The sequence below is a fragment of the Pseudodesulfovibrio cashew genome (assembly GCF_009762795.1).
GTDB classification, from domain to species: domain Bacteria; phylum Desulfobacterota; class Desulfovibrionia; order Desulfovibrionales; family Desulfovibrionaceae; genus Pseudodesulfovibrio; species Pseudodesulfovibrio cashew.
In genome coordinates, this window is record NZ_CP046400.1 from 3,825,164 (window position 1) to 3,881,129 (window position 55,966).

Sequence of the window (55,966 nt, forward strand, 5' to 3'; positions counted from 1 at the left end):
CCCTACAAGCAGCATGTTTTGATCAAGTAAATTCATGACTCCCCCATTGATGGACGTTTCTTTTACTTTGATATACTGAATTTAATCAGGATCAAAAAACGAAAAGAACTCACTCTAAGCATGAGAAAAAATCATAGAACAAGATGAAAAGCCTTCCTCCGCTCAAACCGCTCATCAGTTTCAGGTCCGCAGCTCGGAACAAGAGCTTCACCAAGGCCGCGCATGAGCTGAACCTGACTCAGGGAGCCATCAGCAGGGCCGTAAAGCAGTTGGAGGAATTCTTCGGATTCGAGTTGTTCGAGCGGAGAAATAGAGGGCTTTTCCTGACCGGCAAGGGAAAGCAACTGGCCGAAGGGGTTGAAGAGGCGCTGGTCCGCCTTGAAAGGGTCAGCGAAGCTATACGGTTGCCCGAGACAAAGCGCCGGCTCTCCGTATCCTGCGAGCCCTCCCTGGCCATGCGCTGGCTGATGCCAAAGCTGGAGACCTTTCTGGCCTCCAACCCGCATACGGACATCCACCTGTCCACCGGCGGAGGCCCCATCGACCTCTCCGCTGAGGGGGTTCACCTGGCGATACGGCGCTCAGACTTCGCCTGGCCGCCCCACTATCACTGCACCCCCCTGGGCAGGGAGAGGATCGGACCGGTGTGCAGTCCGGAGTATTGGGCACAACACAAGAACGGCCCCAAACAGCGCCTTCATACCCGCACCCGCCCCGAAGCATGGAGCGACTGGGATTCAGTCTCCACAATCAGGATTGACTTCAATTCGGAGAAATACTTCGACCATTTCTACTTCAGCCTCCAAGCGGCCACCACCGGATTCGGCATGGCGATAGGGCCTGAGCCCATGGTCCGGGATGACATTAAGCAAGGGCTGCTCGTCGCCCCATACGGCTTTGAGACGACCCGGATCGAGTATGTCACCCTCTCGCTGGATCGCCCGGGAACCGACAACGACATGAACGCGTTCATCAACTGGCTCAAAGCGGAACTGTCCCTGCCGACGCACTGAAGCCCAAAAACAAAAAGGGCATCCTGTCCAATGGATACCCTTTTGCAATGCTTACGAAACCGGCACCAGCCGAACTAACGCCTCCACTCATCGGCTCTTGCGGTAGGCTCCGGGACCGGTGCCGAATTCCTGCTTGAACCTTCTGGAAAAGGATGCCGCAGAGGCATACCCGCATCGGTCGGCGATCTCCTCCAGGGAGGCGCTGGTGTCCGCAAGCAACGCTCGCCCCTTGAGCAGCCGCCACTTGGCCAGGTAATTGATCGGGGGCACTCCGACCAGTTTGGCGAACCTGTCGGCAAACCGTGCCCGGGACATGCCCGCAACGGAGGCCAGGGCCTCGATTGTCCAGCTCGCCCGGGGGTCGCGGTGAATGGCCGTCAGCGCCTTGGACATATTGGTGTCCTGCAACGCCGCCATAAATCCCGCAGGCTGATGAGTGTCGCCGCCGTCCGCTCCTCTGACCGCCTGCAGAAAAACGATCTCGATCAACCGGCTCAAGACCCCCGTCATGCCGGGAGCCTCCAGTTCCGCTTCCATGGCAAGCAGATCAAGCGTGGTTTTCGTGCACGGTTCTTTAGCAAGATCACGGGAGCGCAGCACGATTGATTTCGGCAGGGCCGTCAAAATCGGATGGTCAATCGCTTCATCGAAAACGCAGTAGCCGCACAGCAGGCTGACGCCCGGTGAATCGGCATCGCCGACCTGTTCCGCCACATAGCTCAGGTTTCCGTTTTCCAAAGGATTTTTGGCCAGCACGTCACCCAGCGACACGGCGGGGATTCCCTCCGCCGCTGCCAGCACCTGCGAAGCCCCGTCCGGAACGATGACGAGATCGCCCTCCTCCAATGCAATGCCCTGTTCTCCTGGGACGGCAACGAAACATTTCCCCGCGCGCACCAGGTGAAAACGAATGGTTCGCCTTTCCCGAGGCACTTCAATCGAATATCCGCCGCTCAACCGTGCCCGGAAGTACAGGGAGCTGTTCAGCCTGAGCGTCGAAAAAATTTCGGAGAGAACATCTGGTTTGTACATCGGCGGGTCCTTTGAGACTATCTGGTAAGAACTTGGGATGAACAGACAATGCTATCCGACGAGGCCAATGTCAAAGTGTCCGAAACCAAACAGGAGAGCAAACATTGACGATGGAAACAGCCCTTGCCCTCATGAGCTTCGCCCTGGTCATGTCCATTACGCCGGGCCCCGCGAATTTCCTCCTGCTCGCTTCCGGAGCGAATTTCGGTCTTGTTCGAACGCTACCGCTGCTCTTCGGAGTCAGCTTCGGTTTTCTCTTCATGGTTTTTCTCGTGGGCATCGGCCTGGGACATGTCCTGGAGCAGTACCCGGTCGTCCACACCACACTGCGATTTGCATGCGGAGCCTACGTGCTGTGGCTGGCCTATCAAATAGGGCGCAGCAGATCGCTCGGAGGAGACGGGGAACCAATGACGAACCCCATCGGCTTCATTAACGCCGCCCTGCTCCAGTGGGTCAACCCCAAGGCCTGGACGGTGGCGCTCATCGTGAACGTCTCCTACGCCTTTCCGGGCGCGCTGGTTCCCAGCCTCCTGAAAATGATACTGCTCTTTGCGATTGTAAACATACCTTCCATAGGGGTATGGGCTTTGTCGGGGTCGGCGCTTCGACGGCATCTCCGTAGCGGAAAACGGCTCGCCGTCTTCAACCTGGGCATGGCGTCGATGCTCGTGCTGTCCACGATCCCCATGCTTTTCACCACCTGACAACAAAATCGGAGGGACGCTCCATGCCTATACAGGTAGTTCAGCTGGGCACGGCTCGACATCAGGACGAAGGAATACGAATCGGAACCGTCAGGAGACCGCCGCGCGGGGTGAAAAAAACCGAGTACGCCAGCCAAAACTGGTATGACGTCTGGCTGCCGGAGGTTGCCCCCTCTCCCGAACTGATGAAGCTGGGCCAAAGCGCGGAGACCGAAAAGGAATGGGATATCTTCGCCAGGAAATACCGTAGGGAACTGGCAACGCCGGAAAAATCCCGAACCCTGGCCCTGTTGGCCGCATTCTCAACCACGAGCGACTTTTCCATAGGATGCTATTGCGCGGACCTGAGTCGTTGCCACGTCTCAGTGCTGCGCGAAATTCTGAAGGAGCAAGGAGCCTTGTTCAAGAACAGCGGAGAATGATCCGTAGCGCTCCGCATCGAATTCATACTGTCTTTCACTGCCGACACATCCCGCTGATGCATGCGTGAAGCGGGCTGACCCAGCACCGCCATATTGCCGCCTTCCTCCACCCCGCCCCCTCTCCATACGCCTTGACACGAGTATCTTTTTTAAAATAGTAACGCTAATGTGTTACTATTTTATTATTCGTGCTAATGACTGCCGGTTCTGAACAGTCCGGCCGTCAGCAAAGGAGGGTATCCGATGTCAGGATGCACACCCAAGTCCGCTCCGGCAGTGGTGCCGGCGGACCTGTCTTCAATCCACCCCAACAAGGAGGGAACGATGAAACTGATTGAAGGCGTGATGTACCAAACCAACGCGCCCAAGGGCATTGATCCGGACGAGATCTTTTTCGTTCAGGTCGACGCCACCAAGTGCGAGGCTTGCGGGAGTTGTGAGGAGGTCTGCGCCTCCGGGGCGATCCAGGCCATCAACGATGAGGGGACCCGTCAGGTTGTCGATCCCGCGGCCTGCATGAACTGCGGCCAGTGTCTGGTCAGCTGTCCCTACGGCGCCATCTATGAAGGCGTCTCCTACGTGGATGAGATCTTCGAGAAGCTCAAGGACCCGGACACCGTGGTCGTATCCATGCCCGCTCCGGCGGTCCGCTACGGCCTCGGCGAGTGCTTCGGAGCGGCTACCGGCACCTACGTCGGCGGACAGATGCACGCCGCCCTGCGCAAGCTCGGCTTCGACTACATCTGGGACAACGAGTTCACCGCGGACGTGACCATCATGGAGGAGGGCACCGAGCTCATCCAGCGCGTGCAGGAACAGGGCAAGAAGGACGCCCGCCCGCTGCCGCAGTTCACTTCCTGCTGCCCCGGCTGGGTCAAGTTCGCCGAGACCTTCTACCCTGACCTGCTGCCCAACCTCTCGAGCTGCAAGTCTCCCATCGGGATGCTCGGCCCCCTGTCCAAGACCTACGGTGCTCACGAAACGAAAACCGAACCCAAGAAGGTCTACACCGTGTCGATCATGCCCTGCATCGCCAAGAAGTACGAAGGACTCCGTCCCGAACTGGCGGACAGCGGCTTCCGCGACATCGATGCCACCATCAACACCCGCGAGCTGGCCTACATGATCAAGACCGCGGGCATCAACTTCAACAGCCTGCCCTCGCAGCAGCCCGACCCGATCCTGGGCGACTCCACCGGCGCGGCCACCATCTTCGGCAACAGCGGCGGCGTCATGGAAGCGGCCCTGCGCCTGGCATACGAAGTGCTGTCCGGCAAGAAGCTGGCTAACCCCGACATCAAGGTGGTGCGTACCCATGAGGGCATCAACACCGCCGACGTCAAGGTGCCCAACTTCGGCACGGTCAAGGTGGCTGTGGCCAGCGGCCTGGCGAACGCGGCCAAACTCTGCGACGAAGTCAGGGCCGGGAAATCCCCCTACCACTTCATCGAGATCATGACCTGCCCCGGCGGCTGCGTGAACGGCGGCGGACAGCCCCTGGACCCGGACGTCCGGGCCTCGCTGTTCAAGAGTACGGTGGCCCAGATCAACAGGCGCTTCCGTGCGCGCAAGGTTTCAGCCTAAGGAGAACGGAATATGAAAATGAACAGACGCGTCTTCATCAAGGCATGCGGCGTGATGGCCGGTTATGCAGTGCTCGGCGCCAACCTGACCAAGGAAGCCGTGGCGAGCACCATGGACTTTGTCGGTCTGCGGCAAACCTCCGTGTATACCGCCGATGCCAAGATATACAAGGTCAGGAAGTCGCAGGACAACCCCATGATCAAGAAGATCTACGACCATGAGCACGGGTTCCTGCACGAAGGCCCCTGCGGACACATGTCCCATCACCTGCTGCACACGCACTATAATGATCGCAGCGCCAGGTTGGCCGCTCTCAAGAACAAGGGCTTCAAGTTCAACCTGTAACTCCTGAAAGCTTCGACCTGCGGCGAGGATGATTCTGATCCTAGGGCCGAACGCTTCTTTCCCTCACCCCTCTCCCCCACACATTCCTGCTATTTCATCCGCGCGTTTGCTGACGCGCTTAGTATTACTATTTTTAAAAAGTTATACGTATTGTAAAATTTAATCTTGATTTGTACTACTCGTTTGCGTAATAGATTCCCCCAGAACACCTCCTACCGGAGAACATCTGCCTGCGGGAAGGGTACGCCTGAACCCCAGGGTGGAGCCATCTGGTTCTGCCCTTCCTTTCGCAGGCGGGAAAACCGAAAGCTCCATCCTATCCCCAGTAGCAGAGAGCCCGGGAGTGCTAACCCGGGCTCTTTTCCCTAATCGGAGGCCGCCATCAACAGGGAGGAAATAGGATTGCAGAAACGACTCGGCATCATCGGCATCATCATCAAGAACAGAAAAGAGGCGGCAGCCACCGTCAATACCATCCTGAGCGACCACGGCGAAATCATCGTGGGCAGGATGGGGCTGCCGTTCAGGGACAGGGGTGTGAGCATCATCGACCTGATCATCGAGGCCACCACCGATGAGGTTGGGGCCCTGACCGGCAAGCTCGGCATGCTTGACGGCGTACAGGTCAAGTCACTTTTGGTTTAACCATAGGGGGTTAGGAAGGATGAAAAAGGACAGCACGCTGGGCGAGGGCCTGGCCAACTTCGTGGACGAGGCAACTATTCGGGATGAGATGGCGCGGGCGGAGAATCCGTCCAAAGGCCTGATCAACGAGATCCTGCTCAAGGCCAGGGAGAAACAGGGCCTGGACCCGGACGAAGCCGCCGCCCTGCTCAAGAATACGGACAGGGAACTGGACGAGGCCATCTTCGAGACGGCCATCGCCATCAAGAAGGCCATCTACGGCAACCGCCTTGTGGTCTTTGCGCCGCTGTACATCACCAATGAGTGCGCCAACCAGTGCAAATACTGCGGGTTCAAGGCCACCAACAAGGAACTGGACCGCCGCACGCTCTCCCCGGAGGAAATCCGGCGGGAGGTGGAAGTGCTCGAGGACCTCGGGCACAAGCGGCTCCTGCTGGTCTACGGCGAGCACCCCACCCTGGGAGCCGACTGGATCGCGGAGACCGTGCGCGACGTCTACGCCGTGACCTCGGCCAAGAGCGGCGAAATCCGCAGGGTCAATATCAACTGCGCCCCCCTGGACGTGGAGGGCTTTCGCACGCTCCACGAGGTGGGCATCGGAACCTACCAGTGTTTCCAGGAGACCTACCACCGGCCCACCTATGAGAAGCTGCACATCGCCGGACGCAAGACGGACTTCCTGTGGCGGCTGCACGCCATGCACCGGGCTCAGGAGGCGGGCATCGACGATGTGGGCATGGGCGCGCTCTTCGGTCTCTATGACACGACCTACGAGGTCCTCGGCCTGCTCCACCACGCGCGGCAGTTGGAACGGGACTGGGGCGTGGGGCCGCACACCATCTCCTTCCCCAGGCTGGAGCCCGCCCTCAATGCCGATATCGCCTACAATCCGCCGTATCCGACCACGGACCACGAGTTCAAGAAGATCGTGGCCGTGCTCAGACTGGCCGTACCCTACACCGGCCTGATCCTGACCACCCGCGAGAACGCCGAGTTCCGCAGGGAGCTCCTTGAAGTGGGCGTTTCCCAGCTCTCGGGAGGCTCGCGCACCTATCCCGGAGCGTATGCCGACCCCGAATACGACCGTCCCGATGTGCAGCAGTTCTGCGTCGGGGACAGCCGCAGCCTGGACGAGGTCATCCAGTCCATTGCCGGGGACCACGGCTACGTGCCGTCCTGGTGTACTGCGTGCTACCGGCTGGGCCGCACCGGCGAACACTTCATGGAGCTGGCCAAGACCGGATTCATCCAGAAATTCTGCCTGCCCAACGGGCTGCTGACCTTCAAGGAATACCTGGAGGACTACGCCTCGGAAGAGACCCGGCGCATCGGCGAGGAGCTCATCCGGCGCGAAGTGGAGAACTATCCCGATCCCGACCGCAAGAGTCTGCTCACCGACCGGCTTGCCCGCATGGAAGCCGGAGAGCGGGACCTGTACCTTTAACCCTGGCCGAGGCGGCAATGGTGAATGGCAAACCGGAAGGAATCCGGATGGAACGCGACGGACTGGGCGAAATGCCCATTCCCGCCGACGTCTACTGGGGTACCCACACAGCGCGGGCCGTGCGCAACTTCCCCTTCTCCGGATATCGGCTTCATCCGGCCTTTGTATGCGCCTTTGCCCAGGTCAAGCAGGCCTGCGCCAGGACCAACGCGCTCCTCGGATACCTGCCCGGGGAGCGCGGCCCGGCGATCATGGACGCCTGCGCCGAGATGGCGGACGGCGCGCTCCACGACCAGATCGTGGTGGACGCCTTCCAGGGCGGGGCCGGGACCTCGACCAACATGAACTTCAACGAAGTCATCGCCTCCCGGGCCGCCGAACTCCTCGGCGGCCACCGGGGGGACAGGGATCTGGTCTCACCCCTGCGCCACGTGAACATGCACCAGTCCACCAACGACGCCTATCCCACCGCCCTGCGCGTGGCCGTGCTGAACATGCTGGCGGAACTGGAAAAGATCGTCTCGACCCTCCAGGAAACCCTTCAGGCCAAGGAGGCCGAGTTCCGTGACGTGGTCAAGGTGGGCAGAACCGAGCTGACCGACGCCGTGCCCATGACCCTGGGCATGACCTTCGGCGCCTTTGCCGAGGCCGTGGCCCGCGATCGCTGGCGGCTCTTCAAGTGCCGGGAGCGGCTGAAACGGGTCAACCTGGGCGGCACGGCCATCGGCACCGGTCTGGGCGCGCCGCGAGACTACGTGCTGGCCGTGGCCGGGCACCTGGCCGCGATCACGGGGCTGCCCGTGTCCCGCGCCGAGAACATGGTGGACGCCACCCAGAACGGCGACGTCTTTGCCGAGGTCTCGGGCATGCTCAAGGCGTGCGCGGCAAACCTGCTCAAGATCGCCTCGGACCTGCGCCTGCTCTCCAGCGGCCCGGATGCCGGGCTGGGAGAGATTGTCCTGCCAGCACTCCAGGCCGGGTCGTCCATCATGGCGGGCAAGGTCAACCCGGTCATGCCCGAGGCTGTGACACAGGCCGCCCTCCGGGTCATGGCCAACGACCAGATGATCGGCATGGCCGTGGGTATGGGACAGCTGGAGCTCAACCACCTCCTGCCGCTCATCACCCACTCCCTGATCGAATCCCTGGCCCTGCTCACTGCGTCCTGCCGGGGGTTGGCCGAAGACTGCGTACCGGAAATCCAAGCACGCCCGGAGCGATGCCGCACCCAGGTGGAGCGAAGCGGAGCCCTGGCCACGGTGCTGGTGCCTGTGCTGGGATACGAAGCGGTGGAACGGCTCGCAAAGGACGCGCGCCAAGAAGGCCGGACCGTTCCGGCCCAACTCGTGCTCTCGGGCATCGCTTCCGAGGAAACCGTCGACCGACTGTTCTCGCCCCGTCAACTGTGCAAGCTGGGCTTCACGCCCGGTGAATTCGAGGAGGTGAACACGCCATGAAGCTCGTGACCGCCATCGAGTCGTTGAACACGCCCGCCCTTTTCGCGGCCAGCCGCCGGAGGATCATCCTGCACGCTGCCGTATACGGAGCTTTTGCCCGCTCCAAGCCGCACCGCGAGGGACTCGAGGCCGCCCTGAACAGGCCTGAATTCAACCAGTTGGACATCATCGTCCTGGAGCCGGACAACGGGCAGGACTGGGTGCGCCCCTTTCTGGACGCCCTGCGCTTCGGCATATCTCCCCAGGCCGCGGACGACGAAGTGGAGCTGTCCCACCGGTTCATGACCGACCTGGCCCGCCGCTACCCGGACAAGGTGCGGCTGCACCCGGCCCGGCGGCTCCCCTGCCTGCCCGTGGTCATCGTGGACGACGACATCATTTTCGGCCAATACGCCCACGCGAACGTACACGCTCCCCAGGGATTCTGGGGCATGATCCGCGCGGACGTGCCGACCCTGCTCCAATGGACCATGGCGGGCAAGCCCCCGCCGCACGCGGACGACGAGGAAATCGCCGCCTTCCGGCTGGTCAACGAGTGCGCCAGGGCCATGTGCCTCTGCCGCGCCTTGTCTCCACTGCCCGCACGACAACTCGAACCCCGGGACCGCCCGGCCAACGGAACGCCATGAACACACCCGATATCCTCACCGCCCTGACCGGAGCGGACGACGCTTCCCTTTTTGCCCTCGCCGACGAGACCCGCCGCCGGGTCTTCGGCAAGGCCGTGTACATCCGCGCCATCGTGGAGTTCTCCAACGTCTGCGACAAGCACTGCCGGTACTGCGGGCTGCGCGCGGATAACCGCAGGCTCAACCGCTACCGCATGCGCGCCGACGACATCCTCGCCGCTGCAGACGCCGCCGTGGCCGAGGGAGCCGGGACTGTAGTCCTCCAGTCGGGCGACGACTTCTCCTACTCGGCGGAACTGGTGGGTGAACTGATCCGCGAAATAAAAGAGCGTCACGACGTGGCCGTGACCCTCTCCCTGGGAGACCGGAGCCTTGACGAATACGTGTACTGGCGCGCCTGCGGGGCCGACCGCTGCCTGATGAAACTGGAGACCACGGACCGCCATCTGTACAAGCAACTGCGCCGGGGGGAGGACTTCGGCGCACGGCTGCACCGTGTGGAGGAACTGCGTCGCATGGGATACGAGATCGGTTCGGGAGTCATCGCCGGGTTGCCCGGCACCACGCCCATGGACGCGCTGCGCGACATCCTGTTCCTGACCGACCTGGGTCTGGACATGATCGCGGTGGGGCCGTTCGTCCCCAACCCGGACACGCCCCTGTCGGGCATGACGCCGGGCTCGGTGGACCTCTCCTTCCGCATGACCGCGTTGCTGCGCATCCTCAACCCCGAAGCCAACATCCCGGCCACGTCGGCCCTGGACGCCCTGCGGCCCGGCAGCCGCGCCCTTGCCCTGACGCGGGGATGCAACGTGCTCATGCCGTCCCTGACCCCGGCTGACTATCGCGGCGACTACACCATCTATCCCGGCAAGAACGCGGGAAGCACCGAGGGCGCAGCGTCCCTGGCACCGGCCCGCAAGGCCATCGAGGAGAACGGCTTCGTCCCGTCGGCGTCCAAGGGATTCTCCCCGAGGAGGAGCCATGTCCGGTAAGGCACCGCGCGGAGTCAGGCTGGTCATCGCCCTGGCGGGCAGGCGCAACGCGGGCAAATCGTCCCTGATCAACGCCCTGACCGGCCAGGATACGGCCATAGTCTCGGACACCCCGGGCACCACCACGGACCCGGTGGCCAAGCACTATGAGTTGTTGCCCCTGGGACCAGTAACCTTTTACGACACCGCAGGTCTGGACGATGAGGGTGAGCTTGGCCGACTGCGCATCAAGGCCACGAAGAAAGTGCTCTTCCGCTGCGACGTGGCCGTGGTCGTCCTTGGTGAAGAGGGGCTGACCGACCACGAGCGCGGCCTGCTCGAGACCATCCGCGAGATGGGCGTCCCGTGCATCGTGGCCTGGAACAAGGCGGACCTGCGGCCTGAAGCCGCACCCCTGCCCGAGATTCCCGGTGCGCCCGTCCTCCATGTCTCGGCTGCGGACGGACAGGGCGTGGACCGACTCAAGGAGCGCATCATCGCCGCCGTTCCGCCCGAATACCGGCAGGAGCGGCTGATCCTCGGCGACCTGATCAACGAGGGGGACCAGGTGATCTGTGTGGTGCCCATAGACCTGGCAGCGCCCAAGGGGCGGCTGATCCTGCCCCAGGTGCAGGTCCTGCGCGAGATCCTGGACTGCGACGCCATGGGCACCGTGGTCAAGGAGCGGGAGATAGAGGCCGCGCTTTCCGGCTTGCGGCAAAAGCCCGCCCTGGTGGTCACTGACTCGCAGGTTGTCATGAGCGTGGCCGGAGACGTGCCTGACGACGTGCCGCTGACCACATTCTCCACCCTGTTCGCCCGCTACAAGGGCGACCTGGACAGCCTGGTCGAGGGGGCCTCGGCCATCGACCGGTTACAGGACGGCGACACCGTGCTCATTGGAGAGGCGTGCTCGCATCACAACGTGGCGGACGACATAGGCCGGGTCAAAATCCCCCGCTGGATGTCCCAGTACACGGGCAGGGACCTGAATTTCGAAGTTTATTCCGGACACGACTTCCCGGAGGACCTGGAGCGATTCGCGCTGGTGGTCCATTGCGGGGCATGTATGCTGAACCGCACCGAGATGCTCCGGCGCATCACCGAATGCGCACGCCGAGGCCTGCCCGTCACCAACTACGGCGTGGCCATCTCCAAGCTCCAGGGGGTGTTGGACCGCGTGCTGCGGCCCTTTGGAATGGAAGAATCAAAATTCTGAGTTAGCGAGAAAGGGGCGGAGCGGAAAACACCGCGCCGCCCTTGCTTCACGCTCAGCCGTGGCTGTGGCCGTGACCGTCGCCGCCCCCATGGGCGTGATCCGCGTCGTGGCTGTGGGCCCCGTGGTCATGCACGTGCTCGCCGTCCGCGTCGTGCTCATGGCCGTGGCTGTGGGAATGGGTGTGCACATGGCTATGCTCATGGGTGTGGGTGGTGCCGCCCTCATGGGTATGCTCGTGCACGTGGGCATGTTCATGCTCATGTGCATGATCATGGCTTCCTTTCCCGCCATGGGCATGCTGATGGGCCACGCGATCCTTGCCGAGATTGCAACCGCAGTCCTTGCACATATTCGCTCTCCTGTGCTTTTTCGTTGGCCTTCCCTCTACTACAAACATACTCCGTTCCTCCTGCCCGACAACCCCCGCAAAAAATGAAAATCCCGTACTGCGGCGGGCATATGGAAGGTGCGGCAGTATGACCGCGTTGTCACGAACCCAGGCTTCGTCCACTCGGCAAACATCTCTTCCCCGGCCTCGTCTCCATCCGCTCCAGGCCACATTCAACTAGCTGTTAAAACAGTTTTTCTCTCTATTTAGTTTTATGATTATATCTTTCGTAATCGTTTATTGACACGTTTTTTTAATAGGTGCTATCAAATGCTAATCTTTCCCAAACCGGTATACAAAGAGAGGAGTTCATGCACGCTTTCCGCAAGATCTGCGCAGGCCGTTTCGCGCTGGCCGCCGCCATCGGGCTGCTGGCCCTGGCGACCCTGGCCGTAACCCCGGCTCTGGCCAAGGACACCCTGACCCTGGCCATCAAGGGCGAGCCGGACGACGGCTACGATCCTACCCTGGGCTGGGGCCGTTACGGCAACCCCCTGTTCCAATCCACCCTGCTCAAACGGGATGAGAACCTGAATATCGTCAACGACCTGGCAACCAGCGCGGAACTGTCCGCCGACGGACTGACCTGGAACGTGACCATCCGCGAGGACGCGAAATTTTCCGACGGCTCCCCGCTGACCGCCGAGGACGTGGCCTACACCTTCAACACCGCAGCCACCTCGAGCGGTAAGGTGGACCTGATCAACATGGACAAGGCCACGGCCATCGGCGACTACACCGTGCAACTCACCCTCAAAAAGCGTGACACGACCTTCATCAACAGGCTCGTCAGCCTAGGCATCGTGCCCAAGGCGGCGCACGGTCCCGGCTACGCCCGAAAGCCCATCGGCTCCGGCCCGTACCGGATGGTGGAATGGAACGAAGGGCAGCAGATGATCGCCGAGCGGAACCCTCATTATTACGGCGCGGAGCCCTTCTTCAAGCGGCTGGTCTTCCTGTTCACCGACGAGGACACCTCCTTCGCCGCTGCCAAGGCGGGCAAGGTGGACGTGGTCGTGGTCCCGCAGGTGCTGGCCGTGCAGACCATCCCGGGCATGGTTCTCCACCCGGTCAAGAGCGTGGACAACCGCGGGCTCATGTTCCCCTGTGTACCGAACACGGGCAAGGTCACGGACAAGGGCTCCCCAATCGGCAACGACGTTACCGCCGACCTGGCTATTCGCAAGGCAATCAACCTGTCCATCAACCGCCAGGTCCTGGTCAAAGGCGTGCTGGAAGGCTTCGGCCGCCCGGCCTACGGCCCCTGCGACGGTCTGCCCTGGGACAACCCCGCGAACTCGTTCAAGGATGCCGACCCGAAAGCGGCGCGCAAGATCCTGGCCGACGCAGGCTGGAAGGACACTGACGGCGACGGCATCGTCGACAAGGATGGAATCAAGGCCGAGTTCACCATCATCTACCCGGCTGATCGCGCCATCCGCCAGTACCTGGCCCTGGCCGTGGCCGACATGCTCAAGCCCATCGGCATTCACGCCGTGGTCGAAGGCAAACGCAGCTGGGACGAGATCAAGCACCTCATGCACTCCAGCGTCATCGTCTTCGGCTGGGGCGCCCATGACCCCATCGAAGTATATCAGCTCTATTCGAGCCACCACGCAGGCGACGGCTGGAACAACCCCGGCTACTACGTCAACGCCAAGGTGGACGAATACCTTGACGGCGCCATCTCCGCCGAAAGTTACGAGGCCTCCCTAAACTTGTGGAAGAAGGCGCAGTGGGACGGCAAGACCGGTTCCGACGTTCACGGCGATGCGCCCTGGGCCTGGCTGGTCAACCTGGAACACACCTACTTCATCAGCGAGCACCTGGACGTGGGCGTCTCGCAGGTGGAGCCCCACGGCCACGGCTGGCCCATCACGGCCAACATCCAGAAATGGACCTGGAAAGATTAACCCCTTTCGCTCCGGCGGCGCGGATATCCCCCGCCGCCGGAGCCGGGAAATGATATGCACGCCATCTCTCCATCTTTTTGCCTGGGCAGGCTGGGACGCCTCACGCTGATCCTGTCGCTGGTCTCGGTCCTGGCCTTCACCCTGGTTTCCCTGTCCCCGGTGGACCCGGTCTCCGCCTACATCGGCATTGACCGCATGCAGATCAGCATCGAGCAGGAACAGCGCATCATCGAGCGCTGGGGGCTGGACCGCCCTGCGCCCGAGCGCTTCTTCATCTGGGCGAAAAACGTCCTCACGGGCGACTTGGGCCGATCCATGATCTTCAATGAGCCCGTAACCAAAGTGATCGGCAAACGATTCGTCACTTCGCTGTGGCTCATGGCCTCGGCCTGGCTCCTGTCGGGTGTGCTCGGCTTCGTCCTCGGAGTAGTGGCGGGAACCAACCGCAACTCCCTGGCCGACAGGGTTATCCGCCTGTACAGCTACACCCTGGCCTCCACCCCGTCCTTCTGGCTGGGGCTGGTGCTTCTGGCGGTCTTCTCGGTTTCCCTTGGCTGGACGCCCATCTGCTGCGCCACTCCGCCAGGGGTGTCTCCCGACGACGCCTCGCTGTGGGAGCGACTGCACCACCTGATCCTTCCGGCCGCCACCTTGTCGGTGATCGGCGTGGCCCAGATCGCCCTGCACACCCGTGAAAAGACCATCGACGCCATGCACAGCGAATACGCCCTCTTCGCCCTGGCCCAGGGTGAATCCCGGACAGGCGTGGCATGGCGTCATGCGGTGCGCAATGTTGCCCTGCCCGCCGTTACCCTCCAGTTTGCCTCCCTGGGCGAACTGTTCGGCGGCTCGGTCCTGGCCGAGCAGGTCTTCTCCTATCCGGGGCTGGGCCGGGCAACGGTCGAGGCGGGCATCCGGGGCGACGTGCCCCTGCTGCTGGGCATCACCTTGTTCAGCGCCGTGTTCGTCTTCTCCGGCAACCTCATCGCCGACATCCTTTACGGGGTACTCGACCCGCGCATACGGATCGGTGCGGAGGAGGCGAAATGACCACCATTACCCGCAACCCTTCCCCGTCCGAACGACTCTACTTCATCGCCTGCCGGATGCGTCTCATGGACGGCAGGGGTCGTGCCGCCTGGGTCATCGGGCTTTGCCTGGCCTACTTCGCCGTGCTGGTTGCATCTTCCAGGTTCATGAGCGACTCGGGACTCACCACCGATTTCCTGCACAAGAAGTTGCCGCCCTGCCTGGAATATCCCTTCGGCACGGACTGGCTTGGCCGCGACATGCTGGTGCGCACGGTCAAGGGGCTGACCCGCAGCCTGGGCATCGGCCTGCTCGCCGCCACGGTCAGCTCCGTGGTCTCCGCCGTGCTCGGAACCCTGTCCGCCACCATGGGCAGACGAACCGACGCCGTGGTAACCACGCTCATCGACCTGATCATGGCCACCCCGCACTTGGTCCTGCTCATCCTGGTCTCGTTCGCCTGCGGCGGCGGGGCCACCGGGGTGATCATCGCGGTGGCCGTGTCCCACTGGACCCGGCTGGCGCGGATCATCAGGGCGGAAATCCTGCAACTCAAGCAGGCGGAATACATCATGGTCGCGCGCAAGCTCGGACGATCACCCTGGTGGATCGCGCGCAGGCACATGCTGCCGCACATCATCCCCCAGTTCACCATCGGCCTGATCCTGCTCTTTCCTCACGCCATCCTGCACGCGGCCGGGCTGACCTTCCTCGGCTTCGGACTCTCCCCGCACAACCCGTCCATCGGCATCCTGCTGTCCGAGTCCATGCGCCACATCTCGACCGGCTACTGGTGGCTGGCTATCCTGCCCGGCCTGTCCCTGCTGGTCACGGTCAAGCTCTTCGACGTCCTGGGCAACAGCCTGCGCGTCATAACCGATCCCAAAACCAGCCAGGAGTAACCATGCTGTCGGTAACGAACCTGTCCATCGAATTCACCCGCTACGGCTCGGGCTGGCAACGCCGGACCCTGCATCCGGTGCGCGACATGTCTCTAAACATCAGGGGAGGAGAAATTGTGGCGGTGGTCGGATCAAGTGGTTCGGGGAAAAGCCTGCTGGCACACGCGGTCCTCGGCCTGCTGCCGAAGAACGCCCGGGCCACGGGCGATGTCCTGTTCAAGGGGGACCCCGTGACCCCGCGCACCGTTGCCCGACTGCGCGGCAGGCAGATCGCCCTCATCCCCCAGTCCGTGGCCTACCTGAACCCGCTTTGCCGGGTGGGCAGGCAGGTCTACCGGGCGTCTCGCCTGAGCGGCCAGTGCTGCCGGGACGCGGTCCGAAGCACGGATTCGGCCTTTGACCGCTACAGGTTGGCGGTCGGAGTCAAGTCCATGTATCCGTTCCAGGTGTCCGGCGGCATGGCCCGGCGGGTCCTCACGGCCACAGCCACGGCGGGCGAGGCCGACCTGCTCATCGCCGACGAGCCGACCACGGGGCTGGACCCGGCGGTTGCCCGACAATCCCTGACCCATCTCCGGGAACTGGCCGACGCGGGCAAGGGCATCATGCTCATCACACATGACATCGACGCCGCCGTGGGTATCGCGGACCGGGTGGCCGTCATCTATGCCGGGACCACGGTGGAACTGGCTCCGGCCAGAGCCTTCAACGGCGGGGGAAGGCTCCTTCACCCGTATACCCGCGCGCTCTGGAATGCGCTGCCCCAGCAAAATTTCCAATACGTCGGCGGCAACCAGCCCATGGAGGACCTGATGGTCGAGGGATGCATATACGGCGACCGGTGCGCCGCGAGGACCGAAGATTGCAACCGGCCCCAACCGCTCCGCGCTGTTGGCGGCGGCCACGTGAGGTGCTGCCATGCTTAAGGGAGACCGGCTATTTTTCCGTTACGAATCCACGCCCTGGATCATCGAAAGCCTCGATTTCGCCATCCGGCCGGGAGAGATTGTCGGTCTGCCCGGCCCCAGCGGTCGCGGCAAATCCACCCTAGCCAAACTTCTGGCCGGACACCTTGCGCCGCAGCAGGGAGCGGTCACCTGCGACGGCCAGACCCTGCCTACCCGCCGCTTCTGCCCGGTGCAGCTCATCTTCCAGCACCCGGAGTTGACCATGAACCCGCGCTGGAAGCTCGGCGACAGCCTCAATGAAGGATGGAGACCCGACGGGCGTACCCTGGAAGCCCTGAACATCGAACCAGCGTGGCTTTCACGCTACCCGCACGAGCTGTCCGGTGGAGAACTGCAGCGCCTCGCCCTGGCCAGAATCATGTCCCCGGAGACGCACTATCTCCTGGCAGACGAGATGACCGCCATGCTCGACCCCAACACCCAGGCCCTGGTATGGGACGCGGTCCTCGATTGGGCCGCCCGATATGGCGTAGGCGTCCTAGCCATCAGCCACGACCGCCACCTCCTGAACCGGGTGTCCCACCGCATCGACGACACCTTCGCCCCGGAGGAGTTCCTAGAACCGCAGAAACCCTGCCGGGCAGCGGCCTGACGCGAGAGTCAGGTGCCTTCGCAACACGTTATTCAGGGATACAATTTTAAGAACAAGGATCAGTCGGCGTCCTGAAGCGTCCGCCAGTCCGCCTCGACCATTTCCAAAATGGTTTTGGCTTCCTCGGAGTGAAGCAGCGGCTTGGTGAAGTCCGGGGTTCCGGCCACCTTCTGCATCAGCAGGGCATCCCGATCGAACCACACGGGCAACAGCCCGCCGAAAAAGAAGCCCGCCCTGTGGGCGATACTCGCAGCGACGGAAACCCCGGGAAGCGATAAGGGCAGGATGAGCTGGTACGCATGCATGTCAGGATACTCCCGCTCCGCGTCGGCGAGGCGTTCGGCAAAACCGGCGCCAAGGGATTGGACTTCCATCCTGAGCACCCCCGCATCGCCCACGGGCTGCGCCGAAAGTCCGGTCTCGCCCGAGGCTACGAGCTCTTCCTCGCTGACGGAGTCCGGCAGGAACGCCCGATCCAGGTCCAACCGTCCGTAAATTTCCCGAAGCTGCGCGTCGTATCGCTCAGGGAGATAGAGCTCATCGGGCCGGTTATTCAACAAGACGAAGCCGTCCAAAAGCGAGATGCGGCCGTACCCATTCTCCTCGCCGGGCCTGGCTGGCATGGGTTCCATCTCCAGTGCGCAGTGGTGGCCGTTGATCAGCCGGGCGAGTTTCTGCGTGGTGACGTGGTCGCACACGCTCTGGCCGTAGATGACGTCGAGCCCCAGGTGTTCGGGGGGATTGTTGTGTATCTTGCGGGCCAGCCGCAACCCCACCGACGTGGTCCGGTAGTCCGGGTGGACCATCCAGGACCCGGCCTCCATGATTCGCTTGCCCGGAGCCGAACGAAACAGGGCGTACAGGCCGACGACATCGCCCTTTGGCGTGCGCCCGACGGCCTGGAACAGATCATCACCCGCATTGATGCGGACCAGCGCATCCGGGTCGTAGACGTGGTCCACGGGAAACATCTCGCCGTAGATGGCGTAATAAAGGCGCGCCACGCCAATGGCGTCCTCCGGCTTGAAATCGTCAACCACGAATTTCTGGCCCGGTTCGATGACATAGGCTTCTTTCCGCAGCCGGGCCAGGTTCTGCTCTCTGGTATCGCTCATCTTCATTCTCCATTCATATCACTACCCGGCCTGTAGCCGGGGAAATATCATCGAAAGAGTTCTTTCAGGACCGCGCAGAACTCCTCAAGCACCGGCTCCCGCACCAGGCTGACGCGAATCCAGTCCGGGAAGCGGAAGCCCGTCATGGTGCGCACCAGGAATCCCCGGCGCAGCAGCTTCCGCTGCAGCAGGGTGTCGGAGATGGGGGTGCGGATCATGGCATAGTTTCCCTCGCCGATGACGTGCTCAAACCCAAGAGAGTCACAGGCCTCGCGGATCAGCTCGCGGCCCCGGCGCACCATGGCCAGTGTCTCAGGGATGAACTGAGACCGGTCCAGCACGGCGGCCCGCGCGGCCATCTGGGCCGGGGTATTCACCGAATAGGCCACGTGCGCGCGGCTGATGATATCCGTGACCTCTTCACCCGCGCAGAGGTAGCCCACCCGAAGCGCGGCCAGGGCGTACATCTTCGAGAAGGTCCTGAAGACCACCAGGTTGGGGTACTCGTCCAGCAGGCGGATGCAGTCCGGGTAATCGGGCTGCTCCACGTATTCGAAATAGGCCTCGTCCGCCACCACGATGCACCGCCCGTCCACCGCGTCGAGGAAACGGCGCATGGTGGCCTCGTCCCAGTAGGTGCCGGTGGGGTTGTTGGGGTTGCAGACGAAGATGAGCTTGGTCCGGTCGTCCACGGCGGCCAGCATGCCGTCAGGATCGAAACGGAAGTCCCGGTCAAGGGGGATCAGGCGCGGTTCGATGCCGGAGAACTCCGCCACCCACTCGTATACCGCGAAGGTCTTGTCGGCGGTGACGATGTTGTCTCCCGGCTCGCAGAACGCCTTGACCACGCTGGAGATCAGCTCGCAAGAGCCGTTGCCCACCAGGAAGCGCGACCGGTCCGGCCCGAGGACCGAGGACAGGGCCTCGCGCAGGTCCTGGCTGTCGCCGTGGGGATAGATGGGCACGATCCCCGCCTCGATCCCATCCAGCAGCTCGCGCACGGCGGGCGAAGGGCCGAGCGTGTTCTCGTTGTTGTTGAGCCGATGGAGATGGTCCAGGCCGTTCAACCGCATCAGCACGCTGTCAGGCGGGCTTGGCCGGTAAGGGTCGAAGAGCCGGATGTGCTCCGGAATGAGATTATCGAGCTTCAGGGACATGGCGGAAGATCAGGGTATCGGACTGCCCGCCGTGGGGCAGCATGAGTTCGGGGCGAAAGCCGCATTGTTTCAGGTGACCGCCCAGGGCGGCATGCCATCCCTTGGCCAGGTCGATCTCGAAGAAAATGTTCCTGTAGCCCGAAGACGAGAGACAGGCCACGTGCCGGGCGAGGTTGTCGCCGATGTCCGCGCCGTTGAGCTCCGGATGCAAAAGGGCCTCGCTCATGCCGGGGGTAAGATGCGCACCGATCACAGAGGCGTCCGGGATGGCCTCGCCGAAGTCCTTGACCGGACGCAGGTCGCGCATCATCTCGAGGGTGTCGTAGCGGTCGCGAAGAAAATCCGCGAAATCATCGTGCACCCAGGCCGTCGCGCCAAAATCCTCCTGCAGCACCCGCCCCCAGACAGGGAGTATGGCCGGTTCCTCGGAGTCCCCGAGCAGATACGGCAGCTCGGCCAGCAGCTCGAACCCGTGTTCGGCCAGCGGCCCGGTTGCCAGATTGCTCAGGACGGTTTTGATCCGGGTCCGGCCCACGGTCTGCAACAGGGCGGTGACCAGATCCCTGGCGACGGAGCCGTCCTCGGAGAAGTCATACGGTCCGAAAAAGGCGGCACTCCGGTCGGAGCGCATTTCCCAGAAGATAATCCCGCACAGGCGGCTGCCCGCGTCGCGAGCCTCGATGGCGAACAACTTCCCGGCACGGATCAGATCAGCCGTCCGGCCCGGGTTTGCGCACCACTCGGGCGTCAGGTGCGCCGGATAGAGCTCGGCCATGGCGCTGCATGCCTCGAACAGCACGCCCGCGTCTTCCGCCGCGGAGAGGACCGGCTGTCCCTGAACCTTGACCCGTTCCGCCGGAAACAGCTCGGGCTCGGGATAGGCCTTGTCCACCCGCAGGACGATCTCCATGCGTCGTCCCTCCAGCCCCACCTTGAACCCGTCGGTCATCCGCGAGGCCAGCAGCAGGGGCAGGCAGGTCAGGTCGCACGCATCGCCCCCCGCGTCATGGACGTAGGCCAGGTTCATGGCCGACAGGTCGACGCCGGCCGAGGAGAAGGAAAACCCGATCTCGACGCCGGTGGCCACGGGACAAATGGCCGTCTCGATATCACCGGCCTCGGTGGAGGCCAGGAACAGGAGCAGCTCTTCGGAGCAATGGACCAGGCGCAGGGTCTTGGCCGGACCCAGGCCGAAGACGGTGCCCGCCTGCTTGGCCGCGGCCTGCACAAGCGGGGCCCAGGCGGCCTCGGCCGGAAGATGAAGACGAATGCACGGCTCGGTGGTTTTCACAAAAATCCTCGCTGACGAAATTGACGAAATCGCGGCGTCCTCGACGAACGCCTTTACAAAAAGCCTCCCGGAACGGTAATCGCAGTGGCGGCGTCATCCCGCACCCTGATAACCGAAAGCTTTCAACGGCTTAAAGCGAGCGTCGCAATCATGCCTCTTATCCCCAGAAATGACAACTCGTTACTGACTCCCGAGTTCTGTCTCCTCATGGGCGTCACCTTCCTGGCCTTCTGCAACATCTCTCTGTTCTACGGGCTGAACGACTATCTGGAGGCACGCCACATCCCCTCGTTCTGGCGCGGCGTACTGCTCGGGCTCGAGCCCTGCACGGCCCTCCTGGTCAGGCCGCTCATCAGCCCCTTTCTCTCCGTGCGCAACTGCCTGCACGTGGTTGCAGCCTCGCTGCTGATTCTCATGACCGCCCTGCTTTCCTATTCCGCCGCCGACACGCTCTTGGCGCTGGCGGGGGTCAGGGTCATCCACGGCCTGGGCTTCGTGCTGCTCGTGTCCGCGGTGGCCGTGCTGCTGGTTGCCTTCCTTCCGCCGAACCGGGTCGGCCAGGGGTTCGGGATCTTTGCCATAGCGTCCTTACTGCCCTATGCCGTGCTGCCTCCGGTGGTCGAACGGCTCCTGCTCCTGGTGGGCAGCGAACCCAGAGTCTACGCCCTCTTCGCCCCGGCACTGATTCCCGCCCTGCTCGTGCTCCCGTACCTCCATCGCCGCCTCCGGCGCATGGACCTCGACGGAGCCGCAGCACACCGCCGCCCCACCTTCGCAGACATCACAGCGGACCTCCGCTCGCCGGGAATCGGACGGCTGCTGGCCGCCAACGGCCTGCTCTTCACTGCAACCACCGTGGTATTCTTCTTCATGAAAGACCGGCTGATGGCGCTCGGGATGCACAACGTGGGCCTATTTTTCAGTATCTCCACGGCGGCCACCATAGCAGTACGCGTCTTCTGCGGCAGGCTGATGGACAGCGTGAACAGGGCCATCATGCTGGCCGTGACGCTCACCGCCCTGGCAGGGGTTATGGTGCTCTTCAGCGTAACCGGGACTGTCGGCCCGCTCTACGCGCTGGCCGGACTTTACGGACTCTGCATCGGCTTTGCCATGCCCCAGCTCAATGCGGCCATGTTCGTCATATCGCCTGCGCACCTTCGCGGGCTCAACACCAACCTGATGTTGTTCACCATGGACGCGGGGTATGTCTTCGGACCGTTGCTGGCGGGCGGACTGCTCAACGCCGGGGTGCCGTCCGCGAGCCTCTTCGCCTGTTTCGCGGTGGGTCCGCTGCTCGGCGCATTGCTGACGTTGAGGCTGGCCGGGCTTATGCGCCGGCACGCTCCCGATAGGACCCGCGCAGACGGTTAAGAATCTCCCTGGCCCGGTCCGAATAGAGCTGCGACCGCTCCCACTCCGGTTCGGCGATCAGCTTCTGGAGCAAGACCCCGTCGTCGTCGAACCAGCGCGGGATGAAGCCCGCAGGGAAACAACCGCGCTCTAGCAGGATTGCCGCAGCCACACCGCACTCCGGGACACCCAGATTCAGAAACCACTGCACGTTGACGCATCCCTTTCGGGCGGCGTCCTCCTCTCTTGCCCGCACATACTCCATGAAATCAGTGCCCGGACGCGTAACGTGCACCCGCAGCACGCCCGCAAAGTCGAAGAACTCCACCACCGCCTCGGTGGCCGCTTCCGTCAACCCGCCTTCGGCCGCAATCGCCGTGCGACTCGGCTCATACCCGTCCATGAAAAACGCGAGCGCGTCCTCCAGCCCAGGCGGGACATGCACGATGCGTCCGGGAGCCCCGGTATCCCTGCTCTGGTAGAGGCAGGACACACGGCCCTCGCCCTTGTCCGGCAACAGGTCCAATTCCATGCCCGTCTCCATGAAACCGTACAGGGAACTCAGATGCTGCGTGGCGATGGTGTCGCATACGGCCTCGCCATAAATGGCAGCCACCTCCGGCGCCGTGGCCGGTCCCTCGATAAGCTCCTTGAACAGGAAGAACAGCATGAAGGAGCTTCTGTAGTGGGGATGGGTCATGCCCAGACCGCACTCCAGCAACCCCTTAAACGGAGGCGACGAACGATACAGGGCGATGTGCCCCGCAATGGAGCCGTCCTCAAGACGGGCCACCATGGAGCGGACGTTGCCGCTCTCCTGCTCCACGCGGATTGCGTCGGGGATGTAGTAGGCATCAATGGGGTAGGCGTCGTCGTACACAGTCAGGAACAACCGGGCCAGCCCTTCCGCGTGTTCGGGCTGAAAGGGCACCACCTCGAAAGGAAGGTCCGGCAGGACCGGGTCCGGGATGGCGCGCAACGCCTCAATGGCCTGCCTCCTGGCGGACATGCTACTGCACCTTCGAGTTGATGAAACAGACGATGTCATTGACGGTCCGCAGGGTAATGGCGTCGGCGATGGTCAATTCGATAGAGAACTCGCGCTGCAGGGCCACGGCCAGGGAAGTCAGGGCGAGAGAGTCCACTCCCTGGGTCAGCAGGGGCTGGTCCGGGTCTATCCCCTGCAATGTTTCAGGGGTGACAACGGTGGAAAAGAGCTCGAGAACGTCAGCGGTGGTTACAGACATGATGGGGTTCCTCTATTTGGGTATGACTAAAAGGGATGAACTGGCCGTCGTGGGAAAAGGTTGCGCTTAGCGTAAGGCAAAACGCTGAATCTTTCCAAGCGGGGTCATGGGCATGTCCTCACGAAACGATATTTCACTGGGAACCATGAACTCGGGCAAGCGATCTGCCGCGTATTGCCGCAGCTCATTCATCAAATCCCGGTCCGCCTCGAAGCCGCTCGCGGGCACAACATGGGCGCGGACCAGGGAGAACGCCCCCACGGCACCTCCGGTGACGGCACACTGTGCCACGGCGGGATGTTCCAGCAGGACATTTTCCACCCGCACGGGCGACACCCACTGGCCGCCCGCCTTGAACATGTCGTCCTTGCGCCCCAGTACGGTCACCACACCGCTCACGATCCGGGCCAGATCGCCGGATAGCATCCACCCGTCGGCGGTGAACAACGCCTCCGTCTTTTCGGGCATGTTCAGGTATCCCCTGGTCAAGGACGGGCCCTTGAGCGCAAGCTCACCCTCGGTTCCGTCCGGGACGGGCCGGTGCTCTTCGTCCAGGACCGCCGCCTCATACGGAGGCAGTACCCGCCCCACCGTGCCGGGGGTGAAATCCGGCGGCCGGGTGCTGATGTTGATGGTCATTGATTCGCTGGAACCGTAAGCCTGCCAGATGTCGATGCCCATCTGGGTCTTCCAGGCGGCTTGAATGGCCTCCGGCAGCCCTTCTCCCGCAGCCATGCACAAACGCAGATTGGCGAACGGAGTGGCATCGGCAACGCTCATGAGCAGCATGGTGTAAAAGGTGGGGGACGAGGTGAAAACCGTGATCCCGTGCTCTGCAATCACCTTCAGGATGCCGGACGGATCGGGCTTCTCTCCATACAGAAACGTCGCCGCACCGACCCAGAGCGGGAGACTCAGCGAGGACATGAGGCCATAGGCGTGAAACAGCTTGGCCGTGCTCAGGATAACATTGTCCGGCCCAAGCTCGGTGCAGGCTGTGCCGGATTCGGCCACGACACGAAAATCGGAGTGGGTATGGGGAATGCCCTTGGGGCGGCCCGTGGTGCCAGAAGTATAAAAGATTACGGCCTCTTCGTCCCCGGCCACGGGATGGGGAGCGAAGTCGTCCGGCAGTCCTTCGGTGAATCGTAAAAGGGCCTGATCATCCAGGGCAATCGCCTCTCGCCCTACGGCTGACGCCGCGTCAAGGGCGGGATGCCCCGGATTGGCAAAAACGAGTTGAGCGCCGCAGTCCTCCAGGTAAGCCTCGTAATCCGACTGCATCACTCGGTTGTTCACGACCGCCGCGCTCACGCCCGCCAGGAGGCCGCCGAGAAACACAACCATGGAACTCAGGCTGTCCGGCATGGCGATGAGAATCCGGCTGCCGGGCTGGGCTCCCTTGTTCCGCAACGCCTGGGCCATGCGTTTGGCCATGGCGGCCAGCTCGGCATACGTGACCTTGCCCCCGTCACAAATCAGGGCGGTCCTGTCAGCCCAGCGGGCTCCGCGATCCAGCAGCAGCTCGGCGGCGAAATTATATTCGGGTTGTGCGTTCATCCGGTTCCTCTTCGTGTTGAGATTACTTCGCCATTGCGAGGTGCCTAGTGCGCCCCCGAGATCTGCGCCAATCGCAACAGCAGATTGGCTGCCACCTGTCTCCGATACTCGGCGCTTGCCCGAACGTCGCTGATGGGGGACACGGTGTCCCGCACCTTTTCGCCCGCCTCGCGAAGGGCTCCCAGCGTCAGGGAACGTCCTTTGAGCAAAGCTTCGGCCTCGGGGCAGCGGATCACCATCGGGCCCACACTCCCCCACGCAAGCCGCGCTTCGGCGATGACGCCATCCTCGACCCTGAGCAGAGCCGCAAGGCTGACCACGGAGATGGCCAGGGCCTTTCGACGCCCGACCTTCTCAAAATACTGGATGGTACGTCCCTCGGGAATGGGTATGATGATGGCGGAGAGCAGCTCCCCGGGAGCCAGGGCCATTTGTCCCGGACCCACAATGAAATCGTTAACCGGCATGGTCCGCACCCCGGAGAGAGAGCGCAGCTCTACCTCCGCACCGAGAGCGTACAAGGGCGGGAGCATATCCGCTGCGGGCGAAGCGGTGCAGACGTTTCCGCCGAGGGTGGCCATGTTGCGCACAAGCGGGGACGCGAACACCTTGGCAGCGCCGTGCAGCAGGGGCAGACGCTCCCGCACGGCGGCATTCTCCAGCACGGCGGTCATGGATGTGGCCGCCCCGATGCGGATACGGCCGTCCGAGATTTCGAAGCCGGCGAGGTCCGCCACCTTCTCCAGACAGACAAGGGTTTCCGGCCTGTTCTGCTCCGCGCGACACCGAACCAGCAGGTCGGTGCCTCCGGCCATGACGTGGGCGTCCGGCTCAGCGCAGAGGGCCTCCAGGGCCGCTTCGACGGTGGCGGGGAAAAGTACGTTCATTCGTCCCTCCCGCACCCACTTCCCAACCGCTTTGCCGCGTCCTCCACGGCGTCAACGATCTTGTGATACCCGGTGCAGCGGCAGAGGTTGCCGGACAACGCCTCGCGGATTTCCTCCCGCGTCGGATCGGGGTGGCGCTCCAGAAATTCGGCTGCGGTGACGGCGATGCCCGGCGTGCAGTAGCCGCACTGGACCCCGCCGAGGTCGGCCAGGGCCTCCTGCACCGGGTGCGGCCCGTCCGAGGCCAGCCCCTGCGCGGTAATCACGGCGCGGCCGTCCAACTGGGCGGCCAGCATCAGGCAGGAGAGTCGTGGCACGCCGTCGACCAGGACGGTGCAGGCTCCGCATTCTCCGGTGCCGCAGCCCTCCTTGGGAGCGGTCACGCCGCAGCTCTCCCGCAGAATGTCTACGGCGCGCGCCCCGCCGTCCACCTCAAGGGTACGGGCTTCGCCATCCAGCACAAAGGATATGATCATGAATTATCTCCGTCGAACGCGGCCAGGATTCGTTCCGGGGTAAAGGGAGCCCGGGTCATGGGCAGCCCCATGCGCAACAGGGCCGACGCCACCGCCGGCAGCGGCCCGTTCATGCCCACCTCGCCGATGCCCTTCATGCCGAACGGACCGGATTGCTCCTCGGTCTCCACGGCGTGGGACTCGATGTCCGGAAGGTCCCCGGCTCCGGGAATGACATAGTTGCTCAGGTCCGTGGTCAGCAGCCGCCCGCCCTCGGCGAAGCAGTCCTCCCACAGGGCATAGCCCAGCCCCTGAGCCACCGCCCCCTGCACCTGCTGCTCGAAATTCTGCGGGTTGAGCACCCGCCCGCCGTCAGTGAAGGCGACGTAGTCGGACACGGACACGTTTCCAGTAAGTTCGTCCACCTCCACACGCGCCAGATGCGCGGCATAGGGAAAGATGAGATGGGGAAAGCCGAGCCGGAAAGCCTCACCGCCCTCCGGGACATCCTGGGTCACGGGCATCATGGCCTCGCCGATGCAGAACCGGTCGTCGGGATGGAGCATCCCCACCAGGGCTGCCAGGGGAAGCTCCTGACCGGTGACGGCATGGCGGACCGCGCCGGGGACCAGTTCCAGAACGGAAGCGTCGTCCACCATGAGCACCATGGCCGCCCGGTGCAGCAACTTGTCCCGCATGGCCTCGCACGCCTTGATCAACGCATTGCCGTAGGTATAGGTCGTCCGCCCGGCCGAGGACGAGCCCGAGGGGTGCGACCGCTCCGTGTCTGGCTGGACCAGCTCCATCAGGGACTCGTCCTGCTGCAAAATTTCGCACGCCATCTGCACGAAGGTCGGGCTGTTGCCCTGACCCATGTCGCTGACGCTGTTGTAGACCCGGAAACGCCCTTCTTCGGTCAGCCGGACCTTGGCCACCGCCGAATCCGCCAGCCCCCGGCCATAGCCCATGCCGTTGTGCACGGCGGCGATGCCGACCCCGCGCCGGGTCAGCGGCGGGGCCTCGCGCACCCACTGGTCGCGGGACTGCCAGAACGGATGGCCCCGCAATCCGGCCAGACATTCCTTCATGCCGGTTGAACTGATCATGCCCACGCCAACGCCGTTTCTGTCCCCCGGCCGGAGGGCATTTTTCGCCCGCAGCTCCAGGGGATCCATGTCAAGCTTGGCGGCCAGCCGGTCCATCACGCCCTCGAAGGCGAAGCAGACCTGGGCCACGCCGAAACCGCGAAATGCTCCGGCCACGGGATTGTTGGTGTAGACGCACCGGCCATTGGCCTCCAGGTGCTCCACCCGGTAGGGACCGCTGGCGTGCTCCAGACCGAGGGCCATGATCTCCACGCCCAGATGGGCATAGGCCCCGGTGTCGTAGTCCAGGTCGCAGACCAAGGCGGTCAGGGTCCCGTCCGCCTCGGCTCCGAGACGAAAATGCATCCGCGCCGCATGGCGCTTGTACCCCGCGAGCAGGCTCTCCTCGCGGCTCCACCACATCTTCACCGGACGGCCTCCGGCATGCATGGCGGCCAGGGCCAGGAGGCACTGGACCGTGGCCCCGTCCTTGCCGCCGAATCCGCCGCCGAGATAGGGCGCGGTGAGGTGCAGCCGGTTCGGAGGCAGCCCCAGCGCCCGGCCGATCTCGAAGCGATCGCGGAACGGGGCCTGGGTGGAGACGGTCATGTGCAGGGTGCCGTCCTCGTCCATGCGCGCCGTGCCGTTCTCCGTCTCCAGAAAACAGTGCGCCTGCTGGGGGGTGAAAAAGGTCTCCTCGACGATCACCGCGCAATGGGTCAACGCCTCACAGGCGTCGCCCTTGCGCAGGGTTGCCTCTTTGAGGATGTTGCCGGTCTCCAGGTCGTGAACCCGGGGCGCATCCGGGGCCAGGGCCGCGTCCAGCCCGTCCACCACGGGGAGTGATTCGATGTCGAGGATGATGGAGGCCAGCGCCTCGGACAGGACCTCCCGCGTCTCGGCGACCACCAGGGCCACGGCGTCGCCCGCGTGACGCACCTTGTCGCCGCACAGCACCGGCATGTCCCAGTGGATGAAGCCCTGCCGATTCTCGCCGGGCACGTCCTCGGCGGTCAGCACCGCCACCACGCCGGGCATGGCCTTGGCCCGGGCCGTATCCATGCCTCGGATCACCCCATGGGGGACTCCGGCGCGTAACGCCCCTGCCCAGAGCATTCCCTCCGGGTATTCATCGGAGGCGAACCGCTCCCTTCCGCACGCCTTGTCCATGGCGTCGAAACGGCGGGAACGGGAACCTATGGTCTGCACAGATGGCATGAGAACTCCTCGGTTTGAGTGGCGCAAGAGTGAAACACCCGACATGGATTGTCAATAATACCCGAACATCCATACGAATTCTTTACATCTTACGAAGCCGCCAGACCGTACTTGCGGTAATTCGACGACACCGGGAACCAGCCTATTAGAATGAAAGGGATATGCAGAACTATACTTTCAGGCACAAAAAAGGGGTTCCAAGCACATGCTTGGAACCCTGATTTTCAATGGCGCCAAAGCCCCTGGATGGATCATCCAACGGGCAGGACAGTGCGGCCGAATTGCTCATTCAGCACTTCGGCCATGGCGAGGTAGACGGCGGAAGCGCCGCAAAACATGCCTTCCCAACCGGCGATGGTGCCGATGGATTCGTTGTGGGTGAAATCACGAATGGCGAGCAGGAAAAAGAGGACGACCAGGGAGGAGAAAACAACCTGCAACGCCTTATTCGCCTTCAAGGTTCCGAAGAACATGAACAAGGTGAAGATGCCCCACATGGCGAGGTAACATCCCATGAATCCGGGGGGTGTCGGCTCGGCCCACCCCAGTTTGGGCATGACGATAAGCCCGACCAGGGACATCCAAAACAGACCGTAGGAAGTGAAGGCGGTCGTACCGAAGGTGTTGCCCTTCTTGAACTCCATGATCCCGGCGATGACCTGGGCGATGCCGCCGTAAAAAATGCCCATGGCAAGGATCATCGAACTGATCGGGAAAAACCCTGCGTTGTGGATGTTGAGCAGGATGGTGGTCATACCGAAGCCCATCAGTCCGAGCGGACCGGGGTTGGCAAGTTTCGCTTCCATTGGGGATTCTCCTCACGCAACTGTCACAATAAAAACGCCACGCAATGAAAAGGGTTATAAAAAAGCTGTTGGCGTGGCAGGTGTGTCGCTGCGACTAAAATTGTGCACTTCAATGCCAGATTTGTCTTGATTGGTCGAGAAAAAACAGCACATTTCCCATGGAATCAAGGGAACTCCCCACCACTCCGTCAAAGCCCCGCCTCACCTCCTCACCATCACATCAAAACACATCTACTCGATATATCATGTATTCTTGTCCATCCCCAAAAAAGGCTCAGTAGGAATCTCCCCCTAAGCCTCAACAATCCATAGTCGGAAATGGATGCAACCAGAAAGATGGCCTCTTGGATACCCTCCAGGCATACCCAAGATCCATGGCGGGATTACACCCGGTCGCTTAACAGGATACCGCCCCCCATGGCGATGAACAGGCCTCCGGTAATCTTGTCTATTCTGCGGCCAAAATCCTTGAAAGAAAAGCGCCTTCCAAAGGAAGCGATCAGGTACGAATACCCCAGGTGGACTGTGGTTACGATGCCGCAGATCGTGACAAACATAATCGAAAACTGCTCATAGGCAGGATGTGCGGCATCAAGAAACTGCGGCAAAAAGGCCGAGAGAAAAATCAGCGTCTTGGGATTGCTCGCGGAAACGCCGAACGCTTCCCAGAACAGGCTCCTGCCGGATCTGGCTGGTGACATTTCCGGATCGGTCTCCACCAAAACGGATTTCCTCTTACGGGAGGCCATCAGGTTCTTGATCCCCAAGTACACGAGATAGGCGCCGCCAATCGTTTTCATGATCACGAACCAGAAAGGCAACTCCTGGATGAGATGGCCGACACCGACAGCGACCAGGCAAACAATCAACAGCTGGCAGCACAAATTCCCCAATACGGTGACAAATGCGGACTTCCAACCGTGCCGGATACTGTTTTTCAGCACCAGCAACACATTCGGCCCGGGCGACAGCGTCGTCACCAGATAGGCCAGAAAAAACATAATCCACATTTCGATCTTCATACGGATCTCCAAGAGAACGGCCACCCAGGAACAAGCTGATCTAAGCCGTTTAAAATTATATCACAATCGTGAACAACTCACGCCAGTGCAGCGTATTTGAAATACCCCACGCAAGACGAGAGCAAAGATGGACAGTGTGCGTTATTCCGCCGGAAGTCAAACCTGGCTTCAATTTGCCAATGGACTAAAAAAAAGGCTCAGGAGAAAACCCTCCCAAGCCTTTGCAACTATTTGTGAAGCCTGACCAGCTCGCGCCCAAGGCGGTTGGGTCAGGTCGCCTGTTCGCCACCTCTTTTGCGGGAGGCCTTGATAAGTATTTCGGTAACGTACCGGGCAGAGTTGCGGGTGGTCCAGTAATCGGTCACGTAGCGCTCGTAAACCTCCTCGGCCAGATCATACCCCTTTTCCCGCGCCCAGCAGGATATCTTGCGATAGGTTTCGTGGATGCTCTCGTGCGGCCCGAGATGGTAGCAGGAAACCATCATCTGTCCCCCGAAATGATAGGCGTGCTTGTCCTTGACCGGCATGAGCGGCTTCTGGAGAATCTTTACCGGCTGCGCCCTGTTTTCGACCCGGTCCTGCATGGAGGAAAAACGAATCAGCACCGGACCGGTGGTCTCGTTGCCCAGCGACTCGATGTAATTGGTGAACTCCAGGTTGATGATGGAGCCCTCAATGTCGTTTTCGAACACTTGATCGTAATACAGGAGGGTTGAGGAATCGACGAACTTGGACCCCACTTCACTGATATCGTTTTCCAAGACGGTCTCCGCCTCCTGGATGAGTGCATGCCAGTCCTTGACCGAGACGCACTTGCGCCGGATCATCTCCTGCTCCGTCTCCAGCTCACTGATCTTGTCCTGAAAACGGCGCTGGAGCCGACGGTAGACGTTCTTCGAGTCGCCCTTGATGAACTCCTTCATCTCCTCCAGGCTGAACCCCATCTGCTTGTAATACTTGATTACGGGAACCGCGAGCAGGGACTCGTAGGTATAGTAGCGGTAGTTGTTGTAGTCGTGCCGCTGCGAAGGGATCAGGCCTATCTCGTCATAATAACGCAGGGTCTTCCGGGACATGTTGCAGATCTTGCTCATGTCGCCGATGAAATAGCGGGACTTGGGTTTTACCATGTTCTCAGCGCTCTCCCGGATAACGCCTTCTTCAACCGTGGGCATCCTATGCCTCCCCCTTGCCGATCCCGGCAAACAGGGCCGCATTGTAGGACGACCGGACCAGGGGGGCGGAATACATGTGCGCGACCCCCTTCTCCTCACCGTGGCGGGCGTATTCACGAAACACGTCGGGGTGGACGTAGCGAACCACTGCCGGGTGGCTCATGGACGGGCGCATGTATTGCCCGACGGTCACTATGTCGCAGCCGACGGCGGAAAGGTCTTCGATGACGCCGAGCACCTCGTCATCCGTTTCGCCCAGGCCGACCATGAGGCCGGATTTGGCCACGCAACCGGCACGCTTGACGCGCGCGATAAGTTCGAGGCTCTGAGCGTAGTCCGCCTGGGGCCTGATATCCGGATAATGCGCGGGGGCGGTCTCCACGTTGTGGTTGATGACATCCGGGCAGGCCTCGATGACCTGACGCAGGGCGTCCCCGTCCCCCTGGAAATCGGGAATAAGGACTTCGATGGTGGTCTCGGGCAACACGGCGCGAATGGCCCGGATGGTAGCGGCGAAATGTCCTGCGCCGCCGTCGGGGAGGTCGTCACGGGTGACCGAGGTGACCACCGCATGCTTGAGGGACAGCCGACGAGCGGCCTCGGCGACGCGGGCCGGCTCCGATGGGTCGAGAGGAGCCATTTCGCCGCTCTGGATATTGCAGAAGGCGCAGTTGCGGGTGCAGGTGTCGCCCATGATCAGAAAGGTTGCCGTGTGCTCGGAAAAGCACTCGAACATGTTCGGACACTTGGCGCTCTGGCAGACGGTGTGCAGGTCGAGGTCGGCCACCAGTTCACGGGTGGCCGTATAGGTCCGGTTGCAGGGAATCCTGACCTTGAGCCAAGGAGGCAGACGCAGGTGCGTTTCGGATGTTTCGGAAGAGCGCATTGTTGACCTCCTGCAATGGAAGGATGCATGGCCGGGGCCTTGCCCTGAAAAGGCTGTGGCTTTGTCGGGCAGGCCCCGGTATCAGGAACGGTTTCGAGGGCGTGAAGCCGCTCCAGGTTACCCCCATGCCTTGCGCCGGCATAAGGGTCGGGGTCGGATTGAGTTACTTGATTTGCGCCTCATAGTCGGCGTTGCTCAGCAACTGGGACTTGTCGGCCTCGGCCTCCACGGTGATGCGGAGCATCCAGCCGTCGCCATAGGGGGAAGTGTTGACCTGGGACGGGTCGTCCTCCAGGCTGGAGTTCACTTCGGTGACGGTGCCGTTGATGGGCATGTACAGGCTGGATACGGCCTTGATGGACTCAACGGTGCCGAATTCTTCACCGGCGGCAAAGGATGCTCCGGTCTCGGGCAGGTCCACGAAGGCGACCTCGCCGAGCTGTTCCTGGGCGAAATCGGAGATGCCGACAACGGCGGAGCCGTCTTCGGCGATGCGGACCCAGGTGTGCTCGGGGTGGTACAGGACGTCGTTGGGGAAAGTCAGTTCACTCATGATTATCTCCTATGATGATGCGATGTTGGTGGTACGATCTCCGCTTCAGCTACCCTGAAGCCAGCGCTCGCTTGCCTCGTACAGTCCTTCTGCGAGGGTCGGGTGCGCGTGGATGGTGTGCGCGAGATCAGTGGCGGTGAGGCCCTTGTTGATGGCCAGGGCGGCCTCGGCAATGAGATCGGTGGCGTGAGCTCCGGCGATATGGCATCCAAGGACCTTGCCGCTGCCCTGCTCGCAGATCAGCTTGAACATCCCGGGCAGTTCGCCCATGGCCTGCGCCTTGCCAAGCTCGCGGAACTGGAAGACTTCGGTGCGGACATCATGCCCTTTGGCGATGGCCTCGGACTCGGACAGACCGACGGTGCCGATCTCGGGAGAGGTAAAAATACCGGCAGGGATGACGCTGTAGTCCAGCGTCCTGTTTTCGCCGAAACAGTTGGCAACGGCGCACAATCCCTCTGCAGAGGCGACATGGGCCAACATGACGCGCGCCGGGCCGAGCGCGTCGCCGATGGCGTAAACGCCATCCACGGAAGTGCGCATGCCCTGGTCGGCCTTGATCCAGCCCCGACCGTCGGTCTCGACACCGGCCTCTTCCAGCTTCAGCCCGCCGGAATTGGGAACACGCCCCACGGCCACAAGCACCATGTCCGCCTCAAGAGTGAAATCAGGGCCGTCAGCCCCTTCCACAAAGGGCGAAGCGCCGATGACGCAGGTGACCTTTCCGTTTTCGACGGTCGCGCTTTTCACGGTCTTGGCCAGCTCGCACTTGATACGGTGTTTCTTGGCCTCGCGCTGGAGCAATCGGCTCATGTCCTCGTCCACAGACGGGATGGGCAAGAGACGGTCAAGCCCCTCGACAATGGTCACTTCCGCTCCGAAGGCACGGTAGATGAACGCCAGTTCGCACCCGATCACGCCGCCGCCGACGATGACCATGCGCTCGGGCACGTGATCAAGGTTGAGGGCGTCGTCGCTGTTGATGATATGCGTATGATCGACGGGCAGGGACGGCAGGTCGAGCGTGCTGGAACCGGTGGAGATGATGATGTTGTCGTTCTTGATCTCCTCGGTGCCCTCTTCCGTGCGAACCAGGACGGTGCGGTCGGCCGTCAATTCAGCGACCCCGCGCACGATGCGGATATTCAGGGAAGCGCAGGTCTTCTCGAGGCCGCCGCACAAGACTTTGCGAACGCGATCCTTGCGTGCGACCACGGCGCTCATGTCCGCCTGGAAAGAGGTCGCTTCACCGGAGGTAATGCCGAACTCCTTGAGCCGGTTGGCGGTCTCAAGGGCTTCGGCGGAAGACTTCAGCGTTTTGGTGGGAATGCAACCGGTGTTGAGACAGGTTCCGCCGACGGAGGCCTTTTCGACCAGGGTGACCCGAGCGCCGCGGCGGGCTGCCTCAAATGCGGCGACGTATCCCCCCGGCCCCGCGCCTATGATCGTGATGGAAGGCATGTGTACTCCTCTTTTACTGTGGTTTTCCCCATAAAAGGGAGCTTAGTCTTCTTCCAGGTGCATGTTGTAGGTTACGGGAAATGCGTTGTGCAGGGAGGCGGTGACAAGACAGCCCTGCTTCATGATCTTTTCCACGCGATCAAAAATGAAGCCGTACTCCTCATCCATGTAGACGGTCACGTCCAGGACGATACCGGTGACACGCGCCCGCTTCTTCTCGTCCAGGCCGGTCTCCAGAGTGGCGGTTCCGGTAATGCGGTCATAGGTGGCGCCGCGAGTTTCCAGAGCCTTGCCCAGCGCGCCGCAGAAGCAGTAAAGGGCTGCGGATGCGAGAAACTGCTTGGCGGTGCCGCCGCGCTCGTCCTCGGGAACGCCTTCATAATTTATGTCGATATCGCCAAGGATCTTGGATCCGGTGTGAATGGTCTGTTTTTCGCCTTCACGATCGTAGGAAACGATAACTTCAGCCATGGTTGTTCTCCCTTGTGATTTTTTAAACGAGGCCGTTTGTGGCGAGCCGATAGCACAGTCCATGCCAACCGGCTCAATCGCTATGGGGGTGGGGACGCATCCTTGGAGAGGACACATCTTCAACGCAGGATTGGACAGATGCAGCCCTCCGGAAACGACTAAGTTGTCGTGCACGACAGGAGATGAATTAGGAAATACAAATGATTGCGGCAGAATAGAGGGATGCGACAGATAAGTCGCACCTTACACCAGAACCCGGAAAGCGAGCAGACAATCCCTCCATCCCAATGAAAAAACGGCATATTTACTGCTCGCCAGAACAGACGACAGAAATGTCGGCATGAGTGGCCCACTCAACCCGACAGCGCCGCCGCCCACCTCCCATAGCGATTCCATTCCCGGCCAAGGGACTGCAAACATCGATGGATAAGAGCCATGAGCATCAAATAATAAATGCTCAAGACAACTCGATAGAGCACAATACGTTTGTAACGGCCCCGCCTGGCGCATCACCAGATCCGCTATTCATACATTTACATTATATACCCGGATGCCAGGCTGAGTCAGCATGAGGAGAGCCGCGTTTTCACCGCGCGAAAAGGGAGACGAATTTATCGCATTTGCGACTAAATTGTCGCCACGACACAACAGGCTGTAATCATGTATATTTTGCTTAAACCTGGCGATTTGCGACGAAAATGTCGCAGAATGGTGCCGTAAACAGGGGCTCCCGTTTGCGCTCCTTTTCACAATCCGTACAGGCATTTTGCCGGATTGACACAGTTTGGCCTGCATATTGCTCAAGGGGTGCGGCGGTTGTCAGGGGAGTAGGTGCTCCCCTACATGAAATGCCGCTTTTGAGACCATGGTCAGTCCAAGCTACAACTCTAAACATGGTTCGGTGGCGCATATGGCGCACCACCGGATCGCCAGCACCCACATTGGAGGAGGTATGGCCCAAAACGGCACCGGCGAAGGTGTAGATCTTCGACCTGATAAGAAAATCCTTATCCCCGCAACTCTGGTTCTGATCGGCATCATCGCCTGTTCAATTCTCTTCACCGAGCAAAGTGAAAATTTTCTCAAAACCGTATACGGCGTGTTCGCCCACACCACTGGCACGTGGTACCTCTGGGCAACCGTCGGCATGATGCTCCTCTCGGGATTCTTCATGTTCTCCAGATACGGCGAGATCAAGTTCGGCGAGGATGACGAGAAACCCGAATTCAACAACTACTCTTGGATCGCCATGATGTTCTGCTCCGGTGTTGCCGGCGCGGTCATGTTCTGGTCCATTGTCGAGCCCCTGTTCAACCTGGCCTATCCGCCCCAGTTCGCGGAACCGCTCTCCCGAGAGTCCTTTGAGTGGGCCATGTCCTATGTGCTTCTTCACTGGGGTCCGGTTACCTGGCCCTGGTACATGGTTACGGCCCTGCCCATCTGCTACATGTACTACAAGCGCAAGAAGCCTGTTCTGCGCATCAGCGCCACGGCGGAACCGGTCATCGGCAAGAAGGCGAACGGCGCCATCGGCAAGGGCATCGAGGTCTTCTTCATCATTGGCCTGATGTTCTCCAACGCGGCGGTCATGGGCGTGTCCGTGCCCATCGTCAACCACGCCCTCGGCGCGGTTCTGGGAATCGAGCCGAGCTTCACCATGGAGCTCATCGTTCTGGCCGTCTCCGCTGTCATCTTCACCGCGTCCGTTTCCCTGGGGCTCAAGAAAGGCATCAAGATCCTGTCCGACACCAACGTGTGCATCGCGCTGGCCATGGTCTTCTTCTGCTTCGTCGTGGGACCGACCGTGTTCATCGTGGACAACTTCACCAGCTCCTTCGGCCACATGATCAGCAACTTCTGGGACATGATCTTCTGGACCGATCCGTACACCGAAGGTTCCTTCCCGCAGGATTGGACCATCTTCTACGCACTGTGGATGGCCTCCTACGGTCCCTTCATGGGCCTGTTCATCGCCCGCATCTCCCGTGGCCGCTCCGTGCGCCAGGTGGTTGCAATGGGCCTGGCAGGCGGCATCGCAGGCTCCTACATGATCCACGCCGTGTTCGGCGGCTACACCATGTTCGCGCAGCTTAACGGCATCGTGGACGCAGTGGGCATCCTCAAGGCAAGCGGTGGCCCGGCCGCCCTGGTCGCGACCCTGAACAGTCTGCCCATGGGACACTTCGTCCTTATCGGCTACTGCATCTTCTCGACCATCTTCCTGGCCACCTCCGTGGACTCCTGCGCCTATGTCATCTCCTGCGCAGCCACCACGAAGCTGGAACCCGGTCACGAGCCCACTCGCGGACACCGCTTCTACTGGGCCGCCATCCAGGCAGGCCTGGCATTGGCCGCCATCACCCTCGGCGGACTCGGACCAGTCAAGATCTTCGCGAACTTTGCGGGCGCATTGATGCTGATCCCCATCGCCTTTGCCGTTGCCGCCTGGTTCAAGATGACCAAGGAAGACGACGCCCTGGTCAAGTACTGCAAGACCAAAGAATAACCCTGACAAAACCATACCTGAAGTGGGTCCGGCTCCCGGCTATGAAGCCGGACCCTCTTCTATACCCTATTAATAATATAACATATTGAAATCAAAGGAGAAAATATGACCACCAATGCCAAACGGGTCGCTCTGCTCGGTTTCGACTGCGCCATCCCCAAGCGCCTTGAAGCGCTGATCGAGGAAGGCGCGCTCCCCAACTTCGCCAAGTTCAAGGCCGAAGGCACCTACATGACCGAGGGCTACAACATGCCCACCGTCACGCCGCCTTCCTGGGCCTCCATCTGCACCGGCGCCTACCCGCGCACCCACGGTGTCGAGGACTACTACTATTACAACGAAGGCGAGTCCCTGCACTTCTCCAAATGCGTGCAGGCTTTCGGTTCCGGCATGCTGACTGCCGAAACCATCTGGGATCGCTGGGACAAGGCCGGCAAGAAGTCCCTGGTGGTCAACTACCCCACTTCCTGGCCCTCCAAGCTCGAAAACGGCATCATGGTCCAGGGCGAAGGCCTGTCCGCCGCCGAGTGCCGCTGGCAGTACACCGGCTACGAGCACAGGGAACACCTCTGCTCCGAGTCCTGCGTGGCCTCCGACTACTACCCCATCGGCGTCCAGGCCCGCTTCGAGGAAGCCGACGGCTGGAAGAACATCCCCGAGGAGATCGAGGACCAGGAGCCCCTGGAAATGCCGATCCCCATGGAGTTCCCCCACGCCGTGGAAAAGCTCGCTCCCCAGACCTGGTACGGTCTGACCTGGGAATCCGAGGATGACGGCTACGACGTTTTCGCGCTCTGCCCGGAAAAGGATTTCTCCAAAGCATTCTTCACCATCAAGGTCCGCGAATGGTCCGAGGTGATCGAAGGCGACTTCCCCATGGACGCCGACGGACGGATCGAAAAGGGCTACTTCCGCTGCAAGCTGATGGAGCTCTCCGACGACGCCGAGGACTTCAAGCTGTACATTTCCGGCATCACCGGAACCAAGGGCTACTGCGCTCCGGCCGACGCCCTCAAGAACGTGGACTTCACCAAGAACATCCTGGCCAACGACATGGGCTTTGTCGGCCTGGTCAACGGCATCATCGATGACGAGACCGTGGTCGAGCTGGCCCAGTTCCACTCCGAGTGGCTGACCGAGATCCTGACCACGCTGATGAAGGATCATCCGGACTGGGATCTGATCTACATGCACACCCACCTCATCGACTGGTTCTACCACGGCTACCTGGACAAGATGGACAGCGAAGACCCGGCGATCAGCAAGCCCGCCCTCGACATGGAGCGCGCCATCTACCAGATCGAGGACAAGTTCCTGGGCACCATGATGGAGTGCATGCCCGACGACACCCTGACCTGCGTCATCTCCGACCACGGCGCCACCCCCATCGGCCCGATTCTCAACACCGCCGAGGCCCTGAAGCAGGCCGGTCTGACCGCCTACGAAGCCCGCTCCACGGAAGACGCCGGTTCGGTGTGGGAAGAATCCGAAGGCTTCAACTACGACCTCATCCCCGAGAAGTCCAAGGCCGTTCCCCAGCGCTACATGTTCGTCTACGTAAACCTCAAGTCCAAGTACCCCGGCGGCATCGTCGAGGACGAGGATTACGAGAAGGTCCGCAACGAAATCATCGACGCCCTGTACGACTACAAGCACCCCGAAACCGGTGAACGTCCGGTCATGTGCGCCATCCCGAAAGAGGACGCCAAGGTCTTCGGCATGGGCGGCGAGCAGGCTGGTGACGTCGTCTACGTGCTCAAGCCCGAGTACATGGCCGAGCACGGCTACGGCTTCCCCACCGGCGAATCCGGATGCGGCTCGCTGAAGAACGTCATGATGTGGCGCGGCCCCGGCGTCAAGCAGGGCTACGTCTACGACCGTCCCCGCTGGCTGGTCGACGTCGTCCCGACCTTCTGCCACGCCACCGGCAACCCGGTTCCGGCCGACACGGAAGGCGCGGTCATCTACCAGATGTTCCAGGACCACGAATAGTCCCTATCTCGCCCGGAAAAGCGGGAACGGCCTGAAGGCCGTTCCCGCACAGGGCGATGCCATATCGAAAATTTCAGCTGCCCGGGTCGATAAAGACTGGACCGCCTCCCTTGGAGAACTGGTTGCGGTCCGTGCGGAAAAGCTCCGAAAGGAGCGCGTGACCGGCAGCATCATTACGGATGCCATCCCATCGACGGGTGGGAGGCAGGACTGACAAACAGGGTTCCACCCTGCAATCAAGGAGAAAACAATGGCAGACAAGAAAGCAATATTGGTTGTTTGCGGCCAGGCTGACATCGCCGCTGGCCCCGCCATGGACAAATTCATGAAGAAGGCCGTGACCCTGCCCAACTTTGACGGGACTGGTCTGGCAGGCATGGCCGGCGCCATCGAAGGTGCAGCCGTTGTCGCTGCCGACGAGGCAGGCAAGATCTTCGAGGATGACGGCGCCTTTGTCGTTGTCGAGCTCGGCGACGTGGACGGCGCAGCTCTCGAGGCTGCAATGACCACCCTCGGCGACGCCGCCGACCGCAGGACCCTGACCGTCCTGGCCACCTCCGGCGGGCTGTACCTGTCCGGCATGGGCATGAACAAGAAGGCCGGCTCCCTGGATCGCGGCGCCACCGCAGCCGACGTCGTCGCCACCCTGTGCTACGTCGCCGACCTGCCCGTTCCGGCAGACTGCATGGGTGCAGTCCTTTACCAGGCCCTCAAGGACCCGAACATGAAGATGAAGGAAGTGGCCAAGCTCAAGGAAGCCATCGGCCGCATGGAAGTCGCACTGCAGCGCGACACCCGCGAACCCTGGGACAAGCACGACTGCGCCTAGTCCCAAGGCTCTTTGCGAACGCGAAAGTACTACCGGGAGGGCGGCACTTGCCGCCCTCCTTTGCCAAACAACATTAGCACCCTCAACCCCGACACAAGGCACCCAGACATGAACTCCAGCCAAGCATGCAACACCGCGCCCCTTGCGGCCCTCAGACAGCGAAGGGACACCGCCTTTGCCAAGAAAGGACTTGGATTGGCGTTGTTTTCAGGCATCGGATGGGGCTTCGACAGCGTGCTCTTGAGCCTGTCTTTCGCCGCGACCGTCCTGACGGAAGAAGCGTACTGGCTGCTGGCCCCGCTGACAGTGGGCGCACTCCACGACCTCTTCAGCGCCATGTGGTTGCTGCTCATCAACACCGCCACAGGCCGCAACCGCGAGCTGGTCAGGACCATGCGCTCCAAGATCGCCCGACCGGTCATTCTCGGCGCTCTGTTCGGCGGCCCCATGGCCATGTCGTTCTACATGCTCGGCGTCAAATTCGCCGGGCCGGCCTACGTCATCCCCATAACCGCCCTGTACCCGGCGGTCGCTTCCGTCCTCGCCGCAATATTTCTTAAGGAACGCATTCTCCCCCGAGCCTGGGCCGGTCTGGCCCTGTGCGTGGTCGGCGGAGTGGTCATCGGCTACACCCCGCCCGAAGGGGCCCTGGGCAGCGATTTCTACCTCGGCATCGGCTGCGCCCTGCTGGCCACCATAGGCTGGGGACTGGAAGGCGTGCTGGCCACCTCCGGCATGGACCTGCTGGACCCGGCCGTGGCCCTTAACGTGAGGCAACTGACCTCTGCCTCGGCCTATCTGTTGGCCATTCTCCCCCTGGCCGGAGGCTATGTCCTGCTCGGCCCCGCCCTGACCGACATTTCCATCAACTGGATTTTCCCGACTGCAGCCCTTGCGGGCGCCCTTGCCTATCTGTGCTGGTATCGAGCCATGAACATGACCGGCGTTAGCCGAGCCATGGCCATCAACATCACCTACTCCCTGTGGGGCATTCTCTTTTCCGCCCTGTTCACGGAAGTGGATATCACCAGCAACATCATCATCGGAGCTCTGCTCATCACCACGGGCATGGTCATGGTGGTGGGTGACCCCAGAGAGATGGCAAGCCTGAGAAACGTTGTCTAACACCCGGAGGCAGACATGAAGAACATACCGATGAAAGCCATGGTGGCGCAGTGTTTCAGCCACTGCGAAGCATTGAACGCCAAAGCTGTCTACGATCTCGTTCGGGATCACTTTCCATCCGAGAAATACTGCTCCATCCCGATCATCGAGGACCACCTCCTCTCGCTCAAGGCGGTGGGCATCCTCAATGAGGAGGGATCATACCTGGACGATGACGGGCAGCTTGTCTCGGTATATCGAATTTCGGAGTACGGCCTCGATAAGCTTCACAGATCCAAATAGATAGGCAAGTAGGTGGAGTGTTTTCCTCGGCAGGACTCCATCACCCGGCATTCTCCGGGATAAAATAATACTTGTGCTCCCTCATAAACCGACATATCTGTCGCGAAAAAGCGACATCAATGTCGTTACACCGTCTTCAAAGAGGGGTTATGAGCAAGCCATCATACGACGACTTATACACTAATTGCAGTGAGTTAACAAAGCGTCTTGAAAAATACGAGAAGGTCAAGCTGGAGCTTCAAGCCAGCCAGCGGCAGCTGACGAGGCTGTTCAACAACCTCCCCGGCATGGCCTACCGCTGCTCCCTTGACGAAAACCTCCGCCCGACGCTGGAGTTCGTCAGCAAGGGTTGCATCGAATTATTCGGCGTGCTTCCGGAATACTTCACCGCAAAGCGGAACAACGTCATGGAGACCATGGCGCACCCGGACGATCTGGCCAGCATGCGCAAGGAACAGGACGCGGCCATCGCTGGCAAACGCCCATACAAGATGCTCTACCGGGTCATCCCGGACGACAACACCCTCAAATGGATCTGGGACCAGGGCGAGTGCGTATACGACGATGACGGCACCCCCCTGTACCTGGAAGGCATCACCATCGACATCAGCGCACAGAAGATGCGCGAGTTCGAACTGCTCCACGAAAATCAGAAGCTCCAGGAAACCCTTGAAGACAGATACCGCTTCGGCAGCATCATAGGCAAGAGCCCGGGCATGCGGGAGGTCTTCAAGCTGATCATGAAGGCGTCCAAAAGCAACGCCAACGTCATCATCCTGGGTGAAACCGGCACCGGCAAGGACCTGGTCGCCCAGACCATCCACGAACAGACGGGACTGAACGGCCCTTACGTGCCGGTCAACTGCGGCGCCATTCCCGCCAACCTCATGGAGAGTGAATTCTTCGGCCACAAGCGCGGAGCCTTTTCGGGCGCCACCTCGGACCGCAAGGGGTATCTTGCCGCCGCCGACGGCGGCACGCTGTTCCTGGACGAGGTGGGCGAGATCGACCTGGCCCTGCAGGTAAAGCTGCTCCGGGCCCTGGAGAGCAAGCTGTTCACCCCGGTGGGCGCCAGCGAACCCATGTCCTCCAACTTCCGCCTCATCGCGGCCACCAACCGCGACCTCGCCCAGATGGTCAAGGAAGGGCGAATGCGCTCCGACTTCTTCTTCCGGCTGCATGTGCTGCCGATCCGCGTCCCTCCCCTCAGGGAACGGCTCGAAGACCTGCCCCTCCTGTGCGCGGAATTCATGTCCCGATTCCTGGGCGAAGACGCCTCGGCCCCCCCCATCCCGGGAAAAATCCGGGCCGCTTTCGACGTCCACTCATGGCCCGGCAATGTCCGTGAATTGCAAAATGTGCTCGAACGCTACGTCACGTTCGGCGAGATGGTCTTAAGCGACTTCGGCATAGAGGCTGCGGACAGTCCGCACGACATGAACGAGGCCCTTGCCGCCGCCGAAGTCTGCAACACCCTCACCGATGCCATGGACGCGGTGGAGCGCCACATCATACTCAAGGCCCTGGAACGCAACCAGTGGAGAAAAGGCCTGACGGCCGCGGACCTTGGACTGAATATGCGCACCATGCAACGAAAGCTGAAAAAATACGGCATCTAACCAATTCAGCACACACTTTGTCGCTATGAAGCGACGCATTTGTCGCCCAGCGGCCAATGTGTCGCTTTTTTCTTTTTTTACATTATTTCCAGCTGATTAAAAGAAGACAACCACCACGACACGACATGCGTGTCGCCTTTTCCTGCTCCACGGCAGGCCTTCAATAAAATATTCGTCAATATCTCAACAAGTTACACGTCTGGCACGGAGCATGCTCATAGGGCGCATTGTGCAACAGATCGAAGAGTGGCTTGGATCTGCTGGATTTAGCCCGGCCCCTGGGAAGAAAGGACGTCATTTCCTACAGCCTCCAGAAAATGACAAGTGGCGCGCCGAACGCGAACATCGCCATATCAATCGCACCTCCCTCCTCCGTTTGACCTGACCTCGACGGAGCAGACCATACCCGGCGCGCAGCACATTCTTCCCAGGGGCCAGCTCGATAAAAAAGACCGACATCCTCTAGCTAGAAAGTTTTCACTCTCTTTCCTGCCTGGGGTTGGCCCGTCCGGTCACAACCGGACGGGCCACATATTTAGGACCGCATCATGGACTGGAACGCATTCAGGAAAACGCAGGCCGCAGGCTACCTTTTCATCATACTCGGCATCATCAACTGGAGCGGCAACTTCGTGGTCGCCAGGGGGATGGCTGATACCGTGGAACCCGCCACCCTGAACCTCCTCCGCTGGGTGGGGGCCACAATCGTCTTTTTGCCATTCGGGATACGCGCGCTCTGGCGTGAACGAGTTCAGGCGCTTCGCATGTGGAAGGAGTTGTCCATCCTCGCCCTGACCGGCATCTCCCTGTACGACACGGTGGTGTTCATGGCCGGTCAGACCACCGAGGCCCTGAACATGTCGCTCATCGCCACCCTCTCCCCGCTTTTCACCGCTCTTGTGGCCCAGTTCATGTTCAAGGAGAAACTCGGCCAGAACATGTATGCCGGCATCGTGCTCAGCACCTTCGGCGTCGTTCTTCTGGTTACCGACGGCGACCTGAGCCGTCTGCTGACCCTGGAGTTCGCCCACGGGGACATCCTGATCCTCTGTTCGGCGCTCATGTCCGCAGCCTACAACACCCTGGTCAACAAGGTCGCCGGCAAGATCAGCCAGATATCCCTGTTCATGGCCATGTGCCTGCTCGGGACCCTCTACATCCTGCCCATTTATCTGTGGGAGACGGGCGGCCAGTGGGTCATGCCCCAATTCACCAATGAGGTGATCATCTCCGTGGGCTATCTCGCCATATTCGCCTCCGTCCTGTGCTTCCTCTTCTGGAACGCGGCCGTACAGATCATCGGCGCTCCCAAGGCCATGCTCTTCTACTACACCCTGCCCCCCATCAGCGCCCTGGCGGCCTGGCTGGTCATCGACGAGCCCGTCAACCGCAACCAGATCCTCAGCGGCGCAATAATTCTTGCAGGAATACTGTTCGCTCTCTATGGTGGCAAATTCAAAAAGCAACGCCTGGAGGAACGGTATGATCAACCCTCTGAGATCACTCACTGATTCACTGGCATGGAACGTATTCCTGCTCGGGCTGGGGGCCTTCATCTACGTGTTGGGCTACAATGGCATCGCCGCGCACCACGGCTTTGTCCCGGGAGCGCTCTACGGCCTCGCCGTTGTCGGCAACAACTTCTCCCCTGACCTCTCCCTGGCCTACTGGTACTTCTTCCTCAACGTACCGCTCTTCCTCATGGCCTGGCGCGGAGTCAGCCGACGTTTCTTTTTCCTGAACCTCTTCACCATGGCCATGGTCACCCTGCTGACCCCATACATACACCTTGATTTCGGCATCAGGAACGAGATGTATGCGGCCATCAGCGCGGGCGCGATAATGGGCGCAGGCTGCGGCATCATTTTGAGGACATACGGAGGCGGAGGCGGCCTGGACGTCCTCGCGGTCATTCTCAACCAGAAGTACGGGGTGCGCTTCGGAGTGTTTTATTTCTTCATCAACGCTTCGGTCATGGGCGTTGCCCTCAGCCGCTACACCCCGGACAAGATCATCGCCTCCCTTGTCATGCTGTTCATCTCCTCGGTCCTGACCGAGTATGTCCTCTCCCTGTTCAACCAGCGCAAGGCCGTACGCATCCTGACCCAGAAAGGACAGGAACTGGTGCACCACATCACCAACGTGCGCAAGGTTACCGCTACGGTATTTCAGGGCAAGGGCGGCTATACGGGAAAGAACGTGGACATGGTCTTCTCGGTCACCGACAACCTGCGCCTGCGCTCGTTGGAGCAGGCCGTCTTCGAGGTAGACCCCGAAGCCATCTTCATCGTGGAGAACACCTTCAGCGTGGTTGGCGGCACCATTGCCCGGCGCAAACAGTACTAGGGCCAGACCTCTTTTCCCGGCAAATGCAAAGGCCGCGCAGCATACGCTGCGCGGCCTTTGCGGTAGATGGAACAGGACGTCATGCCGACTGGTCGGAAAGCATGGCGTCGAGTAAATCGAAACCGGTTCCGTTCCGAAAATCCGTACGCACTACCCGGCGTACCCCCGCGCTCCGCAGGAACCGCTCGGCGCGATCCGGAGCCGCCCCCGGCTCTTCCGATCTCGTCACCACTCCCACCACGGGCCGATTGAAGATGGGCGCGAACAGGGGCGGGAAAAGACTGGTGGGACTCGTGGCGTCCTGGACCAGAACCAGGACGGCGCAATCAGCCGAAGAGGTGATCAGGGCATGGTAGTAGCGGCTGTTCTCGAGAAACTCCCCGGGCGTGTTGACGTATCGTCCGAAGAACTCGACCGCCATGGCGCGTCGCGGGGAATAGGACTCACCAGACAGAGCGCGGATCAGGCCGCTCTTGCCCGAGTTCGTCTCACCGATGAACATGAAGCGCTTCACGAAAACCGTTCCTACGACCGGGTCAGCTCCACCGAAGTGTAGTGCAGGTTGGCCTCGAAATAGTCGAGCACGGCCCGCAGGGAGGCCTCCACGCTGGCGACGTCACCGGTAAAGAGCAGGGAGCCGCCGAAGCGGTCCAGGAAGCCTATCTCGACGTCCGCCGCCTTGGTGGCCACGTCCGCAGCGATGATCACGGCCTCGCTGGGGGTGATGGTCATGATGCCGATAGCCCCGCTCGCGTCGTCGTCCAGGCCCAGCTTCAGGTAGATGCTCCTCTGGGGACTGGCGACGACATGGGCCAGCGTGATCTGCCGACCCGGCACGTACTCCTGGATGATTCGCTGTTTGGCTTCTTCCTGCTGAAACGGCATCGGCGTATCCCCCTGCCCTGTGGTGATTAGAGAAGCTGATCCTTGAGCGCCTTACTCGGAGACGGGATGACCACATGACTGTGAACGGGCCCTGCGTCGCCGACGCCGGCCACGCCGGACTCCACTGAGGACTGCACCGAGGCCACGTCGCCGGTCATGGTCACGAAGGCCTTGCCGCCCAGCCCGGCGGCGGTGCGGATCTCCAGCAGATGGACCATACCGGACTTGGCCGCGGCATCGGCCGCCAGGATGCAGGAGGCGGTGGTGCAGGTCTCGATGACGCCCAGGGCGTCCACCTGCGGCGCAAGGGAGGTGCCGCTCAGGGCCGGGACGACATCCGGGTGGACACTGGGAATGGTGAACCAGTCCACCACCATGTCGCCGCCGATCTCGCAGCCTGTTTCAACCGAGCTCTGAATCGCGCCCACATCTCCGGTGACGATGACGATGTATCGTCCAGGGCAGGTGGGACGGGCCATGACCAGCTCCACCTCGGCGGCCTTGATCATTTCGTCCGCGACGTGCATTCCGAGCGCGACGCTGTTCAGTTCCACGCACCCGATCGTACGCAACTTCATGATATATCTCCCTTAAGCCTTGATGATTACTTTTCCGTCCGCGATGGACTCGACCTTCCCGTCAATGCTCGCGTGGACCCGGGCGGCCATGGCGTTCTCGGGCATCTCGCCGAGCAGGTCGCCCCTGTGCACAGAGTCGCCCTCGCCCACCACGCAGACGGACGGCGCACCGATATGCTGGTGCAACGGGATGGATACCCGGGACACGGGCATCTCGCCCGCGAAAGACGGATGGCCGTCGTACTTGACCAGGTTCAGCCGCTGGATGAGGCGCTTTGTCGGCACGGCGCGGTGTGACCGGAACGGGTTGTTCCGGTACGTCTTGTCACCGGCCTCCCAGGCAACCCGGTTGGCCATGAGCACCTGCTTGATCTGCGCGTTGACCTCGCGGGGGGACACGCCCATGGGGCAGGCGAACTTCTCGCAGACGCCGCACTCGGAACAGAGCAGGGCCTCCTTGGCCACTTCGGTTTCCATGATGTTTGAGTGGAGCACGCGCATGAGCTTGTGCGGGTGCAGGGAGTGCCCAAGCAGATTGCGCGGGCACAGATCCGTGCACCGGGTGCACTGGCAGCAGATGGTATTGCTGATGCGCCGGATACGCTCGGGCGACATGATCTTGGGGGCCACCACGTTGTGGTCCGGCGGCAGCACGATCAGGCCGCTGGTGGTTTTGGTCACCGGCTGATCGGTGTCGGGAAGTACCCGCCCCATCATGGGGCCGCCGTCCACCACCTTGTAGTCGGCGATGGTGGGACCGCCCGCGAAATCCAGCACGTCGGAGACCAGCGCGCCCACGGGCACCTTGACGACCATGGGCTTCGCCACCTCTCCGGTGACGGTCACATAGCGGTGGGTGACAGGCTTGCCCTCCATGGCCAGGGCCACATTGTACAGGGATTCCACATTGCTCACCACCGCGCCCACCTGCAAGGGCAGGCCGCGCTCCGGGATGGTCTTGCCCAGGACTTCGCGCACGAGCACCTGCTCGTCGCCCGCAGGATAGAAGTCCGCCAGCTCGAAGACCTCCAGCCGACCCGAGGCATCCCTGGCCACGCGTGCACGGACCGCCTCCATGGCCTTGGCGTGCTTGCCCTTGAGGCAGATGATGCCCCGCTTGGCGCCCACGCAGTCCATGACGGTCTCAAGGCCCTGCACCACAGTGTCGATCTCCGCCTCCAACAGGTACGGATCGCTCATCAAAAGCGGCTCGCAGGAAGCGCCGTTGACCAGGACCGCCTCCACGGTGGCTCCGGCCTTGACGTGGGTGGGCAGACCGGCACCGCCGGCGCCAACCACGCCAGCTTCCCGTATCTTCTCTATGATCTGTTCTCGCATTGCGTTCCCTTTGTACAATCGGTTTGGGGGGTCACCCTGGCCTGTTCAGGCCCTTCGTGCCTGGGCACGGTCGTGGCGCTCTCTGCCACACATGGTCTCAAGGACCGAAATTCACGGGCGCGCCCCGCTGAACCCGCGGGCCGCGCTCCATCTTCTCTATCTGGGAAGAATCATTTCAACTTCATCGTGGGGACGGGGAATGACATGCACGCTGACCAGCTCGCCTACGTTCTTGGCGGCGACGCAGCCGGCGTCCACTGCGGCCTTGACCGCGCCCACGTCACCACGGACCAGGACGGTTACCAGACCGCCGCCGACCTGTTCACGGCCCACCAACTCGACATTGGCGGCCTTGACCATGGCGTCTGCCGCCTCAACTGCGCCAACCAGTCCACGGGTTTCAATCATACCCAAAGCTTTCAACATGACGATCTCCTTCGCGAGTGTCCGATCTAGAGGTTTTCCATAAGGGTTTTCACGGCCTGACAACTGATGGCCTTGATCAATTCGGGATCTTCCACATCAAATTCGGTCTTGACCAAAGCGGCAACGGCCACCAGCAGGTCCTGCACTCCGCCCTCGACCTCTCCGCACGCGGCGGCAGGAGTGGCAGGAGCGACAGGAGCAGGCTCCGGACGTTCGCCGCGCACCATGGCGATGCCCCGTCGGCTGAGTTCATCCTTGGCGCCCGGCGTCAGGATGACGCCCTCTTCGGCATAGAAAGTCTTTGTTTCCGAACAGATGTATTGGTCTATTTCACCCTTGATCACGAGTGTCCGTTTCATTGTCTACCTCACCCCTTTGACAAGGGAGTTTACGACCGAGGCGTCCGGTCTTGGGATCACAACCGCCTCAATGAGCTCCGTACCCAGCGCGACCTCGGCCGCCTCCACCGCTTCACGCACGGAGGCCACGTCGCCGCTCAACACGAAATAGGATTTGCCGTTGATGCCCTGCCCCGTCACCAGCCTGGCCAAAATGGCGTCCGACCGCTTGACCGCGACGTCGGCCGCGTTGATGCCTGCGGAGACGCAACGACACTCGATCACGGCCAGGGCGTCCGCCGGGTTCACCGGAGACTCCTTCCTCAGGGCAGAGAGGACCTGGTCGGAAACCCCGGAGATGACAAAGGCGCCCTTGAGCGCACGACCGGACTCCCCGGCCTCGTTGACCGACGCGTCCACAGCCGCCCGAGTGCCCGAGACGTAGATCATGTAGCGGCCCGAGCAGATGGTCCCGGCGCGGACAAGCTCCACATCGGCGATCTTCATCATCGCGTCCGCCACGGCCACGCCGGAGGCGATGCTTTTGCACTCGACGACACCCAGCGTATCCATGGGCTAGGCCTCGTCGCAGCCGTCGATAATGCCCACGATGGCCGCGTCCACGGGTGATTCCGGGTTCGCCAGCGCCTTGCGCGCGGAGCTGCCCAGGGTCACCAGCACGGTCTCGCCGATACCGGCGCTGACACAGTCCACGGCGACAAAGCTGGCACGCTCCCCCGCTTCGTCCGCGCCAACCGGCTGCACAACCATCAGTTTGAGGCCGCGCAGGGATTCCTCCTTGCGGGTGGCCCAGACATTGCCGATCACTTTGCCGATCTTCATAAGGTCATCCTCACAAACATTTCCGAATGGTCATCTCACGGTCACGGGCCGCGTCATAGGCGAGCGGCGTGACCAGGGCAGTCTTCGGCACCATGAGTACGGACACGCCGTCGTGGCGTTCAACCACGTCTTCCGTGACCAGCATCTCGCGGCAACAGACACGTTCCGGCTTCACTTTTTCCAAGGGCACGAGACCGTATCCGGTCAGGGTCTCGACATGGGACTCGTACAGCGAATACAACGCATGCGGAGCAGTCCCATCGAAGGCGCGGTGCTCATACTCGAGAACCTCCACCCGCTTTCCGCGGAGCAGAAGCCCCAGAACCCGAGCCGCGACCTCCTCCGAGGCTCCCCCCACGGCCAGTTGCGCCATGGCGACGCAGGAAAGCCCGGGCAGGACATACCGGTGAGGGTCGCATTCCGGCGTTTCCTCGCCCAAAAAGAAATAGTCATAGCCGTCCCCCATGCTGGCACGGACCTTTTCCGCAAGCTCGCAGCTGCGTTCGGCCAGAACCAGGACGCAGGGAGCGGGCTCCCCTTCCTGAAGCCTGTTCAGGACTTCCCGCGCGATACGCCGGGCCAGGTCTTGCAAGTCGAAATTCGTCAACTTCAGCTCCTAGGCGCAGTTCAGGGCAATGCCCATCGGGGTAACGAGAAACGGGTTGGCCGGTTTGAAGACGGGAAGACCGAGTTCCTTCTCCATGACCCCTTCCAGGCCCTCGAGGCAGCAGGTGCCTCCCACCAGACAGATGGAGGAAACGTTCCGACCGTCGATATGACGGGCCACGATGGAGGCCATCTTCTGGATGACGGGCCGGACCACGGACAGGACCTCGGCCTGACGGCTTCGGTCCATCTTGAATTCTTCGGCTTCGTTCAGGGTCAGGTCATAATTGCCCGCCAGAACAAGGGAAACATGGGTGCCGCCGGTCGCTTCGTCGGCCACGTAGACGACCTCGCCCGCTTCAAGAACGGACAAGCCGGTGGTTCCGCCGCCAATGTCCACGACAACCCCGTTCTCGAGGCCGAGTACCGCGTTGGCCGCAGTGGGCTCGTCCAGGGTGCCGGTCACTTCGAGACCCGCGCCCTCGACCACGTAGCGGTGTGTCTTGCAGTCCTTTCCGCCGGTCAGCGGCGGGACGGCGATGGCCGCCCGGGTCAGCGTACGGCCCAGGCGTCGGCCAAGGTCATCCACGAGCCTGCGGACGATACGGGTGGCACCGATGTAGTCCACCACCAGGCCATCCTTGACCACCCGGGCGAACTCCATGGCGCAGGCCACGGGGTCCCCGGCGTCGTTGAGGACCACCACCACGATGTAGGCGGTGCCGAGATCCACGCCCACGCGAAGGCGCTCGTCGGCGGACACCGGCACGGTCTCCGTCAGGCAACGCTCCAGGGCGCTCAGTTTGCGGTCCACAACGCTGAAGTCCATTTTGCCCCCTACTGCCTGGTCACGATGCGGCCGGTCACCTTGGAGTGCCAACCGGAACCGTTGCCTTCGTCAAAGTCGATGTGCAGGGACAGCTTGAACTGCTCGTTGACCCGCACCAGCACGTCCTCCAGGATGATGGGCCGCCCCGAGTCAAGGCGCACGCTCACCAGCTGGTTGTCGGAGACGCACAGACGCCTGGCGTCCTCGGGGGTCATGTGGATGTGGCGCGCGGCCACGATCACACCCTGTTCGAGGCCGACGATGGAGTTTTCGGAGGCCAGGATGATGCCTGGCGTATCCTTGATGTCGCCGGACTGGCGCACCGGGGCTTTCACCCCCAGGATGCGGGCGTCGGTCTGGGAAATCTCGATCTGGCTGGAACCGCGGGAGGGCCCGAGCACCGCCACGTTGTCCATGACGCCCTTGGGGCCGATGAGTCGGACCCGCTCCTTGGCGAGGAACTGTCCGGGCTGGGACAGGTCGCGGGCTGGGGTCAGGGGATGGCCGAACAGCTCCATGGCGTCGGCTTCGCTGAGGTGGGCATGCCGCGCGGACAGCTCCACGGGGATGGTTTCGCCGGACACTGCGCAGTCGGTCGGCAGGGACACGCCCTCGCCCTTCAACTGGTCCACCAGCGTCTGAATTACTCCACCCAAAATTTCGTTGATGACTTTCTCGTTCATATTCATGGCTTGCGAATTGTCTCAGGTTCCTGAATCCGGGGCAGTGGAGGGAACCCGGCGGGTTCCCTCCACTTCGTCGACGGCACGGCGCATGGCCGTACGATCAGATTAGCCTTCGGCGGAGGGCAGAATGGTCTCCACCTCGCTGTGGGGACGGGGGATGACGTGAACGCTGATCAGTTCGCCCACGTTCTTGGCGGCGGCAGCGCCGGCATCAACGGCAGCCTTGACGGCGCCGACATCTCCACGAACCATCACGGTCACCAGACCGCCGCCCACCTGAGTCTTGCCGACCAGGGTGACGTTGGCAGCCTTGACCATGGCGTCAGCGGCTTCCACTGCGCCCACCAGACCTTTGGTCTCGATCATTCCGAGTGCGTTGAGGGACATGTTGTTCTCCTTTGCAAGTTTATATTCAGCTTAATTCGCTACGAGTTGACCCGTTGCCGGGTTACGCCATCTTCTTCAGTTGCTCGACGATCATGGCGGTGATGGCCTGAACGTCGATGTTGGTCCCGCAGCTCTGGGCAGCGGGGGCCGGGCACTCCGTGTTCCCCAGGTCGTAGGCGATGCGCCGCACGTTCATGAGGTTGAGCGGAGTGACGTTGTCGGAGGTGGAGCTGCCCCCCACCGCGCCGCACCCCAGGGTGAAGGAAGGGAACAGCGAGGTGGACAGGCCCACGGCTCCGTGGGTGGACGGGGTATTGACGAGCATGCGGGAGACCGGCTTTCTCATGCCGAACTCGCGGATGATCTCCTCGTTGTGGGAGTGGATAGCCAGGGAGTGCCCCACGCCGCCGTTCTCCAGGAGGGCGTGGCACAGCTCGCAGGCTTCCTGCCAATCCTCGACCACGTAAAAGGCGATGAGCTGGGTGAGCTTCTCCTTGGAGAAGGGAAACTTGGGACCGACGCCTTTCTCGTCGGAGACCAGCAGTCTGGTGCCGTGCGGGATCTCGATCCCGGCCAGCTTGGCGATGTGGGCTGCGTCGCGTCCCACGATGGCGGGGTTCATGGTCCCGTTGCCGCGCTCCATGACCGCCTTGACCTTGGTCAGATCCTCGCCCTGGAGGAAGTATCCGCCCTGGGCGATAAGTGCCGCCTTGACCTGGTCGGCGATGACTCGATCCACGACGATGGACTGCTCCGAGGCGCAGACCGTGCCGTTGTCGAACGTTTTGGAAGCCATGATCTTGGACACGGCGTCCTCGACATTGGCGGTGCGCTCCACATAGGCGGGGACATTGCCCGCGCCAACGCCAAGAGCCGGGGTGCCGGAGCTGTAGGCCGCCTTGACCATGCCGGGTCCGCCGGTGGCCAGAATCAGGTCGGCCTGGCGCATGAGCTCGCCGCTCCCCTGGATGGTGGGAACGCTCATGACCGAAACCATGTCCGCGCACACGCCCAGACGGTCCAGCACACCGCGAATCATCTCCACGGTCTTGCCGATGCACTTCTTGGCGCTGGGGTGCGGGGTGAAGACGATGGCGTTGCCGGACTTCAGGGAAATGATGGATTTGTAGATGGTCGTGGAAGTGGGGTTGGTCGAGGGAACGATTCCCGCCACCACGCCGATGGGCACGGCCACCTCGACGACCTTGCGGGCCTTGTCGTCATTGAGGACGCCGATGGTCTTCATGTCCTCGATGGCCTTGATCAGCCCCTGGCTGGCCAGTATGTTCTTTGTCTTCTTGTCCTGCACCTTGCCGAAGCCGGTCTCCTCCACGGCCAGGGCGGCCAGGGACTCGGCCTGGACGTATGCCTCCTCGGCAATGGCCTTGACGATGGCGTCGACGCGTTCCTGGTCATAGCGGGCAAAATCGGCCTGGGCCTGTTTTGCGGCGCGAACCAGGGAGCGGGCCTCCTGCATGGACAGCAAATCCTTGTCTACCATAAGACTACTCCTCTATCTTCCTATATACATTAACAATAAGTTCAATCAGATCTTTCTTCTTGCCAGCCTCGGCCTCATCGCCGGTCAGGGACCGGTAAAGGCTGCGCAACTCCGCGACCTTCATTTTCTTCAACGCGGCGCTGGAGAGGCGTTTGATTTCGGCAGGGACTTCGGTCCTGGGCTCGGCGGAAATCTCGACAACTTCGGGAACGCTTCCAGAGGGGGGCTCGACAGCCGGGCAGGTGCGGATAACAGCTGCGACCTCCCGGTCCGGACGCGCAATGACGTGCCTGGAAACCAGGACCCCGCCTTCGATCCGCTGGACCGCAGCGGCTCCGGCATCAACCGAGGCCTGTACCGAGGAGACCGTTCCGGCCACCGTGATGGTAACCAGGCCGGAACCCACCTGATTCCGTTCAAGGATGCGTACGTCAGCGGCCTTGAGCATGGCGTCCGCGGCTTCGATGGCGGGCACAAGCCCCCAGGTCTCAATGAATCCTATTGCCGTCATGGTCGATCTACTCCTGTCCCGCCTCGTCATCAGTCCTGGCTAGTGCCGGACCACGGACACGGAGAGGCCGTGCCTGCCGAGGGTTTGACCGATGCGCGCGAGGTCTTCCTCGTCCAGTTTCGGGTCACCCGTCACCGAGTAATCCCAACCCAACTGGCCGTATTTGCTCACGCCCATCTTGTGGTACGGGAGCAGGTCCACTCCCTTGAAATTCCTGAGTTCCCGATACGGAGCGAGGAACTCGGCCAACAGATTCAATTCGGCCTCGCCGTCATTGACTCCCTTGAGGAGCGGCAGGCGGATCTTCACGTCGTGACGGTTCTCGAGCAGCCAGACGAGATTGCGGAGGATGGTCTCGTTGCGCACGCCCGTAAGCCGGTAATGTTCATCCGAATCCATGTGCTTGATGTCATAGAGGAACAGGTCCACGTGCTCCGCCACGCTGGCGATCACCTCTGGGCGGGCGTAGCCGCATGTCTCCACTGCGGTGTTGATGCCCCGCTGGCGGCAGGCCTGAAGCAGGCTGATGGCGGCCTCGGGCTGGGCGAAGACTTCGCCGCCGCTCAAGGTGGCTCCGCCTCCCGAGGTCTCATAGAAGGGGCGGTCCTCTTCGATGATCTCGAGGATCTCGGCGATGGATTTGCTCTCCCCGGAGATGGCCAGGGCCGATTCCGGGCAGGCTTCCTCGCACTTGCGGCACCCCACGCATTCCACGTTCCGGGCGACCACGTGGCGGCCTGCGGCATCCATGCGGTGGATATTCACCGGACAGGCTGGAACGCAGGCCCCGCAGTGCACGCACTGGTCGTTCTTCAGCAGGACCTGGAATCCGCGCCGCTGCCCCTCGGGGTTCGAGCACCAGGTGCAGCGCAGGGGACAGCCCTGGAAAAAGACCATGGTCCGCACGCCCGGCCCGTCGTACATGTTGTACTTCTGGACGTTGAATATCTGGGCTTTTCTTTCGATCACGGTCTGTTTCCTGATACCTGGCTGTTGCGTGAGTCCCCGCTCCCTCGCCTAGATGGCGTGGAGCATGGTCCGGCTGATGATTTCGTCCTGCACGTCCTTACACAGCTCCACGAAGAAGGCGCTGTATCCGGCCACGCGGACCACGAGGTCGCGATACTGTTCGGGGTGCTCCTGGGCCTTGAGCAAAGTATCATTGTCCAGGTAGTTGAACTGCATTTCGCCGTTGCCGAGCATGCAGGCGGTGCGGATCAGGGTGATCAGTCCGTTCTCCCCTTCCGGGTTGTCGAGCAGACCGGCCATGATCTTGAAGTTGTGCACCATGCCGATGTTCATGTTCTCGTTGGCCATCTTGGACACGGACTTGA

General features: G+C 61.8%; 60 protein-coding genes (2 of these 60 cut by a window edge). 26 read left to right on the forward strand and 34 right to left on the reverse strand.

Annotated elements, in window-relative coordinates:
* Window positions 1–36: the start of a LysE family transporter gene (locus GM415_RS17510; RefSeq protein WP_158950480.1), read on the reverse strand. 594 nt of this gene lie to the left of the window's left edge; only the first 36 of its 630 coding nucleotides appear in the window; the start codon lies at window positions 34–36; its stop codon lies off the left edge, out of view.
* Between the two features lie 107 nt (window positions 37–143).
* Here GM415_RS17510 and GM415_RS17515 point away from each other — a divergent pair, with 107 nt between their 5' ends.
* Complete coding sequence (locus GM415_RS17515) at window positions 144–1,013, forward strand: LysR family transcriptional regulator (protein ID WP_158950482.1); 870 nt, start codon at window positions 144–146, stop codon at window positions 1,011–1,013.
* 87 nt (window positions 1,014–1,100) lie between these two features.
* On the opposite strand, the gene GM415_RS17520 is transcribed toward GM415_RS17515, so the two are convergent.
* Complete coding sequence (locus tag GM415_RS17520) at window positions 1,101–2,045, reverse strand: AraC family transcriptional regulator (protein ID WP_158950484.1); 945 nt, start codon at window positions 2,043–2,045, stop codon at window positions 1,101–1,103.
* 110 nt (window positions 2,046–2,155) lie between these two features.
* On the opposite strand from GM415_RS17520, the gene GM415_RS17525 reads away from it, so the two are divergent.
* The 16 genes from GM415_RS17525 (at window position 2,156) to GM415_RS17600 (ending at window position 17,263) form a co-directional block, all read left to right on the forward strand.
* A complete protein-coding gene (locus tag GM415_RS17525; protein WP_199244309.1) occupies window positions 2,156–2,752 on the forward strand; it encodes a LysE family translocator in 597 nt (198 codons plus the stop codon).
* A 23-nt stretch (window positions 2,753–2,775) separates the two neighbouring features.
* The gene (locus tag GM415_RS17530; RefSeq protein WP_158950488.1) at window positions 2,776–3,174 is read left to right on the forward strand and encodes a DUF488 domain-containing protein; all 399 of its coding nucleotides are present in this window, start codon (window positions 2,776–2,778) and stop codon (window positions 3,172–3,174) included.
* Between the two features lie 324 nt (window positions 3,175–3,498).
* Complete coding sequence (locus GM415_RS17535; RefSeq protein WP_199244310.1) at window positions 3,499–4,758, forward strand: [FeFe] hydrogenase, group A; 1,260 nt, start codon at window positions 3,499–3,501, stop codon at window positions 4,756–4,758.
* Between the two features lie 12 nt (window positions 4,759–4,770).
* Window positions 4,771–5,103, forward strand: coding sequence for an iron hydrogenase small subunit (locus tag GM415_RS17540; RefSeq protein WP_158950492.1), 333 nt, complete (start codon window positions 4,771–4,773; stop codon window positions 5,101–5,103).
* A 402-nt stretch (window positions 5,104–5,505) separates the two neighbouring features.
* Complete coding sequence (locus tag GM415_RS17545) at window positions 5,506–5,748, forward strand: TM1266 family iron-only hydrogenase system putative regulator (RefSeq protein ID WP_158950494.1); 243 nt, start codon at window positions 5,506–5,508, stop codon at window positions 5,746–5,748.
* Window positions 5,749–5,767: 19 nt separating this feature from the next.
* Window positions 5,768–7,192, forward strand: coding sequence for a [FeFe] hydrogenase H-cluster radical SAM maturase HydG (gene hydG / locus GM415_RS17550; RefSeq protein ID WP_158950496.1), 1,425 nt, complete (start codon window positions 5,768–5,770; stop codon window positions 7,190–7,192).
* Window positions 7,193–7,239: 47 nt separating this feature from the next.
* On the forward strand, window positions 7,240–8,649 hold the full coding sequence (locus GM415_RS17555) for an aspartate ammonia-lyase (RefSeq protein WP_242012291.1): 1,410 nt from the start codon (window positions 7,240–7,242) through the stop codon (window positions 8,647–8,649).
* Window positions 8,646–9,278: a hypothetical protein gene (locus GM415_RS17560; protein WP_199244311.1), complete on the forward strand. Its 633-nt coding sequence runs from the start codon at window positions 8,646–8,648 to the stop codon at window positions 9,276–9,278. Before GM415_RS17555 ends, GM415_RS17560 begins: the two co-directional genes overlap by 4 nt.
* A complete protein-coding gene (gene hydE / locus GM415_RS17565) occupies window positions 9,275–10,273 on the forward strand; it encodes a [FeFe] hydrogenase H-cluster radical SAM maturase HydE (protein ID WP_158950500.1) in 999 nt (332 codons plus the stop codon). Before GM415_RS17560 ends, hydE begins: the two co-directional genes overlap by 4 nt.
* The gene (gene hydF / locus GM415_RS17570) at window positions 10,263–11,471 is read left to right on the forward strand and encodes a [FeFe] hydrogenase H-cluster maturation GTPase HydF (RefSeq protein ID WP_158950502.1); all 1,209 of its coding nucleotides are present in this window, start codon (window positions 10,263–10,265) and stop codon (window positions 11,469–11,471) included. The genes hydE and hydF overlap by 11 nt, the downstream gene beginning before the upstream one ends.
* A gap of 70 nt (window positions 11,472–11,541) precedes the next feature.
* Window positions 11,542–11,907, forward strand: a complete 366-nt coding sequence (locus tag GM415_RS17575) for a hypothetical protein (RefSeq protein ID WP_158950504.1) — start codon at window positions 11,542–11,544, stop codon at window positions 11,905–11,907.
* 263 nt (window positions 11,908–12,170) lie between these two features.
* Window positions 12,171–13,772 (forward strand): ABC transporter substrate-binding protein, encoded by a 1,602-nt coding sequence (locus GM415_RS17580; protein WP_158950506.1) that lies wholly within the window; start codon window positions 12,171–12,173, stop codon window positions 13,770–13,772.
* A gap of 54 nt (window positions 13,773–13,826) precedes the next feature.
* Window positions 13,827–14,822, forward strand: a complete 996-nt coding sequence (locus GM415_RS17585) for an ABC transporter permease (protein WP_158950508.1) — start codon at window positions 13,827–13,829, stop codon at window positions 14,820–14,822.
* Complete coding sequence (locus tag GM415_RS17590; protein ID WP_242012292.1) at window positions 14,819–15,703, forward strand: ABC transporter permease; 885 nt, start codon at window positions 14,819–14,821, stop codon at window positions 15,701–15,703. Before GM415_RS17585 ends, GM415_RS17590 begins: the two co-directional genes overlap by 4 nt.
* A 2-nt stretch (window positions 15,704–15,705) precedes the next feature.
* On the forward strand, window positions 15,706–16,629 hold the full coding sequence (locus tag GM415_RS17595) for an oligopeptide/dipeptide ABC transporter ATP-binding protein (protein ID WP_158950510.1): 924 nt from the start codon (window positions 15,706–15,708) through the stop codon (window positions 16,627–16,629).
* Window positions 16,622–17,263 carry an ABC transporter ATP-binding protein gene (locus tag GM415_RS17600; RefSeq protein ID WP_158950512.1) on the forward strand — a complete coding sequence of 214 codons (642 nt, stop codon included), beginning with the start codon at window positions 16,622–16,624 and terminating at the stop codon, window positions 17,261–17,263. The genes GM415_RS17595 and GM415_RS17600 overlap by 8 nt, the downstream gene beginning before the upstream one ends.
* A gap of 59 nt (window positions 17,264–17,322) precedes the next feature.
* Here GM415_RS17600 and GM415_RS17605 read toward each other — a convergent pair whose 3' ends face one another.
* From GM415_RS17605 to GM415_RS17615, 3 genes are read right to left on the reverse strand one after another with little or no spacing between them, the layout of a single operon-like run.
* On the reverse strand, window positions 17,323–18,378 hold the full coding sequence (locus GM415_RS17605; RefSeq protein ID WP_242012293.1) for a hypothetical protein: 1,056 nt from the start codon (window positions 18,376–18,378) through the stop codon (window positions 17,323–17,325).
* 47 nt (window positions 18,379–18,425) lie between these two features.
* Complete coding sequence (locus tag GM415_RS17610) at window positions 18,426–19,535, reverse strand: pyridoxal phosphate-dependent aminotransferase (protein ID WP_158950516.1); 1,110 nt, start codon at window positions 19,533–19,535, stop codon at window positions 18,426–18,428.
* Window positions 19,516–20,826, reverse strand: coding sequence for a hypothetical protein (locus tag GM415_RS17615; RefSeq protein WP_158950518.1), 1,311 nt, complete (start codon window positions 20,824–20,826; stop codon window positions 19,516–19,518). The genes GM415_RS17610 and GM415_RS17615 overlap by 20 nt, the downstream gene beginning before the upstream one ends.
* Before the next feature lie 150 nt (window positions 20,827–20,976).
* On the opposite strand from GM415_RS17615, the gene GM415_RS17620 reads away from it, so the two are divergent.
* On the forward strand, window positions 20,977–22,200 hold the full coding sequence (locus GM415_RS17620; protein ID WP_158950520.1) for an MFS transporter: 1,224 nt from the start codon (window positions 20,977–20,979) through the stop codon (window positions 22,198–22,200).
* Here GM415_RS17620 and GM415_RS17625 read toward each other — a convergent pair.
* The 13 genes from GM415_RS17625 to GM415_RS17685 all read right to left on the reverse strand — a co-directional run bounded on the left by GM415_RS17625 (window position 22,157) and on the right by GM415_RS17685 (window position 35,005).
* The gene (locus GM415_RS17625) at window positions 22,157–23,188 is read right to left on the reverse strand and encodes a hypothetical protein (RefSeq protein ID WP_158950522.1); all 1,032 of its coding nucleotides are present in this window, start codon (window positions 23,186–23,188) and stop codon (window positions 22,157–22,159) included. The genes GM415_RS17620 and GM415_RS17625 overlap by 44 nt on opposite strands.
* A 1-nt stretch (window position 23,189) precedes the next feature.
* Entirely contained in the window at window positions 23,190–23,426 is a 237-nt protein-coding gene (locus GM415_RS17630; protein ID WP_158950524.1) for an acyl carrier protein, read from the reverse strand.
* Window positions 23,427–23,492: 66 nt separating this feature from the next.
* Window positions 23,493–24,986 carry a class I adenylate-forming enzyme family protein gene (locus GM415_RS17635; protein ID WP_158950526.1) on the reverse strand — a complete coding sequence of 498 codons (1,494 nt, stop codon included), beginning with the start codon at window positions 24,984–24,986 and terminating at the stop codon, window positions 23,493–23,495.
* Between the two features lie 44 nt (window positions 24,987–25,030).
* Entirely contained in the window at window positions 25,031–25,873 is an 843-nt protein-coding gene (locus GM415_RS17640; protein ID WP_158950528.1) for an FAD binding domain-containing protein, read from the reverse strand.
* On the reverse strand, window positions 25,870–26,349 hold the full coding sequence (locus tag GM415_RS17645) for a (2Fe-2S)-binding protein (RefSeq protein WP_158950530.1): 480 nt from the start codon (window positions 26,347–26,349) through the stop codon (window positions 25,870–25,872). The genes GM415_RS17640 and GM415_RS17645 overlap by 4 nt, the downstream gene beginning before the upstream one ends.
* Window positions 26,346–28,631, reverse strand: coding sequence for a xanthine dehydrogenase family protein molybdopterin-binding subunit (locus tag GM415_RS17650; protein WP_158950532.1), 2,286 nt, complete (start codon window positions 28,629–28,631; stop codon window positions 26,346–26,348). The genes GM415_RS17645 and GM415_RS17650 overlap by 4 nt, the downstream gene beginning before the upstream one ends.
* A 251-nt stretch (window positions 28,632–28,882) precedes the next feature.
* Window positions 28,883–29,437, reverse strand: a complete 555-nt coding sequence (gene satP / locus GM415_RS17655) for an acetate uptake transporter (RefSeq protein ID WP_158950534.1) — start codon at window positions 29,435–29,437, stop codon at window positions 28,883–28,885.
* Window positions 29,438–29,820: 383 nt separating this feature from the next.
* Window positions 29,821–30,459 (reverse strand): LysE family translocator, encoded by a 639-nt coding sequence (locus tag GM415_RS17660; RefSeq protein ID WP_158950536.1) that lies wholly within the window; start codon window positions 30,457–30,459, stop codon window positions 29,821–29,823.
* A 269-nt stretch (window positions 30,460–30,728) separates the two neighbouring features.
* The gene (locus GM415_RS17665; RefSeq protein WP_242012294.1) at window positions 30,729–31,634 is read right to left on the reverse strand and encodes a choline utilization transcriptional activator; all 906 of its coding nucleotides are present in this window, start codon (window positions 31,632–31,634) and stop codon (window positions 30,729–30,731) included.
* Between the two features lies 1 nt (window position 31,635).
* A complete protein-coding gene (lipA, locus tag GM415_RS17670) occupies window positions 31,636–32,520 on the reverse strand; it encodes a lipoyl synthase (protein WP_158950538.1) in 885 nt (294 codons plus the stop codon).
* Between the two features lie 163 nt (window positions 32,521–32,683).
* Window positions 32,684–33,073, reverse strand: a complete 390-nt coding sequence (gene gcvH, locus GM415_RS17675) for a glycine cleavage system protein GcvH (protein ID WP_158950540.1) — start codon at window positions 33,071–33,073, stop codon at window positions 32,684–32,686.
* A gap of 45 nt (window positions 33,074–33,118) precedes the next feature.
* Complete coding sequence (lpdA, locus tag GM415_RS17680; protein ID WP_158950542.1) at window positions 33,119–34,534, reverse strand: dihydrolipoyl dehydrogenase; 1,416 nt, start codon at window positions 34,532–34,534, stop codon at window positions 33,119–33,121.
* 42 nt (window positions 34,535–34,576) lie between these two features.
* Window positions 34,577–35,005, reverse strand: coding sequence for an OsmC family protein (locus tag GM415_RS17685; protein ID WP_158950544.1), 429 nt, complete (start codon window positions 35,003–35,005; stop codon window positions 34,577–34,579).
* 952 nt (window positions 35,006–35,957) lie between these two features.
* On the opposite strand from GM415_RS17685, the gene GM415_RS17690 reads away from it, so the two are divergent.
* The 8 genes from GM415_RS17690 to GM415_RS17725 all read left to right on the forward strand — a co-directional run bounded on the left by GM415_RS17690 (window position 35,958) and on the right by GM415_RS17725 (window position 45,704).
* Complete coding sequence (locus tag GM415_RS17690) at window positions 35,958–37,511, forward strand: BCCT family transporter (RefSeq protein ID WP_158950546.1); 1,554 nt, start codon at window positions 35,958–35,960, stop codon at window positions 37,509–37,511.
* A 105-nt stretch (window positions 37,512–37,616) separates the two neighbouring features.
* Window positions 37,617–39,503 (forward strand): alkaline phosphatase family protein, encoded by a 1,887-nt coding sequence (locus GM415_RS17695; RefSeq protein ID WP_158950548.1) that lies wholly within the window; start codon window positions 37,617–37,619, stop codon window positions 39,501–39,503.
* Window positions 39,504–39,753: 250 nt separating this feature from the next.
* Window positions 39,754–40,332: a hypothetical protein gene (locus GM415_RS17700; protein WP_158950550.1), complete on the forward strand. Its 579-nt coding sequence runs from the start codon at window positions 39,754–39,756 to the stop codon at window positions 40,330–40,332.
* Window positions 40,333–40,440: 108 nt separating this feature from the next.
* Window positions 40,441–41,457, forward strand: coding sequence for a DMT family transporter (locus tag GM415_RS17705; protein ID WP_158950552.1), 1,017 nt, complete (start codon window positions 40,441–40,443; stop codon window positions 41,455–41,457).
* 15 nt (window positions 41,458–41,472) lie between these two features.
* Window positions 41,473–41,739 (forward strand): hypothetical protein, encoded by a 267-nt coding sequence (locus tag GM415_RS17710; RefSeq protein ID WP_158950554.1) that lies wholly within the window; start codon window positions 41,473–41,475, stop codon window positions 41,737–41,739.
* A 149-nt stretch (window positions 41,740–41,888) separates the two neighbouring features.
* Window positions 41,889–43,358: a sigma-54 interaction domain-containing protein gene (locus tag GM415_RS17715; RefSeq protein ID WP_158950556.1), complete on the forward strand. Its 1,470-nt coding sequence runs from the start codon at window positions 41,889–41,891 to the stop codon at window positions 43,356–43,358.
* A gap of 548 nt (window positions 43,359–43,906) precedes the next feature.
* Window positions 43,907–44,869 (forward strand): DMT family transporter, encoded by a 963-nt coding sequence (locus GM415_RS17720; RefSeq protein ID WP_158950558.1) that lies wholly within the window; start codon window positions 43,907–43,909, stop codon window positions 44,867–44,869.
* Window positions 44,841–45,704 (forward strand): YitT family protein, encoded by an 864-nt coding sequence (locus tag GM415_RS17725; protein WP_158950560.1) that lies wholly within the window; start codon window positions 44,841–44,843, stop codon window positions 45,702–45,704. Before GM415_RS17720 ends, GM415_RS17725 begins: the two co-directional genes overlap by 29 nt.
* Before the next feature lie 79 nt (window positions 45,705–45,783).
* On the opposite strand, the gene GM415_RS17730 is transcribed toward GM415_RS17725, so the two are convergent.
* From GM415_RS17730 to cutC, 16 genes are all read right to left on the reverse strand, one after another.
* On the reverse strand, window positions 45,784–46,218 hold the full coding sequence (locus tag GM415_RS17730) for a EutP/PduV family microcompartment system protein (RefSeq protein ID WP_158950562.1): 435 nt from the start codon (window positions 46,216–46,218) through the stop codon (window positions 45,784–45,786).
* A gap of 11 nt (window positions 46,219–46,229) precedes the next feature.
* Complete coding sequence (locus GM415_RS17735) at window positions 46,230–46,589, reverse strand: BMC domain-containing protein (protein ID WP_158950564.1); 360 nt, start codon at window positions 46,587–46,589, stop codon at window positions 46,230–46,232.
* A gap of 26 nt (window positions 46,590–46,615) precedes the next feature.
* Entirely contained in the window at window positions 46,616–47,167 is a 552-nt protein-coding gene (locus GM415_RS17740) for a BMC domain-containing protein (RefSeq protein WP_158950566.1), read from the reverse strand.
* Window positions 47,168–47,179: 12 nt separating this feature from the next.
* Entirely contained in the window at window positions 47,180–48,505 is a 1,326-nt protein-coding gene (locus GM415_RS17745; protein ID WP_158950568.1) for a 4Fe-4S dicluster domain-containing protein, read from the reverse strand.
* A 156-nt stretch (window positions 48,506–48,661) separates the two neighbouring features.
* On the reverse strand, window positions 48,662–48,931 hold the full coding sequence (locus tag GM415_RS17750; protein ID WP_158950570.1) for a BMC domain-containing protein: 270 nt from the start codon (window positions 48,929–48,931) through the stop codon (window positions 48,662–48,664).
* A 26-nt stretch (window positions 48,932–48,957) separates the two neighbouring features.
* Complete coding sequence (locus tag GM415_RS17755) at window positions 48,958–49,290, reverse strand: hypothetical protein (RefSeq protein WP_158950572.1); 333 nt, start codon at window positions 49,288–49,290, stop codon at window positions 48,958–48,960.
* A 3-nt stretch (window positions 49,291–49,293) separates the two neighbouring features.
* Window positions 49,294–49,842 carry a BMC domain-containing protein gene (locus tag GM415_RS17760; RefSeq protein WP_158950574.1) on the reverse strand — a complete coding sequence of 183 codons (549 nt, stop codon included), beginning with the start codon at window positions 49,840–49,842 and terminating at the stop codon, window positions 49,294–49,296.
* Between the two features lie 3 nt (window positions 49,843–49,845).
* On the reverse strand, window positions 49,846–50,112 hold the full coding sequence (locus tag GM415_RS17765; RefSeq protein ID WP_158950576.1) for a EutN/CcmL family microcompartment protein: 267 nt from the start codon (window positions 50,110–50,112) through the stop codon (window positions 49,846–49,848).
* Window positions 50,113–50,122: 10 nt separating this feature from the next.
* Window positions 50,123–50,719, reverse strand: coding sequence for a hypothetical protein (locus GM415_RS17770; protein ID WP_158950578.1), 597 nt, complete (start codon window positions 50,717–50,719; stop codon window positions 50,123–50,125).
* Window positions 50,720–50,728: 9 nt separating this feature from the next.
* The gene (gene eutJ, locus GM415_RS17775; RefSeq protein WP_158950580.1) at window positions 50,729–51,547 is read right to left on the reverse strand and encodes an ethanolamine utilization protein EutJ; all 819 of its coding nucleotides are present in this window, start codon (window positions 51,545–51,547) and stop codon (window positions 50,729–50,731) included.
* A gap of 8 nt (window positions 51,548–51,555) precedes the next feature.
* On the reverse strand, window positions 51,556–52,230 hold the full coding sequence (pduL, locus tag GM415_RS17780; protein WP_158950582.1) for a phosphate propanoyltransferase: 675 nt from the start codon (window positions 52,228–52,230) through the stop codon (window positions 51,556–51,558).
* Window positions 52,231–52,338: 108 nt separating this feature from the next.
* Window positions 52,339–52,620, reverse strand: a complete 282-nt coding sequence (locus GM415_RS17785) for a BMC domain-containing protein (protein WP_158950584.1) — start codon at window positions 52,618–52,620, stop codon at window positions 52,339–52,341.
* A 61-nt stretch (window positions 52,621–52,681) separates the two neighbouring features.
* Window positions 52,682–54,121, reverse strand: a complete 1,440-nt coding sequence (locus GM415_RS17790) for an acetaldehyde dehydrogenase (acetylating) (protein WP_158950586.1) — start codon at window positions 54,119–54,121, stop codon at window positions 52,682–52,684.
* Between the two features lie 4 nt (window positions 54,122–54,125).
* Complete coding sequence (locus tag GM415_RS18220; RefSeq protein WP_158950588.1) at window positions 54,126–54,632, reverse strand: BMC domain-containing protein; 507 nt, start codon at window positions 54,630–54,632, stop codon at window positions 54,126–54,128.
* A gap of 39 nt (window positions 54,633–54,671) precedes the next feature.
* Window positions 54,672–55,601, reverse strand: coding sequence for a choline TMA-lyase-activating enzyme (cutD, locus tag GM415_RS17800; protein ID WP_158950590.1), 930 nt, complete (start codon window positions 55,599–55,601; stop codon window positions 54,672–54,674).
* Between the two features lie 48 nt (window positions 55,602–55,649).
* Window positions 55,650–55,966, reverse strand: partial view of a choline trimethylamine-lyase gene (gene cutC, locus GM415_RS17805; protein WP_158950592.1) — the end only. The gene runs 2,224 nt beyond the window's last position; the window shows 317 of its 2,541 coding nt (coding positions 2,225–2,541); the start codon falls outside the window, past its right edge; the stop codon is at window positions 55,650–55,652.

What these genes read in the sequence shown, in the direction of transcription:
- GM415_RS17515 (WP_158950482.1), top strand. Translation starts at nt 144, where the DNA reads ATGAAAAGCCTTCCTCCGCTCAAACCGCTCATCAGTTTCAGGTCCGCA.
- GM415_RS17520 (WP_158950484.1), bottom strand. Translation starts at nt 2,045, where the DNA reads ATGTACAAACCAGATGTTCTCTCCGAAATTTTTTCGACGCTCAGGCTG.
- GM415_RS17525 (WP_199244309.1), top strand. Translation starts at nt 2,156, where the DNA reads ATGGAAACAGCCCTTGCCCTCATGAGCTTCGCCCTGGTCATGTCCATT.
- GM415_RS17530 (WP_158950488.1), top strand. Translation starts at nt 2,776, where the DNA reads ATGCCTATACAGGTAGTTCAGCTGGGCACGGCTCGACATCAGGACGAA.
- GM415_RS17535 (WP_199244310.1), top strand. Translation starts at nt 3,499, where the DNA reads ATGAAACTGATTGAAGGCGTGATGTACCAAACCAACGCGCCCAAGGGC.
- GM415_RS17540 (WP_158950492.1), top strand. Translation starts at nt 4,771, where the DNA reads ATGAAAATGAACAGACGCGTCTTCATCAAGGCATGCGGCGTGATGGCC.
- hydG (WP_158950496.1), top strand. Translation starts at nt 5,768, where the DNA reads ATGAAAAAGGACAGCACGCTGGGCGAGGGCCTGGCCAACTTCGTGGAC.
- GM415_RS17555 (WP_242012291.1), top strand. Translation starts at nt 7,240, where the DNA reads ATGGAACGCGACGGACTGGGCGAAATGCCCATTCCCGCCGACGTCTAC.
- GM415_RS17560 (WP_199244311.1), top strand. Translation starts at nt 8,646, where the DNA reads ATGAAGCTCGTGACCGCCATCGAGTCGTTGAACACGCCCGCCCTTTTC.
- hydE (WP_158950500.1), top strand. Translation starts at nt 9,275, where the DNA reads ATGAACACACCCGATATCCTCACCGCCCTGACCGGAGCGGACGACGCT.
- hydF (WP_158950502.1), top strand. Translation starts at nt 10,263, where the DNA reads ATGTCCGGTAAGGCACCGCGCGGAGTCAGGCTGGTCATCGCCCTGGCG.
- GM415_RS17580 (WP_158950506.1), top strand. Translation starts at nt 12,171, where the DNA reads ATGCACGCTTTCCGCAAGATCTGCGCAGGCCGTTTCGCGCTGGCCGCC.
- GM415_RS17585 (WP_158950508.1), top strand. Translation starts at nt 13,827, where the DNA reads ATGCACGCCATCTCTCCATCTTTTTGCCTGGGCAGGCTGGGACGCCTC.
- GM415_RS17590 (WP_242012292.1), top strand. Translation starts at nt 14,819, where the DNA reads ATGACCACCATTACCCGCAACCCTTCCCCGTCCGAACGACTCTACTTC.
- GM415_RS17595 (WP_158950510.1), top strand. Translation starts at nt 15,706, where the DNA reads ATGCTGTCGGTAACGAACCTGTCCATCGAATTCACCCGCTACGGCTCG.
- GM415_RS17600 (WP_158950512.1), top strand. Translation starts at nt 16,622, where the DNA reads ATGCTTAAGGGAGACCGGCTATTTTTCCGTTACGAATCCACGCCCTGG.
- GM415_RS17605 (WP_242012293.1), bottom strand. Translation starts at nt 18,378, where the DNA reads ATGAGCGATACCAGAGAGCAGAACCTGGCCCGGCTGCGGAAAGAAGCC.
- GM415_RS17610 (WP_158950516.1), bottom strand. Translation starts at nt 19,535, where the DNA reads ATGTCCCTGAAGCTCGATAATCTCATTCCGGAGCACATCCGGCTCTTC.
- GM415_RS17620 (WP_158950520.1), top strand. Translation starts at nt 20,977, where the DNA reads ATGCCTCTTATCCCCAGAAATGACAACTCGTTACTGACTCCCGAGTTC.
- GM415_RS17625 (WP_158950522.1), bottom strand. Translation starts at nt 23,188, where the DNA reads ATGTCCGCCAGGAGGCAGGCCATTGAGGCGTTGCGCGCCATCCCGGAC.
- GM415_RS17630 (WP_158950524.1), bottom strand. Translation starts at nt 23,426, where the DNA reads ATGTCTGTAACCACCGCTGACGTTCTCGAGCTCTTTTCCACCGTTGTC.
- GM415_RS17635 (WP_158950526.1), bottom strand. Translation starts at nt 24,986, where the DNA reads ATGAACGCACAACCCGAATATAATTTCGCCGCCGAGCTGCTGCTGGAT.
- GM415_RS17640 (WP_158950528.1), bottom strand. Translation starts at nt 25,873, where the DNA reads ATGAACGTACTTTTCCCCGCCACCGTCGAAGCGGCCCTGGAGGCCCTC.
- GM415_RS17645 (WP_158950530.1), bottom strand. Translation starts at nt 26,349, where the DNA reads ATGATCATATCCTTTGTGCTGGATGGCGAAGCCCGTACCCTTGAGGTG.
- GM415_RS17650 (WP_158950532.1), bottom strand. Translation starts at nt 28,631, where the DNA reads ATGCCATCTGTGCAGACCATAGGTTCCCGTTCCCGCCGTTTCGACGCC.
- satP (WP_158950534.1), bottom strand. Translation starts at nt 29,437, where the DNA reads ATGGAAGCGAAACTTGCCAACCCCGGTCCGCTCGGACTGATGGGCTTC.
- GM415_RS17660 (WP_158950536.1), bottom strand. Translation starts at nt 30,459, where the DNA reads ATGAAGATCGAAATGTGGATTATGTTTTTTCTGGCCTATCTGGTGACG.
- GM415_RS17665 (WP_242012294.1), bottom strand. Translation starts at nt 31,634, where the DNA reads ATGCCCACGGTTGAAGAAGGCGTTATCCGGGAGAGCGCTGAGAACATG.
- lipA (WP_158950538.1), bottom strand. Translation starts at nt 32,520, where the DNA reads ATGCGCTCTTCCGAAACATCCGAAACGCACCTGCGTCTGCCTCCTTGG.
- gcvH (WP_158950540.1), bottom strand. Translation starts at nt 33,073, where the DNA reads ATGAGTGAACTGACTTTCCCCAACGACGTCCTGTACCACCCCGAGCAC.
- lpdA (WP_158950542.1), bottom strand. Translation starts at nt 34,534, where the DNA reads ATGCCTTCCATCACGATCATAGGCGCGGGGCCGGGGGGATACGTCGCC.
- GM415_RS17685 (WP_158950544.1), bottom strand. Translation starts at nt 35,005, where the DNA reads ATGGCTGAAGTTATCGTTTCCTACGATCGTGAAGGCGAAAAACAGACC.
- GM415_RS17690 (WP_158950546.1), top strand. Translation starts at nt 35,958, where the DNA reads ATGGCCCAAAACGGCACCGGCGAAGGTGTAGATCTTCGACCTGATAAG.
- GM415_RS17695 (WP_158950548.1), top strand. Translation starts at nt 37,617, where the DNA reads ATGACCACCAATGCCAAACGGGTCGCTCTGCTCGGTTTCGACTGCGCC.
- GM415_RS17700 (WP_158950550.1), top strand. Translation starts at nt 39,754, where the DNA reads ATGGCAGACAAGAAAGCAATATTGGTTGTTTGCGGCCAGGCTGACATC.
- GM415_RS17705 (WP_158950552.1), top strand. Translation starts at nt 40,441, where the DNA reads ATGAACTCCAGCCAAGCATGCAACACCGCGCCCCTTGCGGCCCTCAGA.
- GM415_RS17710 (WP_158950554.1), top strand. Translation starts at nt 41,473, where the DNA reads ATGAAGAACATACCGATGAAAGCCATGGTGGCGCAGTGTTTCAGCCAC.
- GM415_RS17715 (WP_158950556.1), top strand. Translation starts at nt 41,889, where the DNA reads ATGAGCAAGCCATCATACGACGACTTATACACTAATTGCAGTGAGTTA.
- GM415_RS17720 (WP_158950558.1), top strand. Translation starts at nt 43,907, where the DNA reads ATGGACTGGAACGCATTCAGGAAAACGCAGGCCGCAGGCTACCTTTTC.
- GM415_RS17725 (WP_158950560.1), top strand. Translation starts at nt 44,841, where the DNA reads ATGATCAACCCTCTGAGATCACTCACTGATTCACTGGCATGGAACGTA.
- GM415_RS17735 (WP_158950564.1), bottom strand. Translation starts at nt 46,589, where the DNA reads ATGCCGTTTCAGCAGGAAGAAGCCAAACAGCGAATCATCCAGGAGTAC.
- GM415_RS17740 (WP_158950566.1), bottom strand. Translation starts at nt 47,167, where the DNA reads ATGAAGTTGCGTACGATCGGGTGCGTGGAACTGAACAGCGTCGCGCTC.
- GM415_RS17745 (WP_158950568.1), bottom strand. Translation starts at nt 48,505, where the DNA reads ATGCGAGAACAGATCATAGAGAAGATACGGGAAGCTGGCGTGGTTGGC.
- GM415_RS17750 (WP_158950570.1), bottom strand. Translation starts at nt 48,931, where the DNA reads ATGTTGAAAGCTTTGGGTATGATTGAAACCCGTGGACTGGTTGGCGCA.
- GM415_RS17755 (WP_158950572.1), bottom strand. Translation starts at nt 49,290, where the DNA reads ATGAAACGGACACTCGTGATCAAGGGTGAAATAGACCAATACATCTGT.
- GM415_RS17760 (WP_158950574.1), bottom strand. Translation starts at nt 49,842, where the DNA reads ATGGATACGCTGGGTGTCGTCGAGTGCAAAAGCATCGCCTCCGGCGTG.
- GM415_RS17765 (WP_158950576.1), bottom strand. Translation starts at nt 50,112, where the DNA reads ATGAAGATCGGCAAAGTGATCGGCAATGTCTGGGCCACCCGCAAGGAG.
- eutJ (WP_158950580.1), bottom strand. Translation starts at nt 51,547, where the DNA reads ATGGACTTCAGCGTTGTGGACCGCAAACTGAGCGCCCTGGAGCGTTGC.
- pduL (WP_158950582.1), bottom strand. Translation starts at nt 52,230, where the DNA reads ATGAACGAGAAAGTCATCAACGAAATTTTGGGTGGAGTAATTCAGACG.
- GM415_RS17785 (WP_158950584.1), bottom strand. Translation starts at nt 52,620, where the DNA reads ATGTCCCTCAACGCACTCGGAATGATCGAGACCAAAGGTCTGGTGGGC.
- GM415_RS17790 (WP_158950586.1), bottom strand. Translation starts at nt 54,121, where the DNA reads ATGGTAGACAAGGATTTGCTGTCCATGCAGGAGGCCCGCTCCCTGGTT.
- GM415_RS18220 (WP_158950588.1), bottom strand. Translation starts at nt 54,632, where the DNA reads ATGACGGCAATAGGATTCATTGAGACCTGGGGGCTTGTGCCCGCCATC.